This window comes from Pelagibacterium xiamenense, from assembly GCF_021166475.1.
Taxonomy (GTDB): Bacteria; Pseudomonadota; Alphaproteobacteria; order Rhizobiales; family Devosiaceae; genus Pelagibacterium; species Pelagibacterium xiamenense.
The window spans coordinates 111968-168621 of sequence record NZ_JAJOYS010000003.1 but is presented as its reverse complement, the minus strand read 5'-3'; the positions used below and the strand labels follow the sequence as shown (position 1 = coordinate 168621).

The following is a 56654-nucleotide window of genomic DNA, read 5'->3' as shown; positions in this document are numbered from 1 at the left end:
CAGGTCGGCAGTCGCGAACTTGCCGCCGGCGCCGAGGTCGCGGTCGTCATAGAGGACGTCGATCCCGGCTGCCTGGAGCTGGCCATAGAGCTTTTCATTGGCGGCGTCGGTCTGTGCATCGCCGGTCTTGAGGTTGATCAATGCGACCTCGAATGGCGCGACGGAGACCGGCCAGACGATGCCGTCGTCATCGTGGCTCGCTTCGATGATGGCCGGGACAATGCGACTGGGGCCGATCCCGTAGGAACCCATATGGACCGCGACGTCCTTGCCGTCGGGACCGGTGACGGTGGCGCCCATGGGTTCGGAATATTTGGTGCCGAAATAGAAGACCTGACCGACCTCAATGCCGCGAGCGGCGATGCGTTTGTCCTCGGGGACGCTGGCAGCGAACTGGGCTTCGTCGTGCATGTCTTCGGTCGCCGAATAGAGCGAGGTCCAGTCGGCCACGATGCCCGAGAGATCGCCGAGGAAGTCGGTGTCCGGGCCGGGAATGGGCTTGTCCAGGAGATCGGCATGGCAGAAGACGCCGCTCTCGCCGGTTTCGGCGAGGACGATGAATTCGTGGGAGAGATCGCCGCCGATGGGGCCGGTCTCGGCGCGCATCGGGATCGCCGTCAGACCCATACGATGATAGGTCCGCAGGTAGGCGACGAACATGCGGTTATAGGCCTTGACGGCCTCCTCCTTCGAAAGATCGAAGGAATAGGCGTCCTTCATGAGGAATTCGCGCGAGCGCATGGTGCCGAAGCGGGGGCGGATCTCGTCGCGGAACTTCCACTGGATATGGTAGAGGTTGAGCGGCAGGTCCTTATAGGACTGCACGTAGGTCCGAAAGATCGAGGTGATCATCTCCTCGTTGGTGGGACCGTAAAGCAGGTCGCGTTCATGGCGATCCTGCATGCGCAGCATTTCCTTGCCGTAGTCGTCGTAACGGCCGGACTCGCGCCACAGGTCGGCGGACTGGAGCGTGGGCATCAGCAGTTCGATGGCCCCTGCCCGGTTTTGTTCCTGCTCGATGATGTGCTGGATCTTGCGCAGCACCTTGTAGCCCAGCGGCAGCCAGGCGTAGAGGCCGGCGGCCTGTTGGGAGATCATGCCCGCGCGCAGCATCAGCCGGTGGGAGACGATTTCCGCTTCCTTGGGAGTTTCTTTAAGAACAGGCAGGAAATATCTGGAAAGGCGCATGAGTTTTCTTTGTCTTTCGCTTCGACTCACAACCGGCTTTGACCGCACTATGAAGCGCAAACCGACCCGTTCTGGCAAGGGTCAGGTCTTTATGCGTTGTATGTCGCTTTTTTGACACTCGGTGTGACAAATGACCGCAAATTTCGCTTGGCAGAGCATATCGTCCTTGGTAGTGTCCCGGCCATAAAACGAACGGCGGATTAAAAACCGCCCGACGCCGACAACGTCAAGGGAGGAGCACTGGCCGCCCATTCTGCGCGCTGTAAGACCAGTGGATTGTCGCGAAACTCGAAAATTCCATGCAGGGCCCCGTGCCCTGCTTTTTTTTGCGCCCGACCCGAGCCTTTGACGCGATCAGAACAAAGACGCTAAGCTCTTGTTTCGTCTTTCTTTTCTATCGCGACCGTACGGGTCCGAACTGGATAAGTGACGCCCACTCGTTCTGGAACCACTTTAGGACCAGTATTCCTGCAGCCAAGGGCTCGAAAGCCCCCAGAGGGCGAGCACCATCAAGACGGCCGCAAGGACGGTCGCTGCGAGCAGCTTCTGCCACAGGAAGGGCTTGATCGGGGCGCCGGGCTCCGTGCCATCGGTGACCGCGCCATCTTCGTGCTGGCCGCGTACACCGAAGGGCAGAACCATGAACAGGCACAGCCACCAGATGACGAAATAGACGGCGGCGTATGTGAATATCCGGGTCCAGAGATCCATGGCGCGTCAAACCTGGTGAACGAAAACTTTGACTATGGGCTTGCGACCCCAGGCGGCGTTGACTTCGGAACGGACCGCCCGCCGGATGGCTTCGCCGAACCGACCGCTGTCGGCGCGGCGTTTGGCCGGGAAGCTCTTGATTGTACCCTGGGTGGCCGTCACGACGACGTCGCGCAGCGGGTCTTCATCTTCCTCGAGTTCGGGCAAGCCGTCGAGGTCGTAGAACGGACCCGAGATGACCTTGCCCTGCCGGTCGACGACCAGCGTTACGACAACGAGACCGCCAAAGGCAAGTTTGCGGCGGTCGCGGACGTGGCTTTCGTCGGGCGCGCAGACCAGGTTGCCATCGAGATAGAGGACGCCCGTGGGAACTTCGCCCTCGAACTTCCGCGGGGTCGGAAACAGCCGCACCATGTCGCCGTTCCGGATCGAAAGGACGGTTCTGATGCCCTTTTCACGCCCAAGGGCGGCGTGGGCCTCAAGGTGCATCGGCTCGCCGTGGGCCGGCACGAGAATGTCGGGCTTCACCCAGTCGTAGAGCTGAACGAGTTCGTTGCGACGCGGGTGGCCAGTGACGTGGATCAGCTCGTCGCGGCTGGTGACGACTTCAACGCCGCGGTCAACGAGCTGGTTCTGGATGTCGATCACGGCCTTTTCGTTGCCGGGAATGGCCCAGGACGAAAAGAGGACGGTGTCGCCGGGGGAAAGGTCGATGACCGGGTGCGTGCCGGCGGCAATCCGCGCCATGGCGGCACGGGCCTCGCCCTGGCTGCCTGTGCAGATGAGGACGACCTTGTCGCGGGGGAGATAGCCGTAGGCGTCCTGGTCGTGAAATTCGGGGACGCCCTCGAGGAGGCCGAGTTCCCGCGCGATACCGGCGACACGATGTACCGCCCTGCCTGCGGCCACGACCTCCCTGCCCGCCTTGGCGGCGGCGCGGGCAATCGAAATCATGCGCCCGAGGTTCGAGGCGAAGATGGTAACAGCGACGCGATGCTTGGCCGTGGCGATGAGACGCTCGATGTTGGCGGCAATTTCGGTTTCCGAGGGGCTGTCGCCTTCTTTCATGGCGTTGGTCGAGTCACAGACGAGCGCGAGCGGGCGGTCGTCATTGCCGATCTGGCGGAAGCGCTCGATGTCGGTCATGGGGGTGCCGACGGGGGTTGCGTCGATTTTCCAGTCGCCGGTATGGAGAACGCGGCCGGCTGGAGTATCGATCAGGAGCGCGCAGCTTTCGGGGATCGAGTGGGACACGCCGATCGCCTCGAGCGTAAACGGGCCGACCTTGAAGGGCTTTCCCGGCTCGACAATGGTGATGTCGACATCGTCGTCTATGCCGTTCGAGAGGCGTTTGGCTTCGAGCATCGCGGCGGCGAAGGCTGTCGCAAAGACCGGCTTCTCGTATCCCGGCCACAGGTCGAGCACGGCCCCGTAGTGATCCTCGTGGGCATGTGTGAGGACGAGCCCCACGACGCGGTCGGCTTCTTCTTCCAGAAACCGGGTGTCGGGCATGATCAACTCGATCCCGGGGAGTTCCGGGCCGGCGAAGGAGACGCCGCAATCGACGACGAGCCAGTAGCGGTCGTCGGCCGGGCCGAAGCCGTAAAGCCCCATATTCATGCCGATTTCGCCTATGCCGCCGAGCGGCACAAAGACAAGCTCTTCGCCCGAAGTGTTCTGTTTTGCCATATCTTTTCCAATAGTCGACCGGGCCGCAGAATGCCGCCTGTCGAATTCCTTCCCTGTCAATTCCGGTGCCGCGCCGGCCGAATGCCGTCAGACTTTCAGTGTCGCGGTGGTTCCGAAGTGAACATCGCCCGCCGCGATGGCGATGCGGTGGCCTTCCGGATCGCGGACAATCAGATGGCCCGCATCATCTATCGTTTCGAAGACGCCGCGGACGACGTCTCGGTTCCGCTGCACGGCGACTTCCGCGCCGATACCGGCTGCAGCAGCTCGCCAGGATTCAAGGATCTTCGCAATGCCGCGACCATTGTCCCAGGCGTTGAAACATTCGACCCAGCTTTCAGCGAGCGCCTCGAACACTGCCGCAGCGTCAACATTGACACCCATGGCGTTAAGCGCTGCAGCCGGATAGGGCAGCCCCTCTGGCGCGGCCACGACGTTGACGCCGAAACCGATGACTATTGCATGCCGTCCGTCGGGGCGCTTGTGGCCCTCGAGCAGAATGCCCGCGAGTTTGGCGCCGTCGGCAAGGACATCGTTGGGCCATTTGAGTGCAATCCGTGCCGCGTGGCCATCGCTTTGCCCGTCCGCGCCGTCGATGCCGGTCGCGATACGGGCCTGCGGCACGATCTTGGCGAGAGCCTTGTTGAGCGCCACACCGGCGACGAACCCCAGGCTTGCAAGATTTTCCGCTGCACTGTCGGGCACGATCAAGAGGCTGGCTGCGAGATTGCCGTAGGGGCTTTCCCAGGGGCGTCCTCGCCTGCCCTTGCCTGTCGTCTGCTGAAGCGCAGCGAACCAGAGCTTTCCGCTGTCCCCGGCCATGGCAGCCTCGGCGGCTTCAATATTGGTTGAGCCGACGGTATCGAAGCCAATGACGCGGTAGCCGTCGGCAACCGCAGACGCGGGTAGCGGAAAGCCAGCCATGTTTATCCCGATGCGGGATCGGACGGGACAACGGTACCCACTCTGCCTGACCCCGCTCTAGAAAAGACTGCCGGCCGCCGTGTGGGCCCACTGGCTCAGCGGCGCGCCGATGGTGAAATAGTAGGTGATGACCAGAAAACCCGTGAGCGCGATCACGACACGCAGTTCGATGGCCGGCAAGGCGAAAGTCTGCGTCGGCTCGTCGAAGTACATCACCTTGACCACCCGCAGGTAATAGAAGGCGCTCACGGCGCTTGCAAGCATGCCGATAACGGCCAGGATAAAGAGTTGCGCTTCGACCGCGGCCAGGAACACCTGCCACTTGGCAAAGAACCCGGCGAGCGGCGGCAGGCCAACCAGGGAAAACATGAAGACTGCCAGCATGGCCGCGACGAAGGGCCGGTTCTGCGCAAGGCCGGCGAGATCGTCGATGGTTTCGACATAGCCGTCCTCGTTGCGCAGTGCGAGAATGCACGCGAAGGTCCCAATCGTCATGGCAACGTAAATCGCCATATAGATCGCAACACCCTCGACGCCGACGAGACTGCCGGCAGAAAGCCCCACGAGGGCGAAGCCGACATGGCCGATCGAGGAGTAGGCCAGCAGGCGCTTGAGGTTTTTCTGCCCGATCGCTGCGAAAGATGCGAGGACCATCGAGGCAATGGAAATGAAGATCACGACCTGCTGCCAGTCTTGCGCAATGGGCTCGAAGGCATCGAAGACAACGCGGATGACAAGCGCCATGGCGGCGACCTTCGGGGCCGAGGCGAAGAACGCCGTGACCGGCGTCGGCGCGCCTTCATAGACGTCCGGCGTCCACATGTGGAACGGTACGGCGGAGATCTTGAAGGCCAGACCAGCCAGAACGAAGACGAGGCCGAAGATCACGCCGGCATTGCGGTCACCCAATGCGATCGCCTGGGCAATTTCGTTGAGCTGGGTATGGCCGGTGAAGCCATATAGCAGCGACGCGCCGTAAAGCAGCATGCCCGATGAGAGCGCGCCGAGTACGAAGTACTTCAGCCCCGCTTCGGTCGCCTTGGAGCTGTCGCGCTTGAACGCAGCAACGACGTAGAGCGCGAGAGACTGCAGTTCGAGGCCGACATAGAGGTTCATGAGATCGTTGGCGGAGATCATCATGAACATGCCGAGCGTGGCGAGGACGACCAGCACCGGGTATTCGAACTTGTTGAGGCCGTGGGCTTCGGCGTTGGACACGGCAAGGATGAGCGCGAAAACCGAACCCGCAACGACGAGCGCCTTCATGAAGCGCGCAAACCCGTCGTTGATGTAGCCACCGGCGAAAATCACGCCCTCGCTGGGCGCAGCGACGATCAGAACGCCAACGCCGATCAAAAGGCCGATCGTGATCCCCGTGATCCAGGGTGCGGACTCCTTCTTTGCAAGGACGCCCATGAGCAAGAGCACGAGCGCGCCGAGCGCGAGAAGCAATTCGGGATAGGCTGGCGCCAAAGAGGCGAAACCGGCAAATTCAGACACCATATTCACCTCCTAGTGACTCGCGTGCGCGGGCTCTGCCGCTTCGGTAGCCTGCGTGGCCGCGACCGGCGCGGAGACGTCCACGTGGGCAACGACGGGTTCGATACCCGTGGCGGCGACGTATTGATCAACCAATGCCTGAACCGACGCGTTCGTCGCATCGAGGATCGGCGCGGGATAGAAGCCGAAAAAGATCGTGAGCGCGACCAGCGGCACGAGGGTCAGGACCTCCCGGCGGTTGAGATCGAGAATGGACTTGAGGCTTTCCTTCTCGAGCGCGCCGAAAATGACCTTGCGATAGAGCCAGAGCGCATAGCAGGCCGAAAGGATGACGCCAGTGGTGGCAAGGATCGCGAACCATGTGTTGACCTGGAAAATCGCCAGCAGCGTCAGGAACTCGCCGACAAAGCCGGATGTGCCCGGCAGCCCGACATTGGCCATGGTAAAGACCATGAACGCGAAGGCGTATTTGGGCATGCGCTCGACAAGTCCGCCATAGGCCTCGATATCGCGGGTGTGCATGCGGTCGTAGACGACACCGACGCACAAGAACAGGGCCCCGGAAACGAAGCCGTGCGAGATCATCTGAAAGATCGCGCCCTGGATGCCATAGATGTTGCCCGCGAAAATCCCCATGGTCACAAAACCCATGTGAGCAACCGATGAATAGGCGATCAGCTTTTTGACGTCGGTCTGCACCAGCGCAACGAGCGAGGTAACGATGATCGCGGCGACCGAAAGCACGAACACGAAGTTCGAGAACATCAGCGAGGCATCGGGGAACATCGGCAGCGAGAAGCGCAGGAAGCCGTAGCCGCCGAGCTTCAGGAGGATCGCCGCCAGGATAACCGAGCCGGCAGTGGGGGCCTCAACGTGAGCCTCGGGCAGCCAGCGGTGGAACGGCCACATGGGCATCTTGACCGCGAGCGAGGCGAAGAAAGCAAGCCAGAGCCAGGTCTGGGCCTCGGGCGGGAAATCGACGTTCAAGAGCCGGGAAATGTCTGTGGTGCCGCCGATCCAGTACATCGCCATGATGGCGAGAAGCATCAGCACCGAACCGGTGAAGGTATAAAAGAAGAACTTGTAAGTCGCCTGAATGCGCCGCTTGCCGCCCCAGATCCCGATGATGAGGAACATCGGGATGAGGGTGCCCTCGAAGAAGACGTAGAACATGGCAAGGTCCAGGGTGGCGAAGACGCCGATCATCAGCGTTTCGAGCACCAGGAACAGGAGCATGTATTCGCGCACGCGGTTGTTGATCGAATCCCAGCTGGCAAGGATGCACATCGGCATCAGAAGGCCAGTGAGGACGATGAACAGCACCGAGATACCATCGACGCCCATGCGGTAGCCGATGACATCGCCGAGCCAGGCATGGTTCTGGACGAACTGGAAATCCGCCGTCGAGGAATCGAACATACCCCACATGACCAGCGTGAAGATGAAGGTCACGACCGTCGTCGCAAGCGCGATGCGCTTGATGTTGAGAACCGAAACCTCATCCCTGCCCGGCGTCAGAAGAATGAAGAAGGCGCCGACGAGCGGGAGGAAGGTAACGATTGTTAGTATGTTATTGGACAAGATCATCCCAGCAGTCCCCCGGCGGCAATTGCCCAGGTGATAAGTGCGGCGACGCCGATCAGCATCGCGAAGGCGTAGTGATAGAGGTAACCCGATTGCAGGCGCGTGACCTGATCGGTCACCTGCCGGACGCGGCGGCCGAGGCCCTCGACAATGGTCTGGTCGACAAACCAGTCGTCGAAGCCCTTCCAGAGCGCATTGCCGATCCAGCGTGCCGGCTTGACGAAGATCGCGTCATAGAGCTCGTCGAAGTACCACTTGTTCAAGAGGAACTGGTAGAGGCCCGGATGCTCGCGCGCCAATTCCTTCGGCGCCTCGGGGCGCCGGATGTACATGTACCAGGCGGTGATGAAGCCGACGACCATAGCGGCGGTCGCGGACCATTTGACCCAGGTCGGGACGTGGTGGGCTTCTTCGAGAATGTGCGCATCCACGACGAGCGATACGCCGAAGAATTCCGCTACATGTTCGGCGTGTTCGAAGAAGACGCCGTAGAACAGGACGCCCGAAAGCACCGCGCCAGCGGCCAGCACGTAGAGCGGCACCAGCATGACGTTCGGGCTTTCGTGCGCGTGATCGAACGTATGGTGATCTGCGCGGGTCTTGCCGTGGAAGGTCAGGTGGATGAGGCGCCAGGAATAGAAGCTCGTAAAGAGCGCGGCGATCACCAGCGACCAGAAGGCGAACGAACCGGACCAGCCGCCGAAGGCGTAGGCGGACTCGATGATCGCGTCCTTGGAGAAGAAGCCTGCGAAGCCCAGCGGGGTACCCGGGATGCCGACGCCGGTCAGTGCCAGCGTGCCGACGATCATCAGCCAATAGGTGATCGGGATCTTCTTTGCGATGCCGCCCATATTCCGCATGTCCTGCTCGTGGTGCATGGCGTGGATGACCGAGCCGGCGCCAAGGAACAGGAGCGCCTTGAAGAAGGCGTGGGTGAAAAGATGGAAGATGCCGGCCGAATAGGCCCCTACCCCGAGCCCTACAAACATGTAGCCGAGCTGGGAGCAGGTCGAATAGGCAATAACGCGCTTGATGTCGTTCTGGACCAGGCCGACGGTGGCGGCAAAGAAGGCGGTGATGGCACCGATATAGATGACAAAGAGCGTCGCGGTCTCGCTCATTTCGAACATGGGCGAAAGACGTGCCACCATGAAGACGCCGGCGGTCACCATGGTTGCGGCATGGATCAGCGCGGAGACAGGGGTCGGGCCTTCCATGGCGTCGGGCAGCCAAGTGTGCAGCAGGAACTGCGCGGACTTGCCCATGGCCCCCATGAAGAGTAGCAGACACAGAACGGTTATGGCGTCGAGGTTGGCACCAAGGAACGGGATCGTCGCCCCTTCCATGGCCGGGAGCGCGGCGAAGGTTTCATCGAACCCCAGCGTTCCGAGCATGTAGAACGTGCCGAAGATGCCAAGCGCAAAGCCGAAATCGCCCACACGGTTGACGACGAAGGCTTTCATCGCCGCCGCGTTGGCGGAAGGCTTGGTGTACCAGAAACCGATGAGAAGATAGGAGGCCAGCCCGACGCCTTCCCAGCCGAAGAACATCTGCAGGAAGTTATCGGCGGTCACCAGCATCAGCATGGCGAAGGTGAAGAGCGAGAGGTAGGCAAAAAAGCGTGCACGATGCGGGTCATCGTGCATGTAGCCGATCGAATAAAGGTGCACGAGGCTCGATACCGTGGTGACCACGACCAGCATGATCGCGGTGAGCGTATCGACGCGCAGCATCCACCTCAGGTCGAGGTCGCCCACAACCACCCAGCGCATGACTTCAACGCTGTAGGGTTCGGGGTGACCCAGCCAGAAGGGAATGAAGACGATCCACGAAAAGAGCGCGGCGACGCCCAGAAGCGCGGTCGTAATGATCTCGGCGGGACGGTGGCCGATGGCGCTGCCGAACAGGCCGGCAACGAGCGCGCCCAGCAGCGGCAGGAAAACGATAGCCTGGATCATGCCGCCTAGCCCTTCATCATGTTGACGTCGTCAACCGCGATGGAGCCGCGGTTGCGGAAGAAGATTACGAGGATCGCCAGCCCGATCGCAGCCTCCGCTGCGGCGACCGTCAGGATCAGCAGCGCGAAGACCTGGCCGACGAGGTCGCCCAGATGGGCGGAAAAGGCGACGAAGTTGATGTTGACCGCCAGAAGGATCAACTCGACCGACATCAGGATGATGATGACGTTCTTCCGGTTGAGGAAGATGCCGAAGACCCCGATGGTGAACAGGATGGCGGCGACGGTCAGGAAGTGACCGAGCCCGATAACTGGTGTCATCATTTGCCCTCTTACAACCCCTTGCCGCTCTCGACTTTGACGATCTCCAGCCCGCTCTTGCCGCGAGCCACTTGCTTGGCGATATCCTGCCGCTTGACGCCGGGTTTATGGCGCAGCGTCAGAACGATTGCGCCGATCATGGCGACCAGAAGCACCAGACCGCAGGCCTGGAACAGGTAGATGTAGCGCGTGTAGAGGATCTGCCCCAAAGCCCGCGTATTCTCGATTCCGCCGGCGATCGGCAAGACCCCACTGCCCGCTCCTTCCGGCGCCAGATAGGCCGTGCCGGCAACGAGCAGGAGTTCAAGCAGCAGGACGATACCGATCAGGGCACCAATGGGCATGTACTGGAGCATGCCCGAACGGAACTCGGCGAAGTCGACGTCAAGCATCATGACGACAAACAGGAACAGCACCGCGACCGCGCCGACATAGACGACGATCAGGATGAGCGCCAGGAACTCCGCGCCGGCCAGCATGAATATGCCAGCAGCGTTGACGAAGGCGAGAATGAGGAACAGCACCGAATGCACGGGATTGCGCGAAGCAATCACCATGAGCGCGGACGCAATGACGATGGCCGAAAACAGGTAAAAGAAGATGTAGGGCAGAACCACGTCGATGCTCCTAGCGGTACGGCGCGTCGAGCGCGATGTTGGCGGCCAGTTCGCGCTCCCAACGGTCGCCATTGGCCAGGAGACGCTCCTTGGAGAAATAGAGCTCCTCGCGCGTCTCGGTCGCGAATTCGAAGTTCGGCCCCTCGACGATGGCATCGACCGGGCAGGCTTCCTGGCAGAAACCGCAGTAGATGCATTTGACCATGTCGATGTCGTAGCGGACCGTGCGGCGGGTGCCGTCGTTCTGGCGCGGACCGGCTTCGATGGTTATCGCCTGCGCCGGGCAAATGGCCTCGCAGAGCTTGCAGGCGATGCAGCGTTCTTCGCCGTTGGGATAGCGCCGCAGAGCGTGCTCGCCACGGAAACGCGGGCTCACGTGGCCCTTCTCGAAGGGGTAGTTGATGGTCGGCTTGGGCGCGAAGAAGTAGCGCATCGCCAGAAAGAAGGTCGATACGAATTCGCGGAGGAGAAGCGCATCGAGGAATCTCAGTGCCTGCATTGTCGGTTTCTCCTTACATGCCGCCGTGCCAGCCCCAGCCCGTGAGCTGGAGAACGAAGGCGACGGCGACGACCATGAAGAGCGAGAGCGGCAGGAAGACTTTCCATCCCAGCCGCATCAGCTGGTCGTAGCGGTAACGTGGGACAACGGCCTTGACCAGCGCGAACATGAAGAAGGCCGCGCAAAGTTTGATGACGAACCAGACGACACCTGGGATCCAGGTGAAGGGCGGAAGATCGATCGGAGCATCCCAGCCACCAAGGAAGAGGATCGTCGTGAGGCCGCACATGAGGATGATCGAAACGTACTCGCCGAGCATGAACATCATGTACGGGGTGGAGCCGTATTCGACCATGAAGCCGGCAACGAGCTCGGACTCGGCCTCAGGCAGGTCGAAGGGCGGACGGTTGGTTTCCGCGAGTGCCGAGATGAAGAAGACGATGAACATCGGAAAAAGCGGCAGCCAGAACCAGTTCAGGAACGACAGCCACGGAACGCCCAGCATGTGCGCCAGGCCCATTTCCTGCTGCGCGATCACGATATCGGTGAGGTTCAGCGATCCAACGCACAAGAGAACCGTGACGATAACGAAGCCGATCGAGACTTCGTATGACACCATCTGCGCTGCCGAGCGCAGTGCGCCAAGGAAGGGGTATTTCGAATTCGACGACCAGCCGCCCATGATCACGCCGTAGACGCTCAGGGACGAGATCGCGAAAATATAGAGAATACCGACATTGATGTCGGCCAGCGCCCAGCCTTCCGACACCGGCACGACCGCCCAGGCCGAGAGCGCCAGAAGCACAGTAACGAGCGGAGCCAGCAGGAACACGGCCTTGTCGGCGCCGGCGGGAATGACCGGCTCCTTGAGCGCAAATTTCAAGAGGTCGGCAAAACTCTGCAGAAGCCCGAACGCGCCCACGACGTTGGGCCCGCGCCGTATTTGCACCGCAGCCCATATCTTGCGGTCGGCGAGAAGGATATAGGCGGTGAACAGCAGCAGCGAAACGAGCAGCAGCAGGGCTTTCCAGATAAACCCGACCATTGTGCCCCATCCCAGGATGGGCACGCCAAGAAGATAGTCGAGAGCGTATACGATCCAGTCCATGTCGAGGCCTTATTCCGCTGCCTGTTTGAGGCCCGCCATCAGCTGCGAGCATTCGGCCATAACCGCCGAAGCGCGCGCGATGGGGTTGGTGAGGTAGAAATCGGTGACCGGCGAAACCAGCGCATAGCTCTTTTTGGGCGCGGCGTCCCTGGCGAGCCTGACGACATCGGCCGGCCTGCCCGCGGCAATGCCGTCAAGACGGGCCAGGTGCGGAAATTCCGCATAGAGAGCCGCACGAAGCGCAGTCAGCGAGTCGTAGGGCAAGGTAACCCCGAGAACGCCGGATAGCGCGCGCAGGATGGCCCAGTCTTCCTTGGCCTCGCCGGGCGCAAAGACCGCGCGGCTCGTCATCTGAGTGCGGCCCTCGGTGTTGACGTAGGTCGCGCTCTTTTCGGTATAGGCGGCGGCGGGCAGGATGATGTCAGCCTTGTGCGCGCCGGCATCGCCGTGGGTGCCGACGTAAATGACGGTCGTATTCTCTCCGATGGCCGAGAAGTCGATCTCGTCGGCGCCCAAAAGGAAGAGGACATCGAGGTCGCCCTTGCCGGACGCCTTGAGCATGCCGGCTGTATCGAGACCGCCCTTGCCCGGAACGAAACCGATGTCGAGCGCGCCGACACGCGCGGCGGCGGTGTGGAGGACCGCGAAGCCGTTCCACTCGTCGCTTAGAGCGCCGTTCTTTTCAGCGATCTCGGCGGCTAGAGCGAGAACGTCCTTGCCTGAGGCGCCCGTGACTGCGCCTTCGCCGACGATGACGATGGGGCGCTTGGCGTCCTTGAGCGTCTTGGCGAAAGCACCCTTGCCGGCGGCAAGTTCGGCCAGCGTATCGATGCCTGCGCCGAGATGGGCGTAGTCATAGGTCAGATCGGCATGCTCTCCGATGAGGCCGATTTCGACGTTGCCTGCACGCCATGCCTTGCGGATGCGAGCATTGACGAGTGCGGCCTCGCGGCGCGGATTGGTCCCAACGATCAGGATCGCGTCGGCCTGTTCGATGCCGGCGATCGTCGGGTTGAAGATGTAGGACGCCCTGCCCTTCCTGGGATCAAGCGCGGAGCCGGCCGGGCGGGCATCGATGTTGCTCGAGCCGAGCGAGGCCAGCAGCGCCTTGAGCGCGAACATCTCCTCGACCCCCGCGAGATCACCCGCTATGGCACCGACCTTTGTGGGATCGGACTTTTTGACCTTGGCGGCGATGGCCGAAAACGCCTCGTTCCAGGTCGCGGCCTGGAGCTTCTTGCCCTTTTTAACGTAAGGACGGTCGAGACGCTGTGTGCGCAGACCGTCCCAGACAAAACGGGTCTTGTCGGAAATCCACTCTTCGTTGACGCCTTCATGGACGCGCGGAAGAATGCGCATCACTTCGCGGCCCCGGGCATCGACGCGGATATTCGAGCCGACGGCGTCCATCACGTCGATGGATTCGGTCTTGGAAAGCTCCCAGGGACGAGCCTGGAAGGCATAGGGCTTGGAGGTCAAGGCGCCGACGGGGCAAAGGTCGATAACGTTGCCCTGCAGTTCGCTTGTCATCGCCCGCTCGAGATAGGACGTGATTTCGGCGTCTTCACCGCGGCCGATGAGGCCCAGCTCGGAAACGCCCGCGACTTCAGTGGTGAAGCGCACACAGCGGGTGCAGTGAATGCACCGGTTCATGATGGTCTTGACCAGCGGACCGACGTGCTTGTTTTCGACAGCGCGCTTGTTTTCCCAGAAACGCGAGGAATCCACTCCATAAGCCATGGCCTGATCCTGAAGATCGCACTCGCCGCCCTGATCGCAGATCGGGCAATCGAGCGGGTGATTGATCAGCAGGAACTCCATCACGCCTTCACGGGCCTTTTTGACCATTGGCGTGTTGGTGAACATCTCGGGCGGCTCGCCGTTCGGGCCGGGGCGCAGGTCCTTGACACCGATCGCACAGCTGGCCTGCGGCTTCGGCGGCCCGCCCTTGACCTCTACGAGGCACATGCGGCAGTTGCCGGCAACTGACAGACGCTCGTGGTAGCAGAAACGCGGGATTTCGGCGCCAGCGGCTTCCGCCGCCTGCATTAGGGTGAAGTGATCAGGCACTTCAATGAGTTCGCCGTCGACCTTGATTTGCGCCATGAACTTTACTCCGCCGCAACCGACGGCACCGCACCGTCGGAGGTGGCCTTATAGGTGTATGCGTCGATCCGCTCTTCGATGACGTGCCGGAAGTTGCGGATAAGACCCTGAATGGGCCATGCTGCCGCGTCGCCGAGGGCGCAGATCGTGTGGCCTTCGACCTGCTTGGTCACCTCGAACAGCATGTCGATTTCGCGCTTCTGAGCCTCGCCGCGGACCATGCGGTCCATGACGCGCATCATCCAGCCGGTGCCTTCGCGGCACGGCGTGCACTGGCCGCAGCTTTCATGCTTGTAGAAGGCCGAAAGGCGCCAGATTGCCTTGATGATGTCCGTGGACTTGTCCATGACGATCACAGCAGCGGTACCAAGCGACGAGCCGACTTCGCGCAAACCGTCGAAATCCATGTAGGCGCTGCGGATCTTTTCGCCCGGGACGCACGGGACGGACGAGCCGCCAGGAATGACGGCGAGGAGATTGTCCCAGCCGCCGCGAATGCCGCCGCAATGCTTTTCGATTAGGACGTCGAAGGGCGTGCCCATCTCTTCTTCGAAGGTTGCCGGGTTGTTGACGTGGCCCGAAACGCAGAAGAGCTTGGTGCCGGTGTTGTTTTCGCGGCCGAGGCCGGCGAACCACGAAGCGCCACGACGCAGGATTTCCGGGACGACGGCGATGGACTCGACGTTATTGACGGTCGTCGGGCAGCCATAAAGCCCCATGCCGGCCGGGAACGGCGGCTTGAGGCGCGGCTGGCCTTTCTTGCCCTCGAGGCTTTCGAGCAGCGCGGTTTCCTCGCCACAGATATAGGCCCCGGCGCCATGGTGGACGATGATATCGAAGTCCCAGCCATGGATGTTGTTCTTGCCGATAAGCCTGGCGTCATAGGCCTGCTGCACGGCGGCCTCCAGGCGCTCGCGCTCGCGCATGAACTCGCCGCGGACATAGATATAGGCGTGGTGCGCGTCCATGGCGCGGCCGGCGATCAGGCAGCCTTCGACGAGATGGTGCGGGTCGTGACGCAGGATCTCACGGTCCTTGCACGTGCCGGGTTCGGATTCGTCGGCGTTGACGACGAGATAGTGCGGACGGCCGTCAGACTGCTTGGGCATGAACGACCATTTCAAGCCCGTCGAAAATCCCGCGCCGCCGCGGCCACGCAGGCCGGACGCCTTGACCTCGTTGGTCAGCCAGTCGCGGCCCTGGTCGAGCAGTTCCTTCGTGCCGCGCCAGGAACCGCGGCGCTTCGCGCCTTCGAGTCCCCAATCGTCGAGCCCGTACAGGTTTGTGAAGATGCGGTCTTTATCTTCGAGCATGGCTCGTTCTCCTAGCGGGGCTTCTTGCCGAAGACGCGGACGTACTCGTCCACGCCGCCTTCGGCCAGTGCCTTGGCCTGACCCACCCAATTGTCGCGCGTGATGCGGCCCTTGAAGCTCAGAGCGTCGTCGACCCTGGCGATCTCGTCGTCGGTAAAGGCCGCAACCTGGGCGTATTTCGTGATGCCCAGGGCATGCAACTTGCCTTCCAGCACGGGGCCGACGCCTGAGATCAGCTTGAGGTCGTCCGGGGTGCCTGCGGGGGCCTCAAAGAGGGGCGCGGCAGTACGTTTGCCGTGCGGCTCCACTGCGGCCGATTCGCTACCCGTCGCGCCTTCGCGCCCGGCCTGATCCGGCTTGCGCTTCGCCGAACCGGCAGCCTTGCGCTTCGATTTCTCAGCGCGTTCGGTCGAGACCTTGGCTTCTTCGGAGGGCCCCTCGATTGCGGGAGCGGACTCTTCGGTTACGACGCGTTTCCGGCCCGGTGCGGTGCCGTTCGTCTTATCGGACGTACCGTCGTCCTTGTGGGTGTGGCGTTCGGGTACGTTGAGCAGGGTTACCTGTCCCGACAGAGGCATCGCGTAGCGGCGGCCGTTCTGCGGGCCGGGTTCGATGGTGTCACCCTTACCGTCGCGGAAAGCGACCAGGATTTCCTCGAAGCGCTCGGGCGTAAGGTCCTCATAGGTGTCCTTGCCGATGGTGACCATCGGCGCGTTGACACAGGCGCCGGCGCATTCGACTTCTTCCCAGCTCAGCTTGCCGTCGTCGTTGAGATGGTGCGGCTCGGCGTGAATATGCTTCTGGCAGACGGCGCGGATGTCTTCGGCACCGCGCAGCATGCACGGCGTTGTCCCGCACACCTGAACGTGGGCGCGCGAGCCCACGGGCTGGAGCTGGAACTGGGTGTAGAAGGTCGCAACTTCGAGCACGCGGATATAGGGCATGTCGAGCATGTCCGCGACACTCTCGATGGTCGCGCGGGTGATCCAGCCATCCTGCTCTTGCGCCCGCATGAGGATCGGGATGACGGCGGACTGCTGGCGGCCCTCGGGATACTGCTTGATCTTGGCCTCGGCCCAGGCCGCGTTCTCCGATGTGAACGCGAAGCTTTCGGGCTGGATGGCTTCATCTGCAAGGCGACGCACACTCATCAGCGATCAACCTCTCCAAATACGATATCGAGCGAACCGAGAATGGCCGTCACGTCGGCGAGCATGTGCTTGCGCGACATGAAATCCATGGCCTGCAAGTGCGCGAACCCCGGCGCCCTGATCTTGCAGCGGTATGGCTTGTTGGTGCCGTCGGAGACGAGATAGACGCCGAACTCGCCCTTGGGGGCCTCGACGCAGGCGTAAACCTCGCCCGCGGGGACGCGGTAACCCTCGGTATAGAGCTTGAAGTGGTGGATCAGCGCTTCCATCGAGCGCTTCATCTCGCCGCGCTTGGGCGGGACGACCTTGCCGTCGGTGGCCGAGACGGGTCCCTGCCCTTCGGGCGAGTTGAGAAGCTCGATACACTGGCGCATGATCTTGTTGGACTGGCGCATCTCTTCCATGCGGACAAGGTAACGGTCGTAGCAGTCGCCGTTCTTGCCGACCGGAATGTCGAATTCCAACCGCTCGTAGCACTCATAGGGCTGCGCCTTGCGCAGGTCCCACGCCGCGCCGGAGCCGCGAACCATGACGCCCGAGAAGCCCCAGGCCCATGCGTCTTCGAGCGAGACCACGCCGATATCGGCGTTGCGCTGCTTAAAGATGCGGTTTCCGGTCAGAAGGCTGTCGATATCATCAAGCGCTGCGGGGAACTTCTCGCAGAAGGCCCAGATATCGTCGATGAGATCCTGAGGAAGATCCTGGTGAACGCCACCGGGTCGGAAATACGCCGCGTGCATGCGGGCACCCGAGGCGCGCTCGTAGAAGATCATGAGTTCTTCACGCAGCTCGAAGCCCCATAGCGGCGGGGTGAGCGCGCCGATATCGAGCGCCTGGGTGGTGACGTTCAGGAGGTGCGAAAGCAGGCGGCCGATCTCGGAATAGAGTACACGGATCAACTGGCCACGGAACGGCACTTCGATGCCGAGCAGACGTTCAGTCGCAAGCGCGAAGGCGTGCTCCTGGTTCATCGGCGCCACGTAGTCGAGCCGGTCGAAATAGGGCACTGCCTGGAGATAGGTCTTGTGCTCGATGAGCTTTTCAGTGCCCCGGTGCAAAAGGCCGATGTGCGGATCGACGCGCTCTACGACCTCACCGTCAAGCTCGAGCACCAGCCGCAGCACGCCGTGCGCGGACGGGTGCACCGGCCCGAAGTTGATCGTGAAGGTCTTGACGTCGACCTCGGGTGCTACTGCCGTCATTGTTTGGCCTTCTCATCTCCGGGGAGGACGTAATCAGTCCCCTCCCAAGGCGACAGATAGTCGAAATTCCGGAATTCCTGGGCAAGGGTGACGGGCTCGTAGACGACGCGCTTACGGGCCTCGTCATAGCGCACCTCGACAAAGCCGGTGAGCGGAAAATCCTTGCGCATCGGATGCCCGTCGAAGCCGTAATCGGTGAGCAGACGGCGCAGGTCGGGATGGCCCGAAAAGAGGATGCCGTACAGATCGTATGCCTCGCGCTCGAACCAGTTGGCGCCGGGGAACACATCGGTGATCGAGGGGACCGGGGTATCTTCGTCGGTGGTCACCCGCACACGCACACGCATGTTCTGGGTGGGGCTGAGGAAGTGGTAGACAACGTCGAAACGTTGCGTTCGGTCGGGATGGTCGACGCCACAGACGTCGACGATCGAGATGAAGCGGCAGCGCGCGTCGTCGCGCAGGAACCGGGCGATCGAAACGATCTGGCTCGACTTGCCCTCCAGCGTCAGTTCGCCATAGGCCACCGAGAACCCGTCGAGCGCGTCTTCGAGCTTGAGCGCGATGTATTCGCCCAGTTCATTGAGAGCTTCGTCCATGGCGTCGTGCCCTTACCGTTCTATGGTGCCCGTACGGCGGATCTTCTTTTGCAGAAGCAGGATGCCGTAAAGCAGCGCCTCGGCGGTCGGCGGACAGCCCGGAACGTAGACGTCGACCGGCACCACGCGGTCGCAACCGCGCACAACCGAATAGGAGTAGTGATAGTAGCCGCCGCCATTGGCGCAGCTCCCCATCGAGATGACGTAACGCGGCTCGGGCATCTGGTCGTAAACCTTGCGCAGGGCCGGAGCCATCTTGTTGGTCAGCGTGCCGGCGACGATCAGAAGGTCGGAGGTGCGCGGAGAAGCCCGGGGGGCGGTACCGAAGCGCTCGATGTCGTAGCGCGGCATCGACATCTGCATCATTTCGACAGCGCAGCAAGCGAGCCCGGTCTGCATCCACATCAACGAGCCGGTGCGGGCCCAGTTGATCAGTTCGTCGGTCGTGGTGACGAGAAAGCCCTTGTCGGCGAGTTCGTTGTTGACCTCGACAAAGAGCGGATCGGTATCCGGAACGGCGGGGGCCGGCTGGGCCGTCGCCATGGTCTGGGTGCGACTCAATCCCATTCGAGTGCTCCTTTCCGCCACTCATATATGAAGCCGATGGTCAGGACGCCAAGGAAGATCATCATGGACGTGAACCCGAACCACCCGAGCTCTCCGAAGGCAACCGCCCAAGGGAAGAGGAACGCCACTTCAAGGTCGAAGATGATGAAGAGAATGGCGACGAGGTAGAACCTGACGTCGAACTTCATGCGTGCGTCCTCGAAAGCCTCAAAGCCGCACTCGAAGGCGGATACTTTCTCGGGGTCGGGACGCTTGACCGCAATCAGGAAGGGGGCGACCAGGAGCGCAAGACCGATCACGCCAGACAGCCCCACAAAAATCAAAATTGGCAGGTAGTTGCTGAGCAGTTCGTTCATAAGACAGCCATGCCTTGTCAAAGGCCCGGCGGGGGATGTGCCGGACGAGGAAACACGTGCCTTCGTTGGCCGGGTTCCCAGTGTGTTGGACAGGGCTTAGCCCAGCCCCACCCCTGTTTCAAGGGGGCATAAAACTGACTATTTTTGTCATGAATTTACGACGAAAGAATGAGCCCGCGACATACGGCAATACATTGCCGCGCCTGCGCGGATTTGACGCCGCTATCGCCCGGGAACGCAGAAGGCGCCCGCCGAAACGGACGCCCTAACGCTTTGCATAATCGCGGTCTGTGATGCGGCCCACCCAGGGAACGGACCGCCATCGGCTACATGTGGAACGCGATACCGGCGGTGAGTCGCATTTCGTCCGGCCCCGAGCCCCACTCCCCGGTTCCGAGCGCCTCGCCGCGCACGCTGATATAGTCGGTAAAGCCATATTCGACGCCGCCGCCGAAGGCATAGCCGAACTCGCCGGCGATAAGCCCGGTACCGCCGGTACCATAAACGAGGGCCTCACCGAACGATGCGCCACCCTTTGCGAGGACCAGCGCGTCAAGCGCTATGTTATCTTGCTCGAAGTCACCGCCAAGCTGCGCTTCGGCGCCGAGCACGAAGGTCTGATCAAGCGCCACGTTGACGCCCGTAAAAATACCGCCGCTCCAGGACTTCTCGTTGTCCGTCACCGGCACGCCGCCGCCGTAGACACCCGAATAAAAGCCGTCCCAGTCGAAGCCAAGGCCCATGTTGTAGTTGTAGCCGCTATACAGATCCTGGGCGACCGCAGGTGCGACGGACAGGCCGCCGGTCATCGCAATCGCAATAAACATCGCTTTGAGGGCACGCATTGCACGTCACTCCGTTAAGGTTAATTCATCGGCATTATTGCGCGTGCGCCCGAACGGGCAACCAAAGCCTCCAAACGTGCCTAAGACTTTACTAAAATTGTAGAGATCTACCCCCGTGGCAGGGCTCCAACGAAGGAACCCCGCTCGTGGGCGGGGTTCGAAACGTTCGGTTGTGGCGAGCCATATCTGGCTAGAAATGAAACAGGACCTGAGCGCTGATCGTGTGGGAACCGGCTGACAGGCCATCAAGTTCGGGGATTTCCTCGGCCAGCCAACCGGCGGCGGAAAAGCCGTATTCGTACTCCAAATCCACGCTCACATCGTCCGAAAGCGCGACTTCCACCCCGGCGCCGACGGTGCCGAACAGATTGCCGAAATGCTCCAGTTCCTCAGTGACGTCGTCGCCGGAAACGGGATCCTCATACGTGAACGCGGTGTCGTTGTTGCTATAGATGGCTCTGGCGCCGCCCGAGCCGTAGATCAGCATGCTCGGGGTTACGAGATAGCCCAGGCGGGCCGAGAGGTCGGCCGAATAGCCACCGGAAGTATAATCGAAGTCGACGTCGTCCGGCGCGCCATCGAACAGTTCGCTAAGGTCCCCGCTGCCGCTGCCTGAAAAACCATAGACGCCGCCGGCCGCTTCGATACCGAATACAACCGAATCAAATTGCACGTTGCCACCAACGACGAGCTGGCCGCCATAAACCGTCGGATAGAATGAGAAATCCGGCTCCCCTGCCCCGGCGTCGCCGTCGAACTCGTAGCTCTGCCAGGAGGCGGTGCCGCCCACGCCCATATAAAAACCGGACCAGTCGGATGCGTCCTCGAAGGTAGGCATGGCAGGTGTCATCGGCGTTGAAACGATCGGATCGGCGGCCTTTCCCGCGCCGGAAACGATCAAAACAGCGGCCGCGGCCACAATGAATGGTTTGCCTGAACAGGTCATCTGCCCCCCAAAGTCTCGAATGCGATGAGGCCCGGAGACTGGCGAGCCTGGGCCGGCCGCCGCATCCATGCCGCTTTGTGTCTATAATTCGGCCACAATCTGAACATCGCGTTACGTTCAGGCGACATGGAAAAAAGAAAACGGCCCCGCCGGATGGCGGGGCCGTTCATCAGATCCCGTACGGGAAGCGCGATTAGAAGTGGAAGTTCGCGCCGACCGTAAACTTGTGGATGTCGCTGTCCGCGTCGTCCTGGCCCCAGCCATAGAGGTACTGGCCGCGCAGCGTGACGTCGTCGGTCACAGCGAATTCGAGACCACCACCGGCAAGGATGTGATTGCCAGCACCGGCGTCGGCGTCGAAATCCGAACCGTAACCAACGGCCGCGTAAGCGAGCATTTCGTCAGTGATGACAACACCGCCACGACCCAGGATCGAGCCGTATGCGTGGGCATCGTCGCCTTCAGGGAAGACGCCGTCGATGGCGACTTCAGCGCCGACGAGGAAGAAGTCGAACGTAGCGTTGACACCAGCCTGGGCACCAAGGGTCCAGTTGGTCGTTTCCTCATCGATATCGTAGATGCCGCCAACGCTGGCACCGGCATAGAAGCCGTCCCAGTCGAAACCACCATCGTCCATCACGGGCACAGAAGCGACCGGCGGCGGGGGAGTCGTGATTGCGTCAGCTGCGAGCGCACCGCTGAAAGCGGTCGTGGACAGAAGGGCAGCGATGGCCACTTTCTTGAGCGAGTTCATAAGTCGTATCTCCTTTTTACCGGCGTGTGCAAACTAGAACTTTGCCGGTGAGCACTTGTTCCGAGGACCGGACGTCACTGCCTTATAAGCAAGGGAGGTGTTGCTTAGATGCCACAACAGCGCCCGGTCGCCAGCCCTCATGCCGTGCCCCGGACCTTCACGCCCGACTGCGGACGAAGTGGGGCCAGCTCGTGGCAAGAATAGGGCAAACCGCCGATGTTGCTCAAAAGCAACGCATTCTTGGTTAGGGACCGGTAAACGCCGATCCCGGCGCCTTGCAAAATGCACCGAGAGGCGGCCGTTCCTCCTCGAAAGGTCCCGTCTTGACCCGAACGCCACGCGGCACGAGGATCTGGCGATGCGTGCGGCCGGACACATCTTCTTCCGAGTCGGCGCCGAACAGGAGGGACGCACGATGTGGGACTTTTCGCTTGGCCGGTCGCTCGGCCTGATGGGCAGAACGCTGCCTTTCGTCATTTTCAGGATCGCTGTCTATTTCGGCATCGCGGTCGCCTATGTGCTGGCGACCGGCGCAGGCGCGGGTATCGGCTGGGGCATCGGCGCCTTCGGGGACGAAGAATTCCGCCTCTCCTCCATCTTCTGGGGCGGCGCGATCGGCTTCGGGCTGACGGCAGGCGCACTCTATTTCCTGCGCGAGTACATTCTTTATATCGTCAAGGCAGGCCATATCGCCGTTCTGACCGAACTGATCGATGGCAAGCCGATTCCCGACGGGCGCGGACAGATCGAATACGCGGCGGGCGTCGTCAAGGCGCGCTTCGCGGAGGCGAACGTGCTGTTCGCCGTGGATCAGCTGGTCAAGGGCGTGCTCGCGGCCATTGTCGGTCTCGCGCAGGGATTGGCCACCTTGCTGCCGATCCCGGGCCTGCAGCAGGCAATGGGGCTTTTGAGGGCGTTTCTGCGTATTTCGGTCGGGCTGATCGACGAAGTTATCCTCGCATTCGCCATCCGGACGCAGGCGACCAACCCCTGGGCATCGGCGCAGACCGCGTTGGTGCTTTATGGCCAGAACTACAAGGTGATGCTTAAAAATGCCGCATGGCTCACGCTCTTCACATATGGCCTGGCATTCATCGTGTTCCTCGTCATGCTCGCGCCGGCCGCGCTGGTGGTTTACCTGCTGCCGGGCGCATGGTCGGCGGGCGGCTTCGTCTTTGCCCTGCTCTTTGCATGGGCCGTCAAAGCAGCACTTATTGAGCCGTTCGCAATTGCGTGCATGATGCAGGTCTACTTCAAGACCGTGGAAGGGCAGACGCCCGATCCTGAATGGGATGCGCGGATATCGTCAGCATCGCGGAAATTCGAGCAGATCAAGGATAGGGCGACCGAATGGATGCGGAGCAGCGGCGCGCCGGCATAGGCCAAACGCCACGGCGCGAGAACATTTACTGACAAGAAGGAAATGGAGGCCTCGACCGGAATCGAACCGGTGTACACGGATTTGCAATCCGCTGCGTCACCACTCCGCCACGAGGCCTCTGGCGGGCGGTTCTAAGCGAAGGACGGGGGTTATGCAAGCGTGTGGTACGGCTGGCCGCGTTTTTTCGCCGAAAGACCGGCGAATTGCCCCAAGGCCGCAGATTCGAAAGATTTTTCGCGCCGCCATATGCGCGAATCTAGCGGAAAAACGAGACGCCGAGCCATATTGCGAGTGCCCACAAGATGGCGGAGACGACGATGGCCAGAAGGCATCCTTTTGTACGATCGGTCATTTCGCGTGTCTGGCCGCTCCAACCTTGCCAATATCTAAACCACGGGTGTCGCATTTTGCGCTTATTGTCGTAGCCAAACGCGCAATGTTGCTACACGCCCGGTGGAGCGGCATTGTACGCTCATGACCGAACCGCGACGAGGCATCATAATCATTATTCATTCGAATTGAGTTAAGAGGCGTTGTGGCGATTGTCGGTGTAATTCTCTCCGGAGGGGCCGGTCGGCGAATCGGTGGCGTGCGCAAAATGGACTTGCGCCTGGGCGCTGTCTCGCTGCTCCATCGGGCTTTGGCGCAGCTTGCGCCGCAATGCGATCGTGTGCTGCTTTCAATCGCTGCAGGGGTCGCCGTGCCACCAACCACCGAATCGCTCGAACTCGAGGTGATCGTAGACGATCCCGAAGGGCCACCCGGCCCAGCGGCGGGCCTTTTTGCCGCGCTTCGGTGGTGCAAAGCCAATGAACCGGAAAGTCACCTTTTGGCAGTCGCTGTGGATACGCCTTTTTTCCCCACCGACTTTAGCAAACGCGCGAACGCACTGCTCGAGAGCGACACGGGCGGTGTCGTCGCGGCCTTCGGCGAGAACCTCTACCCGACGAACGTGCTCTGGCGGCTGGGCGCCCTTGAGGCGGCACTGTCGAGCGCGCCGCAGCACGGGCGCGGGCCTTCCCTCTTTTCGCTCACTGAGTCGGCGCGATGCGTGCCACTCGATTATGCGCCGCTTGTGCCAGAGAACCCGTTTGCCAACGTCAACGCCCTGCCCGACCTGCTCGCTCTTTCGCGCCGATTGTAGGCGTTTGCCTGCCCAGGTGTGCGGTATTCGATTTGGGGGTTGGCAAGCGCCATCAAATTGGATAGATCAACGCCACCTGTTCATCAGGGCTACCTTTTGTTCCCCGGTAGCTCAGTGGTAGAGCAACCGGCTGTTAACCGGTTGGTCGCTGGTTCGAATCCGGCCCGGGGAGCCATTTCCTTCTCAAATCGTGATGCGCGCGGCTCTTTTCATTGCAAGTGAAAAGGCGTATAGCTCGCCGCGCAGTGCCGGGCCCCTCTGGCGTTAGGCTCTTGAGCCTTTCGTGATGTCGGAACTGCTCCACTTCTAACATGGAGAAGGTCCGGCGATGGAAATCCTCGCACATCTACACGAAACACAATTTCTCGGCACGCCCGCGTGGTTCTGGGTAGCGTTCGTCGTTATTGTCGTCGCTATCATGGTGTTCGATCTGGGCTTTTTGCACAAAGAGCAAAAAGAGATCAGCGCCAAGGAAAGCTTCCTGCTCTATGCCATGTATATGGCGGTTGCATTTGCGTTCGGCGCCTGGGTCTGGATTGCGCGCGGAAGCGAGTCCGGACTTGAATTTTTTACCGGCTACATCATCGAGCAGAGCCTGGCGATGGACAACATTTTCGTCATCGCCTCGATATTCACGTTCCTCGGCGTGCCCCGGGCCTACCAGCACCGTGTGCTGTTCTGGGGAATCATTGGCGTCCTGCTGTTCAGGGCGATCCTGATCGGCGCGGGCGTCGCTCTTGTCCAGGCATTCCAGCCCATTCTTTTCCTATTCGGCGCGTTCCTCATTTTTACCGGAGCGCGGATGTTCTTCGAGGTCGAGCAAGAAGACGACCTCGAAAACAACAAGATCCTCAAGTTCCTCCGCCGCCATTTCCGGATCACGCCGCGTTTTCACGGCAACAAGTTCTTCGTCGAGCAGGAACACCCAAAAACCGGCAAGCTCGTGATGTATCTGACCCCTCTGGCCGTTGCGCTGATCATGGTCGAGATTATCGACGTGATTTTCGCTGTCGACAGCGTGCCGGCGATCTTCGCGATCACGCAAGATCCCTTTATTGTCTATACATCGAACGTCTTTGCAGTCCTCGGCCTGCGTGCGCTGTTTTTCGCACTATCGGCAGCGATGGCGCGCTTCCGGTATTTGCAGTTCGCGCTGGCGTTGGTTCTGGTGCTCATTGGCATCAAGATTTTCCTCGTGCCGCTCCACATCCACATCGATACCGCGCTTTCGCTCGTCGTGACTGTGTCGATCCTGGCGGCAGGTGTCGGTTATTCGTTGTGGAAGACACGAGGCGAGAACCAGCGCGCAGGAGACGTTCAAGCGCACAAAGACACCCGACTATAGAAAAACTGCCGTAAATCAGCGGGATTTCTTAAGCCTGCGGGCAAGCCTTCACAGAATATTAAAGCTGCATCTTCGATCATCCGACAACGTAGTAAAGCGGACGATCTGGATGCAGCTGGCACGTAAAATTGCAGCGTTGTTCTCGATACCTGTGCACAACCGAGAACTCATGCGCTCGCAGGCGCGCGCGTTTTCGCGCCAGGTGCCGCTGCTTTATTTCGTACTGGTCATAAACACGGCTGCTCTCGCCATCACTCACCTTGGCACCGCGCCGGACTATTTGACCATATGGGTACCTCTGGCGCTTTATGCCGGCGCACTGTTCCGCTTCATGAAATGGTGGCGACTGCGGAACAAGACCCTGAGCTACGCCGAGATCGTCGGTATGCTCCGGGGAACAATCCGGTTTTCCTTTATTCTGGGTATCGGTTTCACCTCGTGGGCGTTGATGCTCTATCCATATGGCGATGCCTATGCGCAGAGCTTCGTGCCCTTCTTTATGGCAGTGACGGTGATATGCATCATTCTGTGTCTGATGCATATGCGGGCGGCGGCGCTCACCATTACGCTGATCGTTATTCCCGCCTACACCCTGTTTTTCGGATTCAGCGGCAACCCTGTCTTTGTCGCGATGGCGCTCAATGTCTGCCTCGTGGCCGGCGGATTGATCTACATGCTGCAGACCAATTACCGAGATTTCGCCAATCTCATTGAAACCCAGAAAGCATTGGTTGCCAAACAGGCGGAAACGCAGCGGTTGGTGGACGAGAATTTGCGGCTCGCCAATATGGATAGCCTGACAGACCTGCCCAACAGGCGCAGCTTTTTCACTTCATTGGCGCGCCGCACCGATGGGGACGCTCAGTTTGGCCAATTTGCGGTTGGCGTCCTCGATCTCGACGGCTTCAAACCGGTGAACGACCTTTATGGCCATGCCGCCGGCGACCGGATTCTCTTCGAGGTTGGACGGCGGCTGAGCGGCCTTTCGACAGATGACGTACTTATCGCCCGGCTTGGCGGGGACGAATTCGGCATCATAATGGATGGAATAACGTCTCAGGAAGCGATTGAGAGGTTCGGCCGCACCGTGTGCGACCTTCTCGCCGACCCCTTCCGGCTTGCCGAGGGCACCGTACAGATATCGGGCACGATCGGCTTTGCGACGGCACGCGGTGCCGAGGACGCACCGGCACACATCCTCGAGCGCGCCGATTGCGCGCTTTATCACGCAAAGGCCAATACCCGTGGACAAGTAGCGGTTTTCTCGCAAAGCCACGAAATGCAGATGCGTCGTAACGGCATGATCGAGCAAGCGCTGCGAAAAGCCGATTTCGACTCGGAATTCAGCCTAATTTTCCAACCCATTCAGGATATACGCGCGGGGCAGCCATCGGCTTTCGAGGCGCTTGCGCGCTGGACAAGTCCCAGCCTCGGGCCTGTGTCGCCTGGCGAGTTTATTCCTGTAGCCGAGCGCGCTGGCCTGATCTCTACATTCAGCACGCGCCTACTGCGCCGTGCCTTGAGGGAAATGAAGACATGGCCTGAAAATGTGGGGCTGTCTTTCAACCTATCGGCATACGATATTGCATCGCCGGATGCCGTCGAGAGGCTCATAGGTATCATAGAACAAAGTGGCGTCGCCCCGTCCCGCATCGATCTCGAAATTACCGAAACGGCGGTCATGCGTGATTTCGACCAAGCCTGTGCGGCGCTCGGCCGTCTACGCGCGCTTGGCATCATGATCGCACTTGACGATTTCGGCAGCGGCTATTCGAGCCTTTCTCACGTACACCTTCTGCCGCTCGACAAGATCAAGATTGACCGGAGCTTCATAACCAAGATCGAAACGAACGAAACCAGCCGCAATGTGGTCAAGTCCATCATCGGGTTATGCCGAAACCTCGGGGTAGATTGCATCGTTGAAGGGATCGAGACCACCGGACAGCTCGCAGCTGTTGGCGAAATGGGCGCCTACTTCGTTCAGGGGTATTTGTTTGCAAAACCCTTGCCGGTGGAAGGTATCGAGAGCTATCTGGCTACCTATTCGGCAAATGAGCAGGCTGCCAACACCTGAGCTGCCGCTTGACCAGCACCCATGCGGGCAATAGGGAACGGTGAAGTTGGAGAACGCCTGCTCATGGACACGGATTCTGAAACCAGCATTACCCTCACGCGGACGATCGACGTGCCGGCCGAAGAGCTGTTCGCCGCGTGGACCGACCCTGCCCTGCTTGAGCAGTGGCAAGCGGAAAAGGTGAGCTTCGAGCCGTTCGAGGGCGGCGCCTTCCGGTTCGAAACGGTGGATGCCGACGATCCCGAGGCGGTGCATGTGGTGAGTGGAACAGTGCTCGTCTACGAGCCCGAATCCAAGCTCGTCGAACGCTGGCACTACCAGGGCGAGAACGAAGACATCGAGCAGTCGGTGCTGACTGTTGTTTTCAAGGATATTGGCGAAGGCCGGACCGAGATCACGCTCACCGAAGAGGCCGAGGCGCACAAGGATGCGGAGTCCCGGATATTTTCCATCGAAGCCTGGGATGCGGCTATCGGCGAACTCGCCGAGCTCCTCGAGTAGCGGGCTATCCACAGTAAAGCGAGGGTCCGGCATCGTACCCGCTTGCCTTTGAACGGCGCTTATATAAAGCGCTTCTTATGGATATTTTTGCCGTTATTGCCGATCCGACCCGTCGTGCAATGCTCGACATGATGCGTCAGGGGGAGTACCCGGCGGGCGCCTTTGTTGCCGCGTTTCCGAATGTGAGCCAGCCCGCGATTTCGCAGCACCTCAAGGTGCTCCGCGATGCCGGGCTCGTAGCGGTGCGCGCGGACAAACAGAGGCGGTTCTATACGCTTAAAGCCGAGGGACTTGCCTCCGTCGTCGACTGGGTGCTGCGCTATCGGCCCAGCCCTCCTGCGCTCCCTGAAGCCGCCAAGCCGCCTGACGAACGACCCGTGCCGAAGGCACCCAGAGCCAAACCCAAACCAGAGGCCGAGCGCACGCTCGACCTCTTCGGCTAGGTCCCCTACCCGAAGATTTTTGCGTAGAGGGCTTCGGCCATCTGTTCGGGGGTTTCATCGGCACCCTTGAGGGTGATGTCGGCGCGTTCGGGGGCTTCGAAGGGGCTGTCGATGCCGGTGAAGTTCTTGATCTCGCCGCTCCTCGCCCGGGCGTAGAGCCCCTTGGGGTCGCGCTGTTCGCAGACCGCCAGCGGGGTGTCGACATAGGCCTCGATGAAATCGATGTCGCCTGCAATCTCGCGCGCCATGCGGCGTTCGTTCTTGAACGGCGAGATGAACGAGACCAAAACGATCAGGCCGGCATCGGCCATCAGCCGCGCCACCTCGGCGACCCGGCGGATATTCTCCACCCGCGCCGCGTCGGTGAAACCCAGATCCTTGTTGAGACCGTGCCGGACGTTATCGCCGTCGAGGATATAAGCGTGCTTGCCCTCGGCGGTGATGCGTTTTTCAAGAAGGTTGGCGACGGTCGACTTGCCCGAGCCCGAGAGCCCGGTGAACCATACAATGCGCGGGGTCTGCCCCTTCATCTGCGCGCGGACGTCGCGATTGACGTCGAAGGCCTGGTAGGAAAGGTTGTGCGCCCGGCGCAGCCCGAAGGCGATGGTGCCGGCACCAAGCGTAGTATTGGAGATCCGGTCGATGAGGATGAAGCCACCGGTCGCGCCGTTCTCACCATAGGGATCGAAGGCGACGGGGCGGTCGGTAGCCAGTGTCACGGTGCCGACCGCGTTGAGCTCGAGGCTCTTGGCGGCACTCTTTTCGAGCGTGTTGACGTTGGTGCGGTGCTTGAGGTCGGTGATCGTCGCGGGCACCAGCTGGCTACCCAGCTTCAAGAGATAGGAGCGCCCGGGATAGGCTGGCTCCTCTGCCATCCATACAAGCTCGGCCTGGAACTGGTTGGAATAGTCCGGCGTCTCGCCCGGATGACTCAAGACGTCGCCACGCGAGATGTCGATCTCGCGGTCGAGCACCAGGGTCACCGCCTGCCCGGCGATGGCACGGTCAAGCTTGCCGTCCATTGTGACGATCTCTTTGACCTTGGCGGGCTTTTTCGACGCGGCAACCAGCACGTCGTCGCCGACTTTGACCGTACCCGCGGCCACCGTGCCCGAAAAGCCGCGGAAATCGAGATCGGGGCGGTTGACCCACTGCACGGGGAAACGGAACGGAGCTTCGCTCCGGTCTTTATCGACCTGGATCGCCTCAAGATAAGGCAGCAGCGGGGTATCGGCGTACCATGGTGTGCGTGGCGAATTGGCGACGATGTTGTCGCCCTTGAGCGCCGACACCGGGATCGCCTTGAAGCTCTCGAAGCCGAGGTCCCGGGCGAATTGCCTGTATTCGGCCTCAATGGCTTCGAAGGTGGCCTTGTCGTAGCCGACGAGGTCGATCTTGTTGACCACCAGCACTACGTGCTTAACCCCGATGAGCGAGAGGATGAAGCTGTGGCGTTTGGTCTGGGTGAGGATGCCCTTGCGCGCGTCGATCAGCAGCAGCGCCAGGTCGGCGTTGGAGGCGCCGGTGGCCATGTTGCGGGTGTACTGTTCGTGGCCGGGGGTGTCGGCGACGATGAACTTGCGCTTGTCGGTGGAAAAGAAGCGGTAGGCGACGTCGATGGTGATGCCCTGCTCACGCTCGGCCACGAGCCCATCCACGAGCAGCGAGAAGTCGATGCCCTCGTCGCCGACGTGGCGGTTGTGGCTTTCCTTCTTCAAACTCGCGAGTTGGTCGTCGAGAATGAGCTGGCTGTCGTAGAGCAGCCGACCAATGAGCGTCGATTTGCCGTCGTCGACACTGCCGCAGGTTAGAAAGCGCAGTAGAGATTTCTCGGTCTGCTGGGCCAGCCAGAGTTCGATATCGGTGTCGGCGGTCGCCTGGGGGGCCAACTGGGTCATCAGAAGTACCCTTCCTGTTTCTTCTTTTCCATCGAGCCGACCTGGTCGCTGTCGATCAGCCGCCCTTCGCGTTCGGAGGTACGCGAGGCCTGCATTTCCATGATGATCTCGGGCAGCGTCGCCGCCTGAGAGGGAATGGCGCCGGTCAAAGGATAGCAACCCAGCGTCCTGAAGCGCACCACCTCCTCGCGCGGGGTTTCCCCGTCGGCGAGGCGGAAGCGGTCGTCGTCGACCATGATCAGCGTGCCCGAACGCTCGACCACCGGGCGCGGACGCGCAAAGTAGAGCGGCACGATGGGGATATCCTCGGCGTAGATATAGGTCCAGATGTCGAGCTCGGTCCAGTTCGAGAGCGGGAACACGCGCATCGACTCGCCAGGGTTGAGCCGGGTGTTGTAGACACGCCAGAGCTCGGGGCGCTGGTTCTTGGGGTCCCAGGCGAAATTGGCGTTGCGGTGCGAGAACACACGCTCCTTGGCGCGCGACTTCTCCTCGTCGCGCCGCGCCCCGCCGATGGCCGCGTCGTACTGTCCTGCCGCCAGCGCCTGACGCAGCGCCTGCGTCTTCATGATGTCGGTATAGCGTGCCGAGCCGTGGTCGAACGGGTTGATGTTGTTGGCCACCCCTTCGGCATTTGTGTGCACGCGCAACTCGAACCCATACTCCTCCGCCATCCGGTCGCGGAAGGCGATCATTTCGCGAAACTTCCAGGTCGTGTCGATGTGCAGTAGCGGAAACGGAATGCGCGAAGGATAAAACGCCTTGCGCGCCAAATGCAGCAGAACGCTCGAATCCTTGCCGATCGAATACATCATCACAGGCCGCTCGAAACTCGCAGCAACCTCACGGAATATCTCTATGCTCTCGGATTCGAGGCGCTGAAGGTGCGAAAGACGCGGAGGAACTGGGGCTGACATTGCATGTCCTGGTTAGAAGCATCGCTGAGCAAAGGGAGATACGCCCCCAATCCTCAGCAAACAAGGAGGTTTTGGCATGACGCCCCCTCCGACAACGACGCGATTTCGCCGAGCGGAAAAGGCCAGTCAACCTATTCCGCACGATCCGGTTTCCGCGCCAAGCGGTACGGCGCGCCCGCACTCGGGGAGAAAAGTTTTTCAAGCCTTAGGAGACCCCTGTCACAGGCTCCGCAATGGGCGCGCCGCCTCAACCTTGAGCATTGGGTTCTGTGCTTTTTGCCGAATGCGGCACGGCGTTGCGCCATTCGCCCGGGAGAGGAAATGCCTTGGCGTATGAACCGGTTATGGCTTGCCGCCCGGTTGGGCCGACACTACTCTCTGGCAACCACGAACACGAAACATCATAGTCCCGCCATGAACCGATATTCCGACATCACCGCTGCTATCGGCAATACGCCGTTGATCCGGCTCAACAAAGCTTCCGATGCAACGGGATGCGAGATCTGGGGCAAGGCCGAATTCCTCAACCCCGGACAGTCGGTCAAAGACCGGGCCGCGCTTTATATCATCCGCGACGCGATCGCGCGTGGGGCGCTCGGGCCGGGCGGCACCATCGTCGAGGGTACGGCGGGCAACACCGGGATCGGGCTGGCGCTTGTTGGCAATGCCCTGGGGTTCAAAACCGTTATCGTCATCCCCGAGACGCAGAGTCAGGAAAAAAAGGACGCGATCAGGCTCGCCGGAGCGGAACTGATCGAGGTGCCCGCCAAGCCGTACCGGAACCCCAACAATTACGTGAAGGTTTCCGGCAGGCTTGCAGAGAAGCTCGCAGGCGAATTACCCGGAGGCGCCGTGTGGGCCAACCAGTTCGACAATGTCGTCAACCGGCAGGCGCACGTCGAAACGACGGGTCCGGAAATTTTCGAGCAGACCGGCGGCAAGGTCGACGGGTTCATCTGTGCTGTGGGCTCGGGTGGAACGCTCGGCGGTGTGGCGATCGCGCTCAAAGAGCGGAACAAGAATATCCAGATCGGGATCGCCGATCCCGAGGGCGCCGCGCTCTACAGCTATTATACGACGGGCGAGCTCAAATCCTCCGGCTCATCGATTACCGAAGGCATCGGACAGGGCCGGATCACAGCCAATCTCACCGATCTCGAGGTGGATCAGGCCCATCAGATTTCCGACAAAGAGGCCCTGCCCTACATCTTCGACCTGATCGAAGAAGAAGGGTTGTGCCTGGGCGGTTCATCGGCCATCAATATCGCGGGCGCCGTCCGAATGGCGCGGGAGATGGGACCAGGCAAGACGATCGTCACCATGTTGTGCGATTATGGCAACCGCTATCAGTCCAAGCTCTTCAATCCCGGCTTCCTGCGCGGCAAGGACCTGCCGGTGCCCGAATGGCTCGAGGCGGCTCCGAGCGTCGATGTCGGCGCGGTCATGGAGCGCGAAGAATAAGATCGGGTAGTCGTGGATCTAGGACGCGCGTTTCTCGATAATTTCAGCTTCATTGCGACGCTGTATATCGCCAATTACGGCCTCGCCCTGATCTGCGCCGTGCGCGAAATCATGAATTCGCGTACATCTCAGGGGACGATCGCGTGGCTGTTGTCGCTGGCCCTGCTGCCTTTCCCGACAACGTTCGTCTACCTGGTCTTCGGCTGGAAACTTTTCGACGATTATGCGGAAACCCAGACGCATTCGGGCCGCGGGTGGCGGCCGGCGCGCTCGCAGGAATTGCGCATCGTCGACAGGAGTACGGGTAGCGACTGGCCGGTCCTCACCAACGTGGCCGAGCTTCCGTTTCTGTTCGGCAATGCAGCGAACCTGCTCGTTGACGGAGACGAAACCTTCGCGTCGATTTTCGACGGGATAGCGCGCGCCGAGACCTACATTCTCGTGCAGTTCTATATTATCCGCGACGACAGTCTTGGGCAGCGGTTCGCCGACGCGCTGATCGCGCGCGCCGAGGCGGGCGTCAAGGTGTACGTGCTTTACGACGACGCGGGAAGCTATCAGCTTCCCGCGCGCTACAAGCAAAGGCTTCGCGATGCCGGGATTGCCGTCTTTTCGTTCAATCACCGGCATCCGTTCCTTCGGTTCTACGGCCCCGCCCGGATCAACTACCGTAATCATCGCAAGTGCGTCGTTGTCGACGGCAAGGAAGCCTGGATCGGCGGGCACAATGTCGGCAACGAATATCTCGGCCTCGACCCCAGGTTCGGGCGCTGGCGGGATACGCATGTGCATGTCTCGGGGCCGGCAGCGCTCGCGTGCGCACTCGTATTCATGGAGGATTGGCACTGGGCGACTGGGTCGGAGCTGCCGCTGCAGTTCCCCAAAGAAATTCCGACGCCGGGGGACGAGCCGATTCTCGTAATGCCGACGGGTCCGGCCGACACACTCGAGGACTGTTCGATCGCGTTCTCCGAAGTGCTGTCCCGGGCGCGCAAGCGGCTATGGATCGTAAGCCCCTATTTCGTGCCGGGGATCGAAATGCAGACCGCGCTTTTCGCCGCTGCGATGCGCGGGGTCGAGGTGCGCATTCTGCTCCCGGAGAAGGCGGATCATCTGCTCGTGTGGCTGGCGAGCTATTCGCATGCCGATCAGATGGTCGCGCACGGGATCAAGGTCTATAGATATGCGGGTGGATTCCTGCATCAGAAGGTCATTCTGTGCGACGATGAGATTGCCGGCGTCGGGACCGTGAACTTCGACTACCGTTCGTTCAATATCAATTTCGAAGTCACACTCTGGTTCACCGGACAGGACATGGTCCGAAGCGTCGAACAGATGCTGGAGACGGACTTTGAAGAGTCCGTTCTTACGACCGAGCAGCATCTGCGGCAGCGCAATTTCTTTTTCCGACTGGCGTGCCAGGGCGCGCGGCTACTATCTCCAATTCTTTGAGCGAGGCTGGCCATGACCGAGTTCCTCTTTCGAGACGATCCGTACGCGCGCGAGGCCCCCGCTCGGGTCGTTTCGGCGACGCCAGAAAATGGAGTGGTTCTCGACCGCACCGTTTTCTACGCGACCTCGGGTGGCCAGCCGGGCGACACCGGAACGATGAGGTTGCCGGACGGCTCCACCCTTGCGATCTCCGGGACGATCCACCCGGACGGCGACAAGACACAGATCGCGCATCTGGCCGACGGCGTCCTGCCACGGCAGGGCGACGCTGTCGTGCTGGCGCTCGACTGGGAGCGACGGTACAGGCTCATGCGGATGCATTCGGCATTGCATCTGCTTTCGGTGGCGTTCCCGTTTCCTGTCACCGGTGGGTCGGTGGGCACCGACAAGGGGCGGCTCGATTTCGACATGCCCGAGGTGCCCGAGGACCTCAAAGCGCTCGAAGCTCAGCTCAACACTTGGATAAAAGAGGATTATCCGATCGCGGCGGAGTGGATCACGGACGCGCAGCTTGCGGCCAATCCGGGGATGGTCAAGACGATGAAAGTCAAGCCTCCTGCAGGTCAGGGACGTGTGCGGCTCATTCGAATCGGAACACCCGACGAGACAATCGACCTGCAACCCTGCGGCGGGACACATGTGGCGTCGACCGCAGAAATCGGCCCGGTCACGATCGGCAAAGTGGAAAAGAAGGGCAAGCAGAACCGGCGCGTCAGCTTGCTGTTTGCCTAGACGCCGCGACTATCCTCCGGCGTCTCGGCGCGCTCGAACATGCCGTAGTCGCGTACGACGTGAGCGATGCGTAACCGGTAACCGGCGAAGATACCACCCCGCCCTGCCCGCTGGGCCGTGCGGTGCTCAGGCATATTGCGCCAGGCCGCGACCGCCTCTTCGTCGCGCCAAAAAGACAGCGAAAGGATGCGGGTGGGATCGGCGAGACTCTGGAACCGCTCGATCGAGAGAAAACCATCGATGCCGTCGAGCAGCGGCCTCAGATCGGCGGCGATGTCCAGATAGTCGTTAAGGCGGTCGTGGGCCGGCTGAACCTCAAAAATGACTGCGATCATTGTGCGTCACTCCCGGCATCGTATCTGTCGTGGCATGCCTGCATTGTTCGTTCTCCATAAAAATAACTGAGCCAGACTTGGGCTAGGATCGCCAATACGGCCTTGCGCGCTCGCATACGATGTCGCGCGAAAGGCCGATATCGGCGAGCAACTGATCGCTGAGTTCGGAGAGACGGCGACGTTGCCGACGGCGGGCACATGCCCAGGCAATGCCGCTCAGAGTGGCGCGGACCGAGCGCCAACGAGCCGTGCGTGCCGGCAAGGGGAATACCAGCGTCGTTTTTATTATCTTGGCCATCGGTTTGCTCCTTGTCGTTGTAACAAGATTAGCAATTGGATGGCGCAAATAGTTTGGATACGGTCGAACCATGAAAGCAGGTACGGACCTTTCGCAGATCGGCAGTCTCGTCGGCGACCCGGCTCGGGCGAACATGCTCGCTGCGCTCATGAACGGCGGTGCGCTGACGGCCAGCGAATTGGCGCTCGAAGCCGGCGTTACGCTGCCGACGGCGAGTGCGCATCTCGCCAAGCTCACCGATGGCGGGCTTATGCGCTTAACGCGGCAAGGCCGGAACCGATACTATGCCCTGACGGATCATCAGGTTGCCGAAATGCTCGAAACGATCATGGGTGTCGCCGCGGTCCTGGGGCCGAAAAAGGTTCTGCCCGGTCCACGGGACACGGCGATGCGCGAGGCGCGCGTATGTTACGATCACCTCGCGGGCGAGGCGGGTGTCTCGATGTTCGAAGCATTCGTTGTCCGGGGCTTTCTCCGGGTCGACGGGGATGTGCCGGACATAACGCTAGCAGGCGCCGAGTTCTTTGCGGCATTCGGGGTCGACCTCGCCGCTCTCCGTAAAAAGCGGCGGCCGGTGTGCCGGACGTGCCTGGACTGGAGTGTGCGTCGCGCGCACCTCGCCGGCGGCCTCGGGGCTGCAATGCTCGAGGGGTTGATTGCGAAGGCATGGGTCCGGCGCGACAAAGCAAGCCGGATCGTCCGGTTTACGCCGCAAGGCCGCATGGCCTTCAACGCCATGCTGCGGCATAAGGGTGAAGCGCCGGTTGTTTCCGGCACCGAACAGGGGCCCTGAAAGGACAGCTAGTTGAACGGCGGAGCGAACATCAATCCGCCATTGATCCATAGCGCGTTCTGCCCCCTGAGGAGGGGCGTGCCCGTATCGGGGCCAAAGTGGCGCGCATAGACTTCGCCATAGTTACCGACGCCGCTGACGACATCCCGCATCCAGGTTTGCGACAGCCCCAGTGGCGTTCCGAAATCACCTTCGAGACCGAGCAGTGAGCGGATCGCGGGCGCGCGCGCCGAAAGCATGGACTCGACATTGACGGATGTGACGCCCAGTTCCTCGGCATTGATCATCGCAAGGACCACCCAGCGCACGATCGTGAACCATTGCGTGTCGCCCGAGCGCACCACCGGGCCGTAAGGCTCTTTGCTCAGGCGTTCGGGCAGAATGCGGTGGGTGCCGGGTTCGGGCAGCGTGCGCCTGACGCCGTGCAACCAGCTTGCAGACGCGGAGATCGCGTCGCACTGGCCTGAGCGGTATGCAACGGCGAGATCTTCGCGGTCCTCATAGAGCACCTCATCGAAACTGCCCTGAATATCGAAAAAGAACTCGTTGACCCGCGCAAGCGCCTCCCCGCCCGAGGCGACGCAGACGGTAACGTCGTCGAGCTCATAGGCCGAGACCACGCCAAGGCTATCGGGCACCATGAAGGCCTGGCCATCATAGAAGGACGTCGCGGCATAGCTCGCGCCGTAGGCCGTATCGCGCATCATCGTCCAGGGAGCATTCCGCGCGAGGAGATCCACCTCGCCAAGCGCAAGATGGGCGAAGCGGCTGGTGCCCGAAAGCGGACGGAATTCGACCCGCGAGGGATCGCCGAAAACCGCCGCGGCGACCCCGCGGCATATGTCGACGTCAAAGCCAGACCAAAGTCCTTCGGAACTCACCTGAGCGAATCCGGCCATGGGCTGGGATGTCGCGCAGATGACATAACCCCGCGCGCGTACGGTTTCGAGCGTCGATATCGTAAACGGCGTGCTGGCGGCGGGCACACCCTCGCCGTCGCCACTCTCCTGCGCACCGGCTGGAAGGCCAGCGGCCGCGAAGGCACATAACATGACAAGGGTTCCGGCCCGGGCCAGACGACGCATACTCAACCACAGCACTTGCAAGACGATTCCGGCCCCGGGGGCACCCCTCCCTCTCTCGACGCCATATTCGCACGACCCGTTCGAGGGTCAAGCCGGACGAAACCTTTCCAACAAGACAGAGGCGGCGGGCATGGTCATACGCCGCCGCCTCGACACTTTTGTGGCACCCAGCTTTTAATGGAGTATCTGGCTCAGGAACAGCTTGGTCCGCTCGTGCTGCGGGTTCGAGAAAAACTCTTCCGGTTCGTTCTCCTCGATAATCTGTCCCTGATCCATGAAGATCACCCGGTTGGCCACCTGGCGCGCGAAGCCCATTTCGTGGGTTACGCACAGCATGGTCATACCGTCCTCGGCGAGTTGCACCATGACGTCGAGCACTTCCTTGATCATTTCCGGATCGAGCGCCGAAGTCGGCTCGTCGAACAGCATGATCTTGGGGTTCATGCACAGCGAGCGCGCAATGGCGACGCGCTGCTGCTGGCCACCAGACAACTGACCGGGGAACTTGCTGGCCTGCTCGGGAATTTTGACGCGCTCGAGATATTTCATCGCCATTTCTTCGGCTTCGACCTTTGGCGTGCCGCGCACCCAGATCGGCGCCAATGTCAGATTCTGCAAGACCGTAAGGTGCGGGAACAGGTTAAAGTGCTGGAACACCATCCCTACTTCCCGCCGGACCTCGTCGACACGACGCAAATCGTCGGTCAGTTCGATATCGTCGACGATGATGTCGCCGTCCTGATGCTCCTCGAGCCGGTTGATGCAGCGGATCAGTGTTGATTTTCCGGACCCCGAGGGGCCGGCAATCACGATGCGCTCGCCACGCATGACCTTGAGATTGATGTCGCGCAGGACATGAAAATCGCCGTACCACTTGTTCATTTTGTTGATTTCAACGGCGACGTCCGTGTCGGACACGGTCATCTTGGTGCGATCGGCGTGCGGAACCGTTTCCATATCGGTTGACATGATCAATTACCTCTTATGTCCGGTGTGCAGCCGGTTTTCCATATAGATTGAATAGCGGGACATGCCGAAGCAGAACACCCAGAAGATAAAGCCGGCAAAGACGTAGCCGGTTACAGCCATTGTCGGCGAAATCCAGTTCGGATCGGCACCGGCCGAACGGACGGCGCGCAAGAGCTCGAATATACCGATAATCGAGACGAGCGAGGTGTCCTTAAACAGGGCTATGAAGGTATTCACGATGCCTGGAATGACGTGCTTGAGCGCCTGTGGCAAGATGATGAAGACCATCGTCTTAACTTTGCTCAAACCCAGAGCGTTAGCGGCTTCGTACTGCCCGCGCGGTATGGCCTGCAAGCCTCCACGGACCACCTCGGCCATATAGGCCGACTCAAAGAAAATGATGCCGATAATGGCCCTGAGCAGCGTGTCCGGGTCGATTCCTCGCGGCATAAACAGCGGGAACATCACCGAGGCCATGAACAACACCGTGATCAACGGGACGGCGCGCCAAAGCTCAATAAAGGCCACGCTGAACAACTTCACCGCGGGCAGTTTCGACTGCCGCCCGAGGGCAAGCAGAATGCCGATGGGCAATGAGGCGATGATGCCGACGAACGCGATAATGAGTGTCAGTGTTAACCCGCCCCATTCCGCGGATGGGACAACGCTTAGGCCGAAGACGCCGCCGGTCATCAGGAAATAGCTCACGACCGGGTAGACAAGGAAGAACAAGAGCGCTGCAGTACGGGTAAATGGGGCCTTTGGGACCAACAGCGGGATCAGAAGGATGACGCCCAAAACGAACATCAAATTGACCCGCCAGATCTGATCGTCCGGGTAAAATCCGTAAATGAAGAACTGGAAGCGGGCCTTCACAAAGATCCAGCATGCCCCGACGTCTTCGATCCGGCACGCGGCACCCCGCAATTGCTCGGGGTCGGTGAAGACGGCCCGGGCAATAAAGAAGTCGTAGAGCGGTGGCACGATCCAGGCGATGAAGGCAAAACCCAGAAGGGTCATGAGCGTATTGCCCGGCGAAGAGAACAGGTTGGCGCGAGCCCACGCCACGATCCCGGTCGTCTGCCCTGGAGGCGGCAGAGCCTCCTGCATCTCGCTGCGTACGAAATAAGATTGTGTCATCTTTGCCCCCTCACCGTTCCACGAGCCGGACGCGCGCGTTGTACCAGTTCATAAACAGCGAAGTGGCAAGCGAGAACGTCAGGTAGACAGCCATTGTCAGCGCCACGATTTCAATGGCACGCCCGCTCTGGTTAAGCGCGGTGCCCATGAAGACGTTGACAAGCTCGGGAAAGCCGATGGCCGCCCCGAGGGAGGAGTTCTTGGTCAGATTGAGATATTGGCTTGTGAGAGGCGGAACAATCACGCGCAGGGCCTGCGGAACGATGACCAGGCGCATGCGGTCCCCGTCCTTGAGCCCCAAAGCGGCCGCAGCCTCGACCTGCCCGTAGTTGACCGACTGAATGCCCGCGCGCACGATTTCGGCGATGAACGCGCCTGTATAGACGATGAGGCCGAAAGTTAGCGCGGCCAACTCGGGCGGGATGGTAAAGCCGCCGGCAAAATTGAAGCCGGCCAACGCGGGCACATCGACCTGAATGGGGGCCCCCGATACGAAATAGCCGACGATGCAGATGGCCGCGAATATGGCGAGCATGGGCACCCACACCGGGCGCCGCTCTCCGGTTTCCTCTATGCGCTTGAGAGTTCTTTTGCGCCAAAACGCAGCGGCAATGGCCGCCACGGCAACTGCCGCCACGACGATCAGAAACCGTGCGTCCGTCACAAGGGCCGGAGCGAAAATGCCGCGCTGGTTGAGGAAAATGTGGCCCGGCAAAGCGATCGATTGGCGGACCGCCGGCAGCGCATTGATAAGGAGGAAATACCAGAACAGCAATTGCAGCAGCAAAGGCACGTTGCGCACGATCTCGACATACAGCATCGCGAGCGTACGAATAATGAAATTCGGCGAGAGACGTGCGATGCCCATGACGAAGCCGAAAATCGTGGCGAACACGATCCCGACGGCTGCGACAAGAAGGGTATTGAGAATGCCGACAAGATAGACTTCGGCGTAGCTCGATGCCCGGTCATAGGGAATAAGCGAGAATTGGATCTGAAATCCGGATGGCTCACTCAGAAAGCCAAAATCGACGGTTTTGTTGAGCAGGCCCAGATTGTAGGCGGCGTTGGACTGGAGCCACCAGAACAACAAGACCACGCCACCTACGAGCAGTACCTGATAGACGATGCCCCGGAATGTCGGATTATAGATCAAAGACGTGCCGGCAGCGCTGCGGCCCGGCACACCCGATCGCGATTCTTTGACGTCTGTCATTATGCTGAATGCCTTGTCATGCCTTACCCCTGTTTGGGTCAAACGGTTACGCGGCACCAGGCCCGCGGGCGCGCCCGCGGAAAACATAAAGCCGTTCCGATCCATGAGCCCTGCATGGATGGCGCTTTCCTGTCGGCAGCGTGCCCTTCCCCAAAAGGCAAATACGAAAACTCCTGGCCGCGTGTGCGGCCAGGAGCGTCGAGTAGGCGGTTTTACCGGATCGGCATACCGTACTGGATGCCACCCTCGGTCCAAAGGTTATTGACGCCGCGGGGGATCGCGATGATCGTATCCATGCCGACGTGGCGATCATAGATTTCGCCATAGTTGCCGACATGCTTGACGATGCGGTAGCCCCAATCCGTCGAAAGGCCGATTGCGGTACCGAAATCGCCTTCAACACCGAGAAGACGGCGAATGGAAGGGTTCTCCGAGCCGAGCATGTCATCGACGTTTTCAGAAGTCACACCAAGCTCTTCGGCATTGAGAAGCGCGTAGTAGACCCACTTGGCGATGTTGAACCACTCGATATCATCCGAGCGCACGACCGGGCCGAGCGGTTCCTTCGAGATGATCTCGGGCAGAATCACATAGGCGTCCGGATCGGCGAAGCGGCTGCGTTCGGCGGCGAGCGCCGAGCTGTCAGTGGTGAAGACGTCACACCGGCCGTCGATGAAGGACTGAACCACTTCGTCCTGGTTGACGAACACAACCGCGTTGGAAAGGTCCATGCCGTTGGCGGCGAAATAGTCGGCGAGATTGAGTTCGGTGGTGGTACCGGACTCCACGCAAACTGCAGCGCCCGAGAGTTCGAGGGCAGACGTCACGCCCAGATCCTCGCGGACCATGAAGCCCTGACCGTCGTAAAACATGACACCAGCAAAGCTGAGGCCGAGATCGGTGTCGCGCGTCATCGTCCATGTGGTCGTGCGCGAGAGGACGTCGATGTTACCGTTGCCAAGGCTTTCGAAACGCGAAGCGGACGTCAGCGGCGTGTAGCGCACGGCATCGGGATCATCAAAGATCGCCGCGGCCATCGCGCGGCAATAGTCGACGTCGAGACCCGTCCAGTTGTTGTTTTCGTCGGGGAACGAGAAGCCTGGAACGCCTTCGGTCACACCGCACTGGAGATAGCCGCGCTCCGTGACCTCATCGAGCGTCTGGCCGAGGGCGACGGACGATGCCGTTGCCATCGCGGCTGCCACTGCGAAAGTGAACAGTTGCTTTTTCATAGGTTTGCCTTTGTTTCCTAACCCTTGAATTGTTTACGGCCGCAGGTCAAAGTCCTCCGGCCGCGTTTCCGCATTTTACGCGGACAACCACCAGCCCTATTGCCATCAGACTGCTGGTCGTTCAGCATCGAACCCCAGTTTAGGCATTGGCGTCAAGGCAAAAACGATACGAAAATAGTCACTTCCCCAGCGCCGCCTAATTTCGCAGCAATAGTGCTGACCTATTTTCTTTTCAGGTTAACATCTTCCATGCCGAGTTCTTCAAACAAGCCGCCGTACCCCGCCGGTATCGAAACACTTCTGACCCATGCCGGCCGCGTGCCGTCGGACCAGGCAGGGTTCGTCAATACTCCGGTTTATCGCGGCAGTACCGTCGTTTTCGAAACACTGGACGCGCTTGAAGACAATTCGATCCGATACCGGTACGGCCGTCAGGGCACGCCGCTTACAACAGGGCTCGAGGACATTGTTTCGCAACTTGAGGGTGCCGAAGGTACCGTCCTCGCGCCTTCAGGCGTTGCAGCGATTTCAACGGCGCTTCTTAGCTGCCTGTCAGCGGGCGACGAGGTGCTGATCACCGACAGCGTTTACCAGCCGACACGCGACCTCGCCGATACCGTGCTCAAACGTCTGGGCGTTTCCGCACGTTTTTTCGATCCCCGGATGGGCGCCGGAATTGCGGAAATAGTGAGCGACACGACACGTGCCGTATTTCTTGAAAGCCCCGGTTCGTTGACGTTCGAGATCCAGGATATCCCCGCGATCACAGGAGCGTTGCGGGGGATGGATATCACAACTCTGGTCGACAACAGCTGGGCCACGCCTCTGTTCTACCGGCCACTGGCTCTTGGCGCCGACATTGTGATTCATTCGGGCACCAAAATGTTCGTCGGGCATTCGGACGTGATGCTCGGCACGGTTTCGGCCAACGCGCGCGCTTTGCCCAATTTGAAGAAAACGCACCGCAGCCTCGGCATCACGGCCTCACCCGACGATACCTATCTCACGACGCGCGGCATGCGTACGCTGGCCGTGCGGATGGCCGAGCATCGGGACCGGGCGCTGGAGCTCGCGCGATGGCTCGAAGCCCAGGAAGGCGTCTCGGCAGTGCTGCATCCGGCGCTTTCCTCGCATCCGGATCATGCGCTGTTCGCGCGGGATTTCTCCGGCTCGGGCAGCCTTTTCTCTTTCGTTCTGCCCCCTGCTCCACGCGCCGCGATCGCAGCTTTTGTCGATGAATTGTCGCTGTTCGGGATGGGCTATTCGTGGGGCGGGTTCGAAAGCCTGATCTTGCCGTCCAGGCCGGCCAACATCCGGACCGCAGTGCCCTGGACGGAAACCGGCAACCTATTCCGCGTCCACGTCGGGTTTGAAGACATGGAAGGATTGGAGGCCGACCTTGCGGGCGGGATCTCGCGCTATTTCAAAGCCGCTGGTATGTGACCGCGGCGCAGCCGACGCCAGAGCGGCCGGAACCCCGCCAGCATACGGAACCGCACCTGCCCTTGTTCAAGCCGCATCGACCAGTTGCGGGTCGCGAAGAAGTCTCGGATCAATATGGCTGACAATGTGCCCACAGTGGTGCCGCCGATAACGTCGGACAGGTAGTGATCCCCCACGACGATCCGGCTCAATCCGATCGCGAGGCCCATGCCGAAAAGCGCGATGCGATAGCGGCCGTTGAGGATCGTGACCAGGACGACCGAGAACGCCATCGCGGTTGTGGCGTGCCCGGACGGGAAGCTGTGAAGGCGCCAGTCGAGAAGCTGCAGGGGATTGAAATAGAGGATGCCGTGATCTTCGATGTAGAGCGGTCGTCCCCTGCCTATGAGGCGTTTGAGGAAGACGGTTACGAGGCCGCTGATCCCCACGGAGGCAAAAACGTAGAACGAGATGGCGGCGAGCGCGCGCGCTGCCCAGTGCCAGCTGTAGGTCAGCGGCAGATGCGTCAGCCCGTAGCCGCCGATCATGCCCAAAAGCGTGGGGTAAAGTATCCAGCCGGACGTGCCGAAATCGGTGATGAAGGCGAAGATGGCGAGCTCATAGGCGGGCCAATTTTGAAGCGTCAGGCTGACGGAGCGGTCGAACAGTATGGCAATCAGGAGCAATGCCAGCAGGCCCGCCACGGGCCAGAGCACGAGCAGACGTCGTTTGGAATTGCGGGCGCGCAGATTGCGCCAAACGCGCATTGTCAGACTGTTTTCGGCAAACACGAGGCAATGATCTCAGAATGTCGTTGGGTGATCGGGTATCATGACTTGCCCGAACAAAAAAGAATGTGTATCGCATCGGCATGGCCATGTCGGGGTATAGCTCAGCCTGGTAGAGCACCGGTTTTGGGAACCGGGGGTCGCAAGTTCGAATCTTGCTGCCCCGACCAGCCACGATGCAGACCCCTGAAAACCGGGGTGTCTGGAGCCTAACGGGAACGTTTTCGCTATGGTCGCACGCATTTATCGCCCCGCCCGCAATGCCATGCAGTCCGGCAAGGCCAGAACGCATGACTGGGTGCTCGAATTCGAGCCCGAAATTGCGCGATCGATCGATCCGTTGATGGGGTACACGTCCTCGAGCGACATGAAGCAGCAGATCAAGTTGCGCTTCGAAACGCTTGAAGAAGCAGAGGCTTATGCGGTGCGCGAGGGGATCCCCTACGTGGTGCAGCCGGCGCAGGACCCTTCGATCAAGAGGGTCGCGTATTCGGACAATTTCCGGTTCGACCGCAAGGCGCCCTGGACGCATTGAGGGCGAAACGGGCCGCCAGCGGCCCGTTCCGCGTTTGCGCTACGATGACGACAATGACTCCATCGTGGTCCATACGCTGTCATTTTCGCTGGACTTCACGGACGCCATAATGAACTCGAGACCCTCGACGCCGTCGGCAAGCGATGGCAGCAGTGTCTCATAAGTTTCGCCCTTGCCCCTAATTACCGCCGCGAACTGGCTGTAGAGCGTCGCGAAGGCCTCAAGATAGCCTTCGGGGTGCCCACCGGGGATACGGATGCCCATCGCGCCCGCCGGTTCGCCATCAATGGCGCCGCCGCGGGTGAGGCGCTGGCGGGGCTTTCCGAATTCGGTGAACCACATGTAGTTGGGATTCTCCTGCTCCCATTCGAGGCCGCCCTTCTCGCCATAGACGCGGAGCTTGAGACCGTTCTCGTTGCCCACTGCGACCTGGCTGGCCCAGAGCATGCCCTTGGCGCCGCCCTCGAACCGCAACATGACGTGCACGTTGTCGTCGAGCTTTCGGCCCGGGACAAACGCCGTAAGGTCGGCTGCCACCGATTCGGTCTTCAAGCCCGTGACGAAGCGGGCGAGGTTATAGGCATGGGTGCCGATATCGCCGATGGCGCCGCCGGCGCCGGACCTGGCGGGGTCGGTGCGCCAGGACGCCTGCTTGTTGCCCTCGTCGGCTTCAACCGCCAGCCAGTCCTGGGCGTATTCGACCTGGACCACGCGCAACTTGCCCAAGGCGCCGGACTGAACCAGTTCGCGGGCCTGCCGGATCAGAGGATAGCCGGTATAGTTGTGGGTGAGCAGGAACTTCGCGCCGTTTTTGGGCTGAACCCCGGCAAGCGCGCGGGCGTCCTCGAGCGAGGCCGTCAGCGGCTTGTCGCAGATAACGTGGATGCCCGCTTCGAGGAAGGCCTTGGCCGGGGCAAAGTGCATGTGATTGGGCGTGACGATCGACACGGCCTCGATGCCATCCTCGCGGGCGGCTTCGGCCCGGGCCATTTCGTTGAAGTCCGTGTAGACGCGGTCTTCGGCCAGGCCGAGATTGCGACCGCTTTCCTTGGCGACATCCGGGCGCGAGGAAAGCGCGCCGGCGACGAGCTGGAAATCGCCATCGAGGCGCGACGCCAGGCGGTGCACATAGCCAATGAAGGCGCCGGTGCCCCCGCCGACCATACCGAGACGGATGGGGCGGTCTCCTTGTTCTGACATATTCTTTTCCTCCCTAGTCGAGCCCGAGCATCTTGCGGTTGGCGGCCTTGTCAGTGCCTGCCCCCGCGAAATCGTCGAAAGCCTTCTCGGTTACACGGATGATGTGGTCGGCGATGAACTGCGCACCCTCGCGGGCACCGTCTTCGGGGTGCTTGAGCGCGCATTCCCATTCCAGCACGGCCCAGCCATCGAAGTCGTTCGTCGTGAGCTTGGAGAAGATGGCGGCGAAATCAACCTGTCCATCGCCGAGAGAGCGGAAACGCCCTGCCCGGTCAGCCCAGCTCTGGAAGCCGCCATAGACGCCCTGACGCCCTGTCGGATTGAACTCGGCATCCTTGACGTGGAACATCTTGATCCGGTCTTTGTAGATATCGAGATAGTCGATGTAGTCGAGCTGCTGAAGCACGAAGTGGCTCGGATCGTAGAGCAGATTGGCGCGGGGGTGGTTGCCGACGCGCTCGAGGAACATCTCGTAGCTGACACCGTCATGGAGATCCTCGCCCGGGTGGATTTCGTAGCAGACGTCCACGCCGGCTTCGTCGAAGGCGTTGAGGATCGGCGTCCAGCGGCGGGCAAGCTCATCGAAGGCCTCCTCGACCAGACCGGCCGGGCGCTGTGGCCAGGGGTAGACATAGGGCCAGGCCAGCGCACCCGAGAAGGTCGCGTGCTCGGTAATGCCGAGATTCTGCGAAGCCTTGGCCGCCATCATGAGCTGGTTTACGGCCCATTCCTGCCGGGCCTTGGGATTGCCGCGCACTTCGGGGGCCGCAAAGCCGTCAAAGGCCGTATCGTAAGCTGGGTGAACGGCAACGAGCTGCCCCTGGAGATGGGTCGACAGCTCGGTGATGGTGATGCCGTGCTTGCCGGCGATACCCTTGAGCTCGTCGCAATAATCCTTCGAGCTCGCAGCCTTTTCGAGATCGATGAAGCCCGAAACCCAGCTCGGTATCTGGACGCCCTTGTAGCCGAGGCCCGCGGCCCATTCGCATATGGCGTCGAGCGAGTTGAATGGCGGCTCATCTCCGGCGAACTGCGCCAGGAAGATGGCCGGTCCCTTAATCGTTTTCATGAGGCTCCTCCGTTGGGTGTACGGCGTGCATCTGATGTACGTACATCAACCGTAAACGTTTACAGGATAGCGGGGCGCCCGGTTCTGTCAAGCATGTCCCCTTCTCCAAGCTGCCATTGCAATGGCACAAAATCGCGACGCATGAAACGATCATGCGCCGCGATTTTCAATTGGGCGCGCGGCCAGGCCGGGCACGCAAAAAGCCCAACAGCAATGCAACCGGCTAAGCCAGCAGCGCCTGCGCCTCATCCGGGCCGAGGGCCAGGGGGCGTTCGCAGGTGGTCGTGAGGTCGACCGCGTTGCCTGTTTCGCCCGATTTGAGGATCGATGTCATCACATCGACGGCGTGGAGCGCAACATCGAGCGAGCAGCGTGCCGGACGACCGGATTCGACCGCCTGCATCATATCGGCGAGCCCGGCGGTACGGTAATTCGCGAAGGGCGGGCCGTTGGGGCGTTCCCAATTGGCAACGCCGAGCGGGTGCTCCCAAGGCGCAAGCGTTTCGCGTCCGCCATCCCGGTCAGCCTTGATGAGGTCCCCACCGAAGAAGTTCGGATCGGGCACGAACAGGCTGGCGTCCGTGCCGTAGAGTTCCATGTTGCGGTGCTCGTGAGCCTCGACGTCCCAGGACGCGCCGAGCGTGATGATGGCGCCGTTCTCGAACTCCATGATCGCGTGGATCGTGGTCGGCGTCTCAACGGTCACATACTCGCCCCTGCGCGGCTCGCTGACGATCTGGCGCTTCTCGCGCGGGGTAGACGACATCGCCGTTACGCGCTTCACCGGCCCCACCAGATTGATGAGGTTGGTCACGTAGTATGGACCGATGTCGAGTACGGGGCCCGCGCCCGGCTTGAAGAAGAAGTCCGGGTTGGGGTGCCAGTGCTCCATGCCGAAACCCATCACGTGGCACGTGCCCGAAACGATGCGGCCGATCGCGCCATCGTCGATCAGTGCGCGGGCCTGCTGATGAGCGCCGCCCAGAAATGTGTCGGGGGCCGAGCCGACCGTCACGCCCTTTTCCTCCGCGAGCGTACGCAACGCCTTGCCGTCGTCGACCGACAGGACGAAAGGTTTTTCGGAATAGGCGTGCTTGCCTGCGTGCACGATCTCCTTGGTCACCTCAAAATGCGCCTCGGGGATCGTCAGGTTGACGATGACGTCAAGCTCGCTGTTGGCGAGAAGCTCGTCGGGGGTTTGTGCGACGACACCGAACTCGTCGGCGCGCGCCTTGGCGGCGGCGGGCACGATGTCGGCAACGGCGCGCACTTCGATGCCCTTAAAGAGTGGCGCGAGCTTGAGATAGGCCGCAGAAATATTGCCGGCGCCCAGGATGCCGACACCATATGTCTTCGTCATAATAAATGGTCCTAGTAGGTTTTGGCCGCGGCGATGGACCGCGACGCGAAGCGTTCGAGGTCGGATGGATTGTCATGTTCCATCACGAAATGTTTTGCAGCTGTCTTTTCCCGGATGAGCGGGAGAAGCGTCGCCCAGCCCATCGTGCCCTGCCCGACATCGGCCCAGCCGTCTTCGTCCTTGGCCTCGCCTTCGGGAGCGATGTCCTTGACATGGACGGCGATGATGCGGTCGCCGTATTTATCCATCCAGGCCCTGGGGTCGTTTTCACCCCGGACAACCCAGGCAACATCCATCTCCCAGCCGATGTCCGGCGCGCCTTCGAGAAGTATGTCCATGGGGCGTTTTCCGCTCGAGGTCGGCCAGAACTCAAAATGGTGATTGTGCCAGCCGAAGCCGAAGCCTTCGGCCTTGTAGAATTCCCCCAGGGCGGCGAGCTCTTCGGCAAGCGCCTTCCAGGCATCCTCGCCCTGCTCCCATTGCGGGCGCGGAATGGCCGGGCAGAACAGCGTTTCGACACCCAGGGTCCGCGCCGTTTTTACCGCAGTGGCCTTGTCCTGGAGCTGGTCGAGCCCGAAATGCCCCGTGGGCATGGTGAGGTTGTTTTTTGCGAGCAGCTCCTTGAGTTCGTCGGCCTTGTCATAAAGGCCACCGAAACCCTCGACGCTTTGGTAGCCGAGCCGGGAGAGGAGCTCGAAGATGTAGGCGAGCGGCGGAAAATTCCGGGCGCTATAGAGCTGGAATGAAAAGTCGGTCATTTGCATAGTATCCGTCAAATGCGTTCGCTGGATTGGGCGTCGAACATCGACGCCCGCGCTGGATCGAAGCCGAGTCTGAGCTTCTGCCCTTCCTCCAGGGGGACTTCGGAATCGCAGCGGAACTTGAAGGTCTGACCGGCAAAACTGGTCCAGCCGATCGTGTCCGATCCCATGGGCTCGATGATCTCGAGTTCGGATTCGAACTGTACGGGCTGGCTCGCAGCTGCCTCGCCGACCATGACGTGTTCGGGCCGGATGCCGAGCACGATGTCGCCTGAGAAATTCCCCGTTTCGGGTGCGAAATCGTACCGGTCCACGGGAACGTCGATGCCGTCGGCCTTCACCACCCTGCCGGCAAGCGTGCCGTCGATGAAATTCATCGAGGGCGAGCCGATAAACCCGGCAACGAAGAGGTTGACGGGTTTGTTGTAGATGGCGTGGGGGTTGTCGAGCTGCTGGATGACGCCGCCCTTCATGATCGCAATGCGATCGGCGAGCGTCATGGCCTCGACCTGATCGTGGGTCACATAGATCATGGTGTTCTTGAGCCGGTGATGCAGCCGCTTGATCTCCACGCGCAGGTCCGCGCGGAGCTTGGCGTCCAGGTTGGAGAGCGGCTCGTCGAACAGAAATACGTCGACGTCACGCACGAGCGCACGGCCGATGGCGACGCGCTGGCGCTGGCCGCCCGAGAGGTTGGCCGGCTTGCGCTTGAGCAAAGGCTCGATCTGCAGCATCTCGGCGGCCCGGGCGATGCGCTTGTCCACCTCTTCCTTTTTCATGCCGGCAACGCGCAGGCCGAAGGACAGGTTACGCTCGACGCTCATTTGCGGGTAGAGCGCGTAGGACTGGAACACCATGCCGATGCCCCGGTCCTTGGGTTCCTTCCAGGTGACGTTCTTGCCCGAGATGTGAATCTCGCCGTCCGAAAGGTCCAGAAGGCCCGCGATGCAGTTGAGCAAGGTGGACTTGCCGCAACCCGACGGCCCCAGAAGGACCAGGAACTCGCCATCCTTGATGTCGAGATTGAGGTGTTCGAGGACCTTGACGTGCCCGAAGTTGAGCGACAGGTCGCGAATGGAAACACTTGTCTGCATATCTTACCCTTTGACCGCGCCTGCCGCGATACCGCGAACGAAGAGACGACCTGAGATGAAGTAGATGACCAGCGGCACGAGACCGGTGAGGATCGTCGCGGCCATGTTGACGTTGTATTCGGGGCTGCCCTGCGCCGAGTTGACGATGTTGTTGAGCTGAACCGTCATCGGGTAGTTCTGCGTGCCCGCGAAGACCACGCCGAACAGGAAGTCGTTCCAGATACCGGTTACCTGCAGGATCAGCGCGACGACGATGATCGGAAGGCTCATGGGCAGCATGATCTCGAAGAAGATCCGCCAGAACCCTGCCCCGTCGACGCGTGCGGCCTTGAAAAGCTCGACCGGCAGCGAAGCGAAGTAGTTCCGGAACAGCAGCGTCAGAATGGGCATGCCGAAGACCATGTGCACGAGGATAACGGCCCAGATCGATCCGAAGATGTTAAGCTCGCGGGTAATGATCACGAGCGGATAGATCATCACCTGATAAGGGATGAACGAGCCGAAGATCAGGATCGAGAAAAAGATCTCGGAGCCCTTGAAGCGCCAGTTGACGAGCGCATAGCCGTTGACCGCGGCGACCGAGGTCGAAACGATGACGCTCGGGATCAGGATCTTGACCGAGTTCCAGAATCCCGGGCTCAGCCCCTGACAGGTCAGCCCGGTGCACGCGGAGGCCCAGGCCTTCGCCCACGCCTCTCCGGTAAACTCGACCGGCGGGGCGAAGATGTTGCCGAAGCGGATTTCGGGCATGGTTTTGAAGGACGTCACGATCATGACGTAGAGCGGGAACAGGTAATAAAGGCACGCCACGACGAGGATCGAATAGAGAATGATCCTGTTGGTGGTGAAGAACGGCTTGGGCCGCGGACCGCGTTCGGTCGAAAGCTGCAGGTCGTCCTTGACCGCGTCGACCGCGACGTTGGTCGAGATAGTGGCGGGATTGCTCATTGGTTCTTTCCCCTTCCACCGAATTCGAGATAGGCCCAGGGCACGATGATGATGATGACGCTCACCAGCATCATGGTCGAAGCCGCGAGGCCCTGACCGATATTGCCGGCGGTGAACATGTAGTCGTAAACGTATTTGGCCGGCACTTCGGAGGATATGCCGGGCCCGCCATTGGTCAGCGCCACCACGAGGTCGTAAAGCCTCACGATGCCGGCGCCCACCAGAACGACGGCGGTGACGAAAACACCGCGCATCATCGGCAGGACGATGAACAGATAGGTACGCCAGGCGGGGATGCCGTCGACGCGGGCGGCCTTCCAGATCTCGTCGTCGATGGAGCGCAGGCCGGCGAGCATCAGTACCATGACGAAGCCGGTGCCCTGCCAGAGCCCCGCGATCAGCAGCGCATAGAGCACCATGTCGCCGCGGGCGATCCAGTCGAAGGTGAAGCTCTCCCAGCCCATGTTGCGCAGCGTGCCCTGGAGGCCCAGGGTGGGATTCATGATCCACTGCCAGACCAGCCCCGTCACGATGAACGACAACGCGAAGGGATAGAGCATGATGGTGCGGAAGGCGCTTTCGAAGCGGATCTTCTGGTCCATCAGGACCGCCAGCAGAAAGCCGATCGAGAGGGTGAAGACGAGCGAGAAGGCGCCGTAGAACAGAAGGTTGCGGACCGATACGTTCCAGCGCGAGGTGGAAAACAGCCGCTCATACTGGGCGAGACCGACGAACTCGTTCGAGGGCAGAAGGCGCGAGCCGGTGAAAGAATACCAGATCGTCCAGATCGTGCAGCCGATGAAGACGACAAGCACGGTCGTGACCATCGGGGTCGCAGCGATCTTGGCAGGGATGTTGCGGGTAAACATGTGCTCGATGGCACGTGCGAAACCCGACTTGCGACGAGCGGTGTCGCTGGGCGGGGCCTGTGTCAAAATCGTTCCCTCCGTTGCGGGGGGAGCACGGCCGGCCCCGGAAGGGCCGGCCGCGTCCTCAATCACTCAATAAGGCGTTAGCGCTTAGTCGGCGCTCTCGATGATCGAGGCGTAACGATCGATGTATTCGTCGATCGAGATGCTGTCATTGTCGAGGAACTCGATGCTGAGATCCTGAAGCTGCTGCTGGGTATCGCTCGAGAGCGCGAAGTCACCCGAGGGCAGAAGGCCGTTGTCGAGCAGCCCGATGGCTTTCTGCATGCAGGTGTTGGCGCCGCTCAGATCGATATCCGTGCGGATCGGCATCGAACCCTTCTTGAGATTGAAGGCGAGCTGCGCTTCCGGCGAGATCAACAGACGGGCGAGTTCGGTCTGAGCCTCGACGACTTCGGGGTCGGTGCCATCGGGCAGGACGGGGAAGAAGAACGAATCGCCGCCGCCAGTCAGCTGGTCGCCCATGCCGAGAGCCGGCAGACATTCGTAGTCCTCGCCCGGCACGCCGCCAGCGACCTGCAAGTCGCCCTGCAACCAGTCGCCGTGGATGTTGCCGGCGGCTTCGCCGGTCAGGAGCTGATTGCCCACGTCACCGAAGGACGGCACCATCGTTTCGGGCGAAACGACCGAACGGATGTCGTCGAGCGCCTCTGCAACGGCGCGGAACTCGTCGGAACGCACGGCATCAACGCTCTTGTCGCGGTTGATGGAGAGCACGAGGTCGGAGCCGCCGACACCGGCGATAAGAACGCCTGGGATACCAGCGATGGGCCAACCCGAAGCCAGGCCGAAGGGCAGAATGCCGGCTTCTTCAAGCGCGGGCCAGCTTTCGACATACTCGTTCCAGTTGGTCGGGACGGGCTGTCCGATCTCCTCATAGGCGGCGGTGGAAAGCCACAGCCAGTCCCAGGAGTGGATATTGACCGGGAAGCAGTAAATGCGACCTTCATACGTGCACGGCTCGAGGAGCGTCTCGTCGACGTAGAACTCGCTGATGTTCATCTCTTCGGCGATGTCGGTCAGGTCGCGCATGAGGCCGGCCTGGATGAGCTCCTCGGCGTCGCGGCCGGTGTTCATCTGGGTGGCGCCCATCGGATTGCCGCCGATGATGCGGCTGATGATGACCGGGTTGGCGCCCGTGCCCGAACCGGCAAGCGCGCTATCGACCCAGTTGTGACCCGTCTGCTCCTCGAAAACGCGGGCGAATTCGGCCACGGCAGCGGCCTCGCCGGCCGAGGTCCACCAGTGGGTGACCTCGAGGTCGGCGGCGTGGACGGCGGTCGCACCCAAAAGTGCGGCTGCCGAAACGGCACCCGCCAGCACATAACGATTCATTGTCTTCCTCCCAAAGGGTTCCAAGGGGCAAAGGCCCCGTCTCCTCACATTTTGCACCGGCCCCGCACGGTTCCGGCGAGCCTCCTCCGGCAACAAAATGTAATCGATTACATCCTTGCACTTCGGCTTGGTGCAATCGATTTCATTACCTTCCCGCGTTTGTGCGATTGCTGTCAAGGGGCAATGCGACAAAAGTCGTAGACGCAACCTGCCGGGCCCTGAGCGCCGTGCGCGCATGCCTGCCGACCTTAGATGACATTGTGTACGGCGCAAACAAGAAAGGCGCGCCCTTAGCGGGGGGCGCGCCTTTTGTGATCGCTTATATTACGAACGTGCCGTTACGCCGCGTACCGCGCGCGCCTGGCCTTCGTCTTACGGTGGCGCGCAGGGGCGGCTTTCTGGCCGTCGGGGCGTTTGGCCTGGGCAGGCTTACCCTGCCCTGACTTGCCGCGAGGGCGCTGCTTCTTGCCGCCGCCGGGCCGTTCGAACCGCGGCGCGCGTTCGGGACGCTCGCCGCCCGCAGTCGTAACGGTAATACCCATGAGCTTTTCGACGCCGCGCAACAATGCGAACTCGGCCGGCGCGCACAAGGCGACGGCCTCGCCTTCGGCCCCGGCGCGGGCCGTCCGGCCGATGCGGTGAACGTAGTTCTCGGCGACCTCGGGCAACTCATAGTTGTAAACGTGGCTGACGCCGGGAATATCGATACCCCGCGCGGCGACATCGGTCGCTACAAGGACGCGGATGTTGCCGTTGCGGAATGCCTTGAGCGTGCGGTCACGCTGGCCCTGGCTCTTGTTTCCGTGGATGGATCCAACGGCAAACCCGGCGCCGGCGAGGCCCTTCATGAGCTTTTCGGCGCCGTGCTTTGTCCGGGTGAAGACGAGCGAAAGCGAATCGGGCGCCTGCCCGATCAGCGATGCGAGGAGATCGGGCTTTGCCTTGGCGTCGACATAGTGCACCGACTGGGTGATCTTGTCGGCGGCCTTGCCGGGCGCGGCGACCTCGATCCGGATCGGATCGGTCAGGTAGGTCGAAGCGATCTCGGTCATCTGCTTGGGCATGGTGGCCGAAAACAGCAGCGTCTGACGGGGCTGGCCGACGAGGCGCGAAATCTCACGCAGGGCGTGGATAAAGCCCAGATCGAGCATCTGATCGGCTTCGTCGAGGACGAGGAACTTCGCCGAATCAAGCCGGACGGCCTGGCGCTTGACGAGGTCGAGAAGCCGGCCGGGGGTGGCAACGAGGATGTCGCTGCCGTGGGCGAGCGCCTTGACCTGCGCGTGGATCGACATGCCGCCGACCACGCAGTTGACCTTGATCGGCGTACCTTTGGCAAACCCGCGCAGGTTGATCGCGATCTGATTCACCAGTTCGCGGGTCGGCGCGAGAATGAGCGACTTGATCGTCCTCGGGGCGGGCTTTCCGGACAGGGCCAGCAGATGGTGGACAAGCGGGAGGCCGAATGCGGCGGTCTTGCCGGTGCCGGTCTGGGCGAGACCCATGATGTCGCGGCCGGCAAGCACGTGGGGGATGGCCTCGGCCTGGATCGGCGTGGGGGTGTCAAAACCGAGCGTATCGAGGGCTTTGACGAGAGCCGGATTGAGGCCGAGGGAGAGAAATTCAGTCAAATGGACTACCTTCTTTCCGGGCACGCCTTGGCGTGCGTCCGGAGACAAACGGGCATGGTGCCGAAACGCATCGCGTATCGGGCCATGTTGCGGATTCGATTCTGAACGCGCTCAGGGGCCTTATTGCCCGGCCAAGCGTCAGAAGCGTCAGAACCCCGCGTGAAATGGGAACTTTTTGGATTGGCGCGCCGGAGCACCTATTACATCGAAGGGTGAGGACCAAATGTCCGCTCACCGGTGCGGGCCGCTCACGCGGCGGCCATGCGGCAGCCCCGCCCATATCGGCGCGTTGGGCACCAAAGTCAAGCGGGCATTTGTCTTATGTCGGCCAACGTATCCTGACAAAGCCGGCAAATTGGGTTAGAGGACCCGCAACGGCCCCGTAGCTCAGCTGGATAGAGCAGTAGCCTTCTAAGCTATTGGTCGCAGGTTCGAATCCTGCCGGGGTCGCCACCTTCCCCACTGTACACAGCCCGCTCATCACCAGATTTGGAACTTCTGCGCTCGCAGAGGTTTGACGTTCGGAAGGGGCCCTGCCCCACACCAGTTTCAAATCCGAGAGGAGCAGCAGATGGCTTATTGGCGCTTTGCCGCCATGATCGCGACCTCAACGGTCGTCATGTTCGGCTTGATGTATCTCAACACTTTCGCGTTCGAGCACGTGTTCTGGAGCCAGACCCGGGCATGGATGGCGCTCGTGATGGGCAGCACCATGGCGGTGGTCATGCTGAGCTTCATGTTGTCGATGTATCGCAGCACGGCTCTCAATATCGCCATTTTCGCTGGCGCCGCAATCGTCTTCGCGGGTGCGTTGTGGCTTGTGCGCAGCCAGGTCACAGTCGGCGACGAAGACTATATGAGCGCCATGATTCCTCACCATTCCATCGCCATCATGACGTCAAAGCGGGCGCAGATTTCCGATCCCCGCGTGCGCAAACTCGCCGACGAAATCATTGCGGCTCAGGAGCGCGAAATCGCCGAGATGAGGTATCTGATTGCGCACGCCGATGGACAGGAAGCCGTCGGGGCGGCGGACGACACGGTCGCGACGAACACCGTCCCCGCCTCAGAGGCGCTTGCGGGCGCGAATATTGCGCAGGTGGATCCCGCAAAGCTCTCGGACGCCGAGCTTGCAAGACACCTGGGCGATGGGCCCCGTTGTGCCTTCCGATATACAAGCGAGAGCGCTCCGGCCTTTGCGCACAGCAGCGATCCGGAAAACGCCGGGA

53 protein-coding genes and 4 tRNA genes (2 of these 57 running past the window's edge) are annotated in these 56654 nt (G+C 61.1%); 16 read left to right on the top strand and 41 right to left on the bottom strand.

Annotated elements, in window-relative coordinates; all coding sequences use genetic code 11:
• From proS to LSG43_RS13420, 21 genes are all read right to left on the bottom strand, one after another.
• Positions 1-1188 carry the 5' portion of a proline--tRNA ligase gene (proS, locus tag LSG43_RS13520; RefSeq protein WP_231805093.1) on the bottom strand. It extends 162 nt beyond the left edge of the window, so the window shows 1188 of its 1350 coding nt (coding positions 1-1188); its start codon is at positions 1186-1188; the stop codon falls past the left edge of the window.
• 453 nt (positions 1189-1641) lie between these two features.
• Positions 1642-1899 (bottom strand): DUF1467 family protein, encoded by a 258-nt coding sequence (locus LSG43_RS13515; RefSeq protein ID WP_231805091.1) that lies wholly within the window; start codon positions 1897-1899, stop codon positions 1642-1644.
• A 6-nt stretch (positions 1900-1905) separates the two neighbouring features.
• Positions 1906-3588, bottom strand: a complete 1683-nt coding sequence (locus tag LSG43_RS13510) for a ribonuclease J (protein WP_231805088.1) — start codon at positions 3586-3588, stop codon at positions 1906-1908.
• A gap of 87 nt (positions 3589-3675) precedes the next feature.
• Positions 3676-4512 (bottom strand): biotin--[acetyl-CoA-carboxylase] ligase, encoded by an 837-nt coding sequence (locus LSG43_RS13505; RefSeq protein WP_231805086.1) that lies wholly within the window; start codon positions 4510-4512, stop codon positions 3676-3678.
• A 57-nt stretch (positions 4513-4569) separates the two neighbouring features.
• Positions 4570-6015 carry an NADH-quinone oxidoreductase subunit NuoN gene (nuoN, locus tag LSG43_RS13500; protein WP_231805083.1) on the bottom strand — a complete coding sequence of 482 codons (1446 nt, stop codon included), beginning with the start codon at positions 6013-6015 and terminating at the stop codon, positions 4570-4572.
• Between the two features lie 9 nt (positions 6016-6024).
• The gene (locus tag LSG43_RS13495; protein WP_231805080.1) at positions 6025-7599 is read right to left on the bottom strand and encodes an NADH-quinone oxidoreductase subunit M; all 1575 of its coding nucleotides are present in this window, start codon (positions 7597-7599) and stop codon (positions 6025-6027) included.
• Positions 7596-9554, bottom strand: a complete 1959-nt coding sequence (gene nuoL / locus LSG43_RS13490; protein WP_231805077.1) for an NADH-quinone oxidoreductase subunit L — start codon at positions 9552-9554, stop codon at positions 7596-7598. The genes LSG43_RS13495 and nuoL overlap by 4 nt, the downstream gene beginning before the upstream one ends.
• Positions 9555-9559: 5 nt before the next feature.
• Positions 9560-9874 (bottom strand): NADH-quinone oxidoreductase subunit NuoK, encoded by a 315-nt coding sequence (gene nuoK / locus LSG43_RS13485; RefSeq protein ID WP_231805674.1) that lies wholly within the window; start codon positions 9872-9874, stop codon positions 9560-9562.
• 11 nt (positions 9875-9885) lie between these two features.
• Positions 9886-10491, bottom strand: a complete 606-nt coding sequence (locus tag LSG43_RS13480; protein WP_231805074.1) for an NADH-quinone oxidoreductase subunit J — start codon at positions 10489-10491, stop codon at positions 9886-9888.
• Positions 10492-10501: 10 nt separating this feature from the next.
• On the bottom strand, positions 10502-10990 hold the full coding sequence (gene nuoI / locus LSG43_RS13475; RefSeq protein WP_231805071.1) for an NADH-quinone oxidoreductase subunit NuoI: 489 nt from the start codon (positions 10988-10990) through the stop codon (positions 10502-10504).
• A gap of 13 nt (positions 10991-11003) precedes the next feature.
• Complete coding sequence (gene nuoH, locus LSG43_RS13470) at positions 11004-12035, bottom strand: NADH-quinone oxidoreductase subunit NuoH (protein ID WP_231805672.1); 1032 nt, start codon at positions 12033-12035, stop codon at positions 11004-11006.
• A gap of 72 nt (positions 12036-12107) precedes the next feature.
• Positions 12108-14204, bottom strand: coding sequence for an NADH-quinone oxidoreductase subunit NuoG (gene nuoG / locus LSG43_RS13465; protein ID WP_231805068.1), 2097 nt, complete (start codon positions 14202-14204; stop codon positions 12108-12110).
• A gap of 5 nt (positions 14205-14209) precedes the next feature.
• Entirely contained in the window at positions 14210-15517 is a 1308-nt protein-coding gene (nuoF, locus tag LSG43_RS13460; RefSeq protein ID WP_231805065.1) for an NADH-quinone oxidoreductase subunit NuoF, read from the bottom strand.
• An 11-nt stretch (positions 15518-15528) separates the two neighbouring features.
• Positions 15529-16668, bottom strand: a complete 1140-nt coding sequence (nuoE, locus tag LSG43_RS13455) for an NADH-quinone oxidoreductase subunit NuoE (protein ID WP_231805062.1) — start codon at positions 16666-16668, stop codon at positions 15529-15531.
• Positions 16668-17870: an NADH-quinone oxidoreductase subunit D gene (locus tag LSG43_RS13450; protein ID WP_231805059.1), complete on the bottom strand. Its 1203-nt coding sequence runs from the start codon at positions 17868-17870 to the stop codon at positions 16668-16670. The genes nuoE and LSG43_RS13450 overlap by 1 nt, the downstream gene beginning before the upstream one ends.
• Complete coding sequence (locus LSG43_RS13445; protein ID WP_231805056.1) at positions 17867-18469, bottom strand: NADH-quinone oxidoreductase subunit C; 603 nt, start codon at positions 18467-18469, stop codon at positions 17867-17869. The genes LSG43_RS13450 and LSG43_RS13445 overlap by 4 nt, the downstream gene beginning before the upstream one ends.
• A gap of 12 nt (positions 18470-18481) precedes the next feature.
• The gene (locus LSG43_RS13440; RefSeq protein ID WP_439652042.1) at positions 18482-19012 is read right to left on the bottom strand and encodes a NuoB/complex I 20 kDa subunit family protein; all 531 of its coding nucleotides are present in this window, start codon (positions 19010-19012) and stop codon (positions 18482-18484) included.
• A 14-nt stretch (positions 19013-19026) separates the two neighbouring features.
• Complete coding sequence (locus LSG43_RS13435; RefSeq protein WP_231805053.1) at positions 19027-19392, bottom strand: NADH-quinone oxidoreductase subunit A; 366 nt, start codon at positions 19390-19392, stop codon at positions 19027-19029.
• Between the two features lie 326 nt (positions 19393-19718).
• Entirely contained in the window at positions 19719-20237 is a 519-nt protein-coding gene (locus LSG43_RS13430; RefSeq protein ID WP_231805050.1) for a hypothetical protein, read from the bottom strand.
• 190 nt (positions 20238-20427) lie between these two features.
• On the bottom strand, positions 20428-21252 hold the full coding sequence (locus LSG43_RS13425; protein ID WP_231805047.1) for an outer membrane protein: 825 nt from the start codon (positions 21250-21252) through the stop codon (positions 20428-20430).
• A 124-nt stretch (positions 21253-21376) separates the two neighbouring features.
• Positions 21377-21937, bottom strand: coding sequence for an outer membrane protein (locus LSG43_RS13420; RefSeq protein ID WP_231805044.1), 561 nt, complete (start codon positions 21935-21937; stop codon positions 21377-21379).
• 415 nt (positions 21938-22352) lie between these two features.
• Here LSG43_RS13420 and LSG43_RS13415 point away from each other — a divergent pair, with 415 nt between their 5' ends.
• Complete coding sequence (locus tag LSG43_RS13415) at positions 22353-23318, top strand: hypothetical protein (RefSeq protein ID WP_231805670.1); 966 nt, start codon at positions 22353-22355, stop codon at positions 23316-23318.
• Positions 23319-23361: 43 nt separating this feature from the next.
• Here the strand turns inward: LSG43_RS13415 and LSG43_RS13410 are convergent.
• A tRNA-Cys gene (locus LSG43_RS13410) sits at positions 23362-23435 on the bottom strand.
• A 418-nt stretch (positions 23436-23853) separates the two neighbouring features.
• Here LSG43_RS13410 and mobA point away from each other — a divergent pair.
• The 6 genes from mobA (at position 23854) to LSG43_RS13380 (ending at position 28825) form a co-directional block, all read left to right on the top strand.
• A complete protein-coding gene (gene mobA / locus LSG43_RS13405) occupies positions 23854-24462 on the top strand; it encodes a molybdenum cofactor guanylyltransferase (protein ID WP_369412489.1) in 609 nt (202 codons plus the stop codon).
• 100 nt (positions 24463-24562) lie between these two features.
• Positions 24563-24637: transfer RNA gene (locus LSG43_RS13400), tRNA-Asn, on the top strand.
• Between the two features lie 153 nt (positions 24638-24790).
• A complete protein-coding gene (locus LSG43_RS13395; protein ID WP_231805038.1) occupies positions 24791-25807 on the top strand; it encodes a TerC family protein in 1017 nt (338 codons plus the stop codon).
• Between the two features lie 109 nt (positions 25808-25916).
• Positions 25917-27881 carry a putative bifunctional diguanylate cyclase/phosphodiesterase gene (locus LSG43_RS13390; protein WP_231805035.1) on the top strand — a complete coding sequence of 655 codons (1965 nt, stop codon included), beginning with the start codon at positions 25917-25919 and terminating at the stop codon, positions 27879-27881.
• A 63-nt stretch (positions 27882-27944) separates the two neighbouring features.
• Positions 27945-28382: an SRPBCC family protein gene (locus LSG43_RS13385; protein WP_231805032.1), complete on the top strand. Its 438-nt coding sequence runs from the start codon at positions 27945-27947 to the stop codon at positions 28380-28382.
• 77 nt (positions 28383-28459) lie between these two features.
• Positions 28460-28825 carry an ArsR/SmtB family transcription factor gene (locus tag LSG43_RS13380; RefSeq protein ID WP_231805029.1) on the top strand — a complete coding sequence of 122 codons (366 nt, stop codon included), beginning with the start codon at positions 28460-28462 and terminating at the stop codon, positions 28823-28825.
• A gap of 5 nt (positions 28826-28830) precedes the next feature.
• Here the strand turns inward: LSG43_RS13380 and cysN are convergent, their stop codons facing one another.
• Together cysN and cysD are read right to left on the bottom strand one after the other, a co-directional pair.
• On the bottom strand, positions 28831-30723 hold the full coding sequence (cysN, locus tag LSG43_RS13375; RefSeq protein ID WP_231805026.1) for a sulfate adenylyltransferase subunit CysN: 1893 nt from the start codon (positions 30721-30723) through the stop codon (positions 28831-28833).
• Positions 30723-31640 carry a sulfate adenylyltransferase subunit CysD gene (gene cysD / locus LSG43_RS13370; protein ID WP_231805022.1) on the bottom strand — a complete coding sequence of 306 codons (918 nt, stop codon included), beginning with the start codon at positions 31638-31640 and terminating at the stop codon, positions 30723-30725. The genes cysN and cysD overlap by 1 nt, the downstream gene beginning before the upstream one ends.
• Positions 31641-32054: 414 nt before the next feature.
• Between cysD and LSG43_RS13365 the strand changes: the two genes are divergently transcribed.
• Genes LSG43_RS13365 through LSG43_RS13355 form a run of 3 tightly spaced genes read left to right on the top strand, consistent with a single transcriptional unit; the run spans position 32055 to position 35285 of the window.
• Positions 32055-33101 (top strand): cysteine synthase A, encoded by a 1047-nt coding sequence (locus LSG43_RS13365; RefSeq protein ID WP_231805019.1) that lies wholly within the window; start codon positions 32055-32057, stop codon positions 33099-33101.
• Positions 33102-33113: 12 nt separating this feature from the next.
• Positions 33114-34553 carry a cardiolipin synthase gene (gene cls / locus LSG43_RS13360; protein WP_231805016.1) on the top strand — a complete coding sequence of 480 codons (1440 nt, stop codon included), beginning with the start codon at positions 33114-33116 and terminating at the stop codon, positions 34551-34553.
• Positions 34554-34565: 12 nt separating this feature from the next.
• The gene (locus tag LSG43_RS13355; RefSeq protein WP_231805013.1) at positions 34566-35285 is read left to right on the top strand and encodes an alanyl-tRNA editing protein; all 720 of its coding nucleotides are present in this window, start codon (positions 34566-34568) and stop codon (positions 35283-35285) included.
• Here LSG43_RS13355 and LSG43_RS13350 read toward each other — a convergent pair.
• Positions 35282-35620, bottom strand: coding sequence for an antibiotic biosynthesis monooxygenase family protein (locus LSG43_RS13350; RefSeq protein WP_231805010.1), 339 nt, complete (start codon positions 35618-35620; stop codon positions 35282-35284). The two genes, LSG43_RS13355 and LSG43_RS13350, sit on opposite strands and share 4 nt — an antisense overlap.
• 82 nt (positions 35621-35702) lie before the next feature.
• Entirely contained in the window at positions 35703-35918 is a 216-nt protein-coding gene (locus tag LSG43_RS13345) for a YjiS-like domain-containing protein (RefSeq protein ID WP_231805007.1), read from the bottom strand.
• Positions 35919-35988: 70 nt separating this feature from the next.
• Between LSG43_RS13345 and LSG43_RS13340 the strand changes: the two genes are divergently transcribed.
• Positions 35989-36711 carry an ArsR/SmtB family transcription factor gene (locus LSG43_RS13340; RefSeq protein WP_231805004.1) on the top strand — a complete coding sequence of 241 codons (723 nt, stop codon included), beginning with the start codon at positions 35989-35991 and terminating at the stop codon, positions 36709-36711.
• Between the two features lie 8 nt (positions 36712-36719).
• Here the strand turns inward: LSG43_RS13340 and LSG43_RS13335 are convergent, their stop codons facing one another.
• The 5 genes from LSG43_RS13335 to LSG43_RS13315 form a co-directional block, all read right to left on the bottom strand.
• Positions 36720-37763 (bottom strand): amino acid ABC transporter substrate-binding protein, encoded by a 1044-nt coding sequence (locus LSG43_RS13335; RefSeq protein WP_231805001.1) that lies wholly within the window; start codon positions 37761-37763, stop codon positions 36720-36722.
• Between the two features lie 207 nt (positions 37764-37970).
• Entirely contained in the window at positions 37971-38765 is a 795-nt protein-coding gene (locus LSG43_RS13330) for an amino acid ABC transporter ATP-binding protein (protein ID WP_304622654.1), read from the bottom strand.
• 6 nt (positions 38766-38771) lie between these two features.
• The gene (locus LSG43_RS13325) at positions 38772-39905 is read right to left on the bottom strand and encodes an amino acid ABC transporter permease (RefSeq protein ID WP_231804999.1); all 1134 of its coding nucleotides are present in this window, start codon (positions 39903-39905) and stop codon (positions 38772-38774) included.
• A 10-nt stretch (positions 39906-39915) separates the two neighbouring features.
• The gene (locus tag LSG43_RS13320) at positions 39916-41121 is read right to left on the bottom strand and encodes an amino acid ABC transporter permease (RefSeq protein WP_231804996.1); all 1206 of its coding nucleotides are present in this window, start codon (positions 41119-41121) and stop codon (positions 39916-39918) included.
• 212 nt (positions 41122-41333) lie between these two features.
• Positions 41334-42353 (bottom strand): amino acid ABC transporter substrate-binding protein, encoded by a 1020-nt coding sequence (locus tag LSG43_RS13315; RefSeq protein WP_231804993.1) that lies wholly within the window; start codon positions 42351-42353, stop codon positions 41334-41336.
• Positions 42354-42602: 249 nt separating this feature from the next.
• On the opposite strand from LSG43_RS13315, the gene metC reads away from it, so the two are divergent.
• Positions 42603-43796: a cystathionine beta-lyase gene (gene metC / locus LSG43_RS13310; protein WP_231804990.1), complete on the top strand. Its 1194-nt coding sequence runs from the start codon at positions 42603-42605 to the stop codon at positions 43794-43796.
• On the opposite strand, the gene LSG43_RS13305 is transcribed toward metC, so the two are convergent.
• A complete protein-coding gene (locus LSG43_RS13305; protein WP_231804988.1) occupies positions 43772-44542 on the bottom strand; it encodes a phosphatase PAP2 family protein in 771 nt (256 codons plus the stop codon). The genes metC and LSG43_RS13305 overlap by 25 nt on opposite strands.
• 114 nt (positions 44543-44656) lie before the next feature.
• On the opposite strand from LSG43_RS13305, the gene LSG43_RS13300 reads away from it, so the two are divergent.
• Together LSG43_RS13300 and LSG43_RS13295 are read left to right on the top strand one after the other, a co-directional pair.
• Positions 44657-44733: transfer RNA gene (locus LSG43_RS13300), tRNA-Pro, on the top strand.
• A 59-nt stretch (positions 44734-44792) separates the two neighbouring features.
• Positions 44793-45098 (top strand): ETC complex I subunit, encoded by a 306-nt coding sequence (locus LSG43_RS13295; RefSeq protein ID WP_231804985.1) that lies wholly within the window; start codon positions 44793-44795, stop codon positions 45096-45098.
• Positions 45099-45137: 39 nt separating this feature from the next.
• Here LSG43_RS13295 and LSG43_RS13290 read toward each other — a convergent pair whose 3' ends face one another.
• The 9 genes from LSG43_RS13290 to LSG43_RS13250 form a co-directional block, all read right to left on the bottom strand.
• Positions 45138-46298 carry a Gfo/Idh/MocA family protein gene (locus tag LSG43_RS13290; protein ID WP_231804983.1) on the bottom strand — a complete coding sequence of 387 codons (1161 nt, stop codon included), beginning with the start codon at positions 46296-46298 and terminating at the stop codon, positions 45138-45140.
• Between the two features lie 13 nt (positions 46299-46311).
• Complete coding sequence (locus LSG43_RS13285) at positions 46312-47367, bottom strand: sugar phosphate isomerase/epimerase family protein (RefSeq protein WP_231804980.1); 1056 nt, start codon at positions 47365-47367, stop codon at positions 46312-46314.
• 223 nt (positions 47368-47590) lie between these two features.
• A complete protein-coding gene (locus tag LSG43_RS13280; protein WP_231804977.1) occupies positions 47591-48727 on the bottom strand; it encodes a Gfo/Idh/MocA family protein in 1137 nt (378 codons plus the stop codon).
• Positions 48728-48738: 11 nt separating this feature from the next.
• Positions 48739-49485, bottom strand: a complete 747-nt coding sequence (locus tag LSG43_RS13275) for a sugar phosphate isomerase/epimerase family protein (protein ID WP_231804974.1) — start codon at positions 49483-49485, stop codon at positions 48739-48741.
• Between the two features lie 14 nt (positions 49486-49499).
• Positions 49500-50582 carry an ABC transporter ATP-binding protein gene (locus LSG43_RS13270; protein ID WP_231804972.1) on the bottom strand — a complete coding sequence of 361 codons (1083 nt, stop codon included), beginning with the start codon at positions 50580-50582 and terminating at the stop codon, positions 49500-49502.
• A gap of 3 nt (positions 50583-50585) precedes the next feature.
• Positions 50586-51530, bottom strand: coding sequence for a carbohydrate ABC transporter permease (locus LSG43_RS13265; RefSeq protein WP_231804969.1), 945 nt, complete (start codon positions 51528-51530; stop codon positions 50586-50588).
• Entirely contained in the window at positions 51527-52399 is an 873-nt protein-coding gene (locus LSG43_RS13260) for a carbohydrate ABC transporter permease (RefSeq protein ID WP_231805666.1), read from the bottom strand. The genes LSG43_RS13265 and LSG43_RS13260 overlap by 4 nt, the downstream gene beginning before the upstream one ends.
• A gap of 150 nt (positions 52400-52549) precedes the next feature.
• Positions 52550-53794 (bottom strand): ABC transporter substrate-binding protein, encoded by a 1245-nt coding sequence (locus LSG43_RS13255; RefSeq protein WP_231804966.1) that lies wholly within the window; start codon positions 53792-53794, stop codon positions 52550-52552.
• 338 nt (positions 53795-54132) lie between these two features.
• Entirely contained in the window at positions 54133-55425 is a 1293-nt protein-coding gene (locus LSG43_RS13250) for a DEAD/DEAH box helicase (protein WP_231804965.1), read from the bottom strand.
• A 376-nt stretch (positions 55426-55801) separates the two neighbouring features.
• Here LSG43_RS13250 and LSG43_RS13245 point away from each other — a divergent pair.
• A tRNA-Arg gene (locus tag LSG43_RS13245) sits at positions 55802-55878 on the top strand.
• A gap of 118 nt (positions 55879-55996) precedes the next feature.
• On the top strand, positions 55997-56654 hold the 5' portion of the coding sequence (locus LSG43_RS13240) for a DUF6692 family protein (protein WP_231804962.1). Its footprint extends 224 nt past the window's final position; the window shows 658 of its 882 coding nt (coding positions 1-658); its start codon is at positions 55997-55999; its stop codon lies beyond the right edge, outside the window.

Excerpts from the sequence above, each read along its gene's own strand:
- LSG43_RS13515 (WP_231805091.1), bottom strand. The coding sequence starts at position 1,899 with ATGGATCTCTGGACCCGGATATTCACATACGCCGCCGTCTATTTCGTC.
- LSG43_RS13510 (WP_231805088.1), bottom strand. The coding sequence starts at position 3,588 with ATGGCAAAACAGAACACTTCGGGCGAAGAGCTTGTCTTTGTGCCGCTC.
- LSG43_RS13505 (WP_231805086.1), bottom strand. The coding sequence starts at position 4,512 with ATGGCTGGCTTTCCGCTACCCGCGTCTGCGGTTGCCGACGGCTACCGC.
- nuoN (WP_231805083.1), bottom strand. The coding sequence starts at position 6,015 with ATGGTGTCTGAATTTGCCGGTTTCGCCTCTTTGGCGCCAGCCTATCCC.
- LSG43_RS13495 (WP_231805080.1), bottom strand. The coding sequence starts at position 7,599 with ATGATCTTGTCCAATAACATACTAACAATCGTTACCTTCCTCCCGCTC.
- nuoL (WP_231805077.1), bottom strand. The coding sequence starts at position 9,554 with ATGATCCAGGCTATCGTTTTCCTGCCGCTGCTGGGCGCGCTCGTTGCC.
- nuoK (WP_231805674.1), bottom strand. The coding sequence starts at position 9,874 with ATGACACCAGTTATCGGGCTCGGTCACTTCCTGACCGTCGCCGCCATC.
- nuoI (WP_231805071.1), bottom strand. The coding sequence starts at position 10,990 with ATGCAGGCACTGAGATTCCTCGATGCGCTTCTCCTCCGCGAATTCGTA.
- nuoH (WP_231805672.1), bottom strand. The coding sequence starts at position 12,035 with ATGGTCGGGTTTATCTGGAAAGCCCTGCTGCTGCTCGTTTCGCTGCTG.
- nuoG (WP_231805068.1), bottom strand. The coding sequence starts at position 14,204 with ATGGCGCAAATCAAGGTCGACGGCGAACTCATTGAAGTGCCTGATCAC.
- nuoF (WP_231805065.1), bottom strand. The coding sequence starts at position 15,517 with ATGCTCGAAGATAAAGACCGCATCTTCACAAACCTGTACGGGCTCGAC.
- nuoE (WP_231805062.1), bottom strand. The coding sequence starts at position 16,668 with ATGAGTGTGCGTCGCCTTGCAGATGAAGCCATCCAGCCCGAAAGCTTC.
- LSG43_RS13450 (WP_231805059.1), bottom strand. The coding sequence starts at position 17,870 with ATGACGGCAGTAGCACCCGAGGTCGACGTCAAGACCTTCACGATCAAC.
- LSG43_RS13445 (WP_231805056.1), bottom strand. The coding sequence starts at position 18,469 with ATGGACGAAGCTCTCAATGAACTGGGCGAATACATCGCGCTCAAGCTC.
- LSG43_RS13440 (WP_439652042.1), bottom strand. The coding sequence starts at position 19,012 with ATGGCGACGGCCCAGCCGGCCCCCGCCGTTCCGGATACCGATCCGCTC.
- LSG43_RS13435 (WP_231805053.1), bottom strand. The coding sequence starts at position 19,392 with ATGAACGAACTGCTCAGCAACTACCTGCCAATTTTGATTTTTGTGGGG.
- LSG43_RS13430 (WP_231805050.1), bottom strand. The coding sequence starts at position 20,237 with ATGCGTGCCCTCAAAGCGATGTTTATTGCGATTGCGATGACCGGCGGC.
- LSG43_RS13425 (WP_231805047.1), bottom strand. The coding sequence starts at position 21,252 with ATGGATGCGGCGGCCGGCCCAGGCTCGCCAGTCTCCGGGCCTCATCGC.
- LSG43_RS13420 (WP_231805044.1), bottom strand. The coding sequence starts at position 21,937 with ATGAACTCGCTCAAGAAAGTGGCCATCGCTGCCCTTCTGTCCACGACC.
- LSG43_RS13415 (WP_231805670.1), top strand. The coding sequence starts at position 22,353 with ATGTGGGACTTTTCGCTTGGCCGGTCGCTCGGCCTGATGGGCAGAACG.
- LSG43_RS13395 (WP_231805038.1), top strand. The coding sequence starts at position 24,791 with ATGGAAATCCTCGCACATCTACACGAAACACAATTTCTCGGCACGCCC.
- LSG43_RS13390 (WP_231805035.1), top strand. The coding sequence starts at position 25,917 with ATGCAGCTGGCACGTAAAATTGCAGCGTTGTTCTCGATACCTGTGCAC.
- LSG43_RS13385 (WP_231805032.1), top strand. The coding sequence starts at position 27,945 with ATGGACACGGATTCTGAAACCAGCATTACCCTCACGCGGACGATCGAC.
- LSG43_RS13380 (WP_231805029.1), top strand. The coding sequence starts at position 28,460 with ATGGATATTTTTGCCGTTATTGCCGATCCGACCCGTCGTGCAATGCTC.
- cysN (WP_231805026.1), bottom strand. The coding sequence starts at position 30,723 with ATGACCCAGTTGGCCCCCCAGGCGACCGCCGACACCGATATCGAACTC.
- cysD (WP_231805022.1), bottom strand. The coding sequence starts at position 31,640 with ATGTCAGCCCCAGTTCCTCCGCGTCTTTCGCACCTTCAGCGCCTCGAA.
- LSG43_RS13365 (WP_231805019.1), top strand. The coding sequence starts at position 32,055 with ATGAACCGATATTCCGACATCACCGCTGCTATCGGCAATACGCCGTTG.
- LSG43_RS13355 (WP_231805013.1), top strand. The coding sequence starts at position 34,566 with ATGACCGAGTTCCTCTTTCGAGACGATCCGTACGCGCGCGAGGCCCCC.
- LSG43_RS13350 (WP_231805010.1), bottom strand. The coding sequence starts at position 35,620 with ATGATCGCAGTCATTTTTGAGGTTCAGCCGGCCCACGACCGCCTTAAC.
- LSG43_RS13345 (WP_231805007.1), bottom strand. The coding sequence starts at position 35,918 with ATGGCCAAGATAATAAAAACGACGCTGGTATTCCCCTTGCCGGCACGC.
- LSG43_RS13340 (WP_231805004.1), top strand. The coding sequence starts at position 35,989 with ATGAAAGCAGGTACGGACCTTTCGCAGATCGGCAGTCTCGTCGGCGAC.
- LSG43_RS13335 (WP_231805001.1), bottom strand. The coding sequence starts at position 37,763 with ATGTTATGTGCCTTCGCGGCCGCTGGCCTTCCAGCCGGTGCGCAGGAG.
- LSG43_RS13330 (WP_304622654.1), bottom strand. The coding sequence starts at position 38,765 with ATGTCAACCGATATGGAAACGGTTCCGCACGCCGATCGCACCAAGATG.
- LSG43_RS13325 (WP_231804999.1), bottom strand. The coding sequence starts at position 39,905 with ATGACACAATCTTATTTCGTACGCAGCGAGATGCAGGAGGCTCTGCCG.
- LSG43_RS13320 (WP_231804996.1), bottom strand. The coding sequence starts at position 41,121 with ATGACAGACGTCAAAGAATCGCGATCGGGTGTGCCGGGCCGCAGCGCT.
- LSG43_RS13315 (WP_231804993.1), bottom strand. The coding sequence starts at position 42,353 with ATGAAAAAGCAACTGTTCACTTTCGCAGTGGCAGCCGCGATGGCAACG.
- metC (WP_231804990.1), top strand. The coding sequence starts at position 42,603 with ATGCCGAGTTCTTCAAACAAGCCGCCGTACCCCGCCGGTATCGAAACA.
- LSG43_RS13305 (WP_231804988.1), bottom strand. The coding sequence starts at position 44,542 with ATGCGCGTTTGGCGCAATCTGCGCGCCCGCAATTCCAAACGACGTCTG.
- LSG43_RS13295 (WP_231804985.1), top strand. The coding sequence starts at position 44,793 with ATGGTCGCACGCATTTATCGCCCCGCCCGCAATGCCATGCAGTCCGGC.
- LSG43_RS13290 (WP_231804983.1), bottom strand. The coding sequence starts at position 46,298 with ATGTCAGAACAAGGAGACCGCCCCATCCGTCTCGGTATGGTCGGCGGG.
- LSG43_RS13285 (WP_231804980.1), bottom strand. The coding sequence starts at position 47,367 with ATGAAAACGATTAAGGGACCGGCCATCTTCCTGGCGCAGTTCGCCGGA.
- LSG43_RS13280 (WP_231804977.1), bottom strand. The coding sequence starts at position 48,727 with ATGACGAAGACATATGGTGTCGGCATCCTGGGCGCCGGCAATATTTCT.
- LSG43_RS13275 (WP_231804974.1), bottom strand. The coding sequence starts at position 49,485 with ATGACCGACTTTTCATTCCAGCTCTATAGCGCCCGGAATTTTCCGCCG.
- LSG43_RS13270 (WP_231804972.1), bottom strand. The coding sequence starts at position 50,582 with ATGCAGACAAGTGTTTCCATTCGCGACCTGTCGCTCAACTTCGGGCAC.
- LSG43_RS13265 (WP_231804969.1), bottom strand. The coding sequence starts at position 51,530 with ATGAGCAATCCCGCCACTATCTCGACCAACGTCGCGGTCGACGCGGTC.
- LSG43_RS13260 (WP_231805666.1), bottom strand. The coding sequence starts at position 52,399 with ATGTTTACCCGCAACATCCCTGCCAAGATCGCTGCGACCCCGATGGTC.
- LSG43_RS13255 (WP_231804966.1), bottom strand. The coding sequence starts at position 53,794 with ATGAATCGTTATGTGCTGGCGGGTGCCGTTTCGGCAGCCGCACTTTTG.